Raw genomic sequence first — 57,501 nt, 5'->3', positions numbered from 1 at the left:
GCAGATCGGGGTGCTTAGCGTGTGTCATCGCTCATATCTTGGGTCACTGGGCAAGGCAGACAACAACCGGTCGGGTCGAATTCTGCCCACGCGACAGCCGCAAAGACGATGAGCAAGTGGTACCCATCTCTACGGACCGTAAACCGTGACGGACCCGACACAAGCCGCATGTGGATTCCGTTTTTACATTCCAATAGGCCGGGTATCCGCCCCTCCACTGAGGAGGTTGAAGCCCAATGGTGAGTACAACCGAACCGGCCCGGATATTGCCGAGCGTCGCGATCACGCGGCGCGTTCATCATCGCCACAGCCCGCAGTCTGTTGCGGTAGGGCTTGCCAGCCGCTTGATCGTGAAAAACACCGTCCGCGCGTGGGCCATGACGCCGAACCTGCACTGGCCATTCGAGTATGTCGACGGCGTCGCGGGTTTGGTCCCGCGTTTCGGGTCCGAGGCGAAAATCGAGTCGGTGCGGCTGGATCACTGCGCCGCGGAATGGGTTCGCGCTCCCGGTGTATCGGGGGAGCGGGCGATCCTGTACTTGCACGGCGGCGCATTCCTCACCTGCGGCCTGAACACGCATCGCTCGATGGTGGCTCGGTTGTCGAAGGAGGCCGATGCCGCCGTTCTCACGGTCGCGTACCGGAAGCTGCCCGCACACCAGATCACCGATGCGATCGACGATGGAATCAGCGGCCTGCGGTGGCTGCAGGATCGCGGCTTCGAGGGCGACCAGATCGTCGTGGCCGGCGACTCGGCCGGGGGCTACCTCGCGTTCATGACCACCCTCCTGGCGATCAGTGACGGCATCATGGAACCCGCCGGAGTTGCGACCATCTCACCGTTCACCGACGCGGATCCGGTGCGAAAACTCAAGCACCGCAACGCACGCAAGTGCTCCATGTTCACCCGCCGGGCCTTCTCGATGTTTGCTCGATACCTGAGCAGCGCACAGGTTCTGGAAGGCCGCGGTGATTCCGCTGTCGCCTCGCCGGTGGACGCCGACCTATCCTCGATGCCGCCGGTCACCATTCACGCGAGCTCGGATGAGTTGCTACTCGCCGACGCCGAATTGATGGCAAAACGCCTGGAAGCCAGTGGGATCCACTGCGATCTGCACCTGTGGGACGGACAGATTCACGACTTTCCCTTGGCGGCCGATATCTTGCCCGAGGGCAGGCGGGCCCTGAAGTACCTCGGGAATTTCGTCAAGGACGTCACGGCTGCCCGCAGCAAGATCCCGAGCGTACGGCGCCTGCGTGATGCCGCGGTTGCAGGTTGAAGGCTGCGAAAGTAACTGCATGGCAAGTTGATTCGCCATCCATCTGCTTTCCCCGGTTCGGTGAGCGCGCGTCCTTGCCCGCTGCTCATGCCGGCCGGGACGTCGCCGGAAAACGTTACCCGGCGAAGAGCCGAGCGGATGAGTTGCGCCGCTGGCGTTACAGTTGGTCCTGATGAGCCCACCAGCCCCGCCTGCGCTGACTGTGCGGTACGAGGGAGCCGAGCGCACCTTCGCGGCAGGCAACGATGTAGTGATCGGGCGTGACCTCCGCGCCGACGTGCGAGTTGCCCACCCACTGATCTCCCGCACCCACCTGATCGTGCGATATGACCAGGGCCGATGGATCGCCATCGACAACGGCAGCCTCAACGGCCTTTATGTTCACCACCGCCGCGTCCCGGTCGTCGACATCCAGGACGGCCTGCGGCTCAACGTCGGCAACCCGGACGGCCCGGCGCTGACCTTCGAGGTCGGCCGCCACCAGGGTTCGGCTGGACGGCCCCCTCTGACGACGTCGATACCGATCGTCAGCAACCCCAGCGAACCGCCGGCGCGGGGACCGCAGAGCCAGCCATTCGGCACCCAGGACCCCGACGAGCCCCAGCATCCGGCGTCGGCCTCGTTCCGCCACCCCGTCCATCCGCCCACCGCCGCGCAGCCGAGCCCGCCGGCCGGCGGACCAACGCCGAGCTATCCGTCGGCGCCGCAGCCGCGATACCCGACCAGCGGACTCCCGAGCGCCCCGCCCAGCGGATCCCAGCCCGCGCCGCAGATTTACCGGTCACCGTCGACGCACGCAGCGCCGCCCACCACCGCGGGACCGGCAGCACCCCAGACAGGCCGCATCGGCGGCGACTCGTCGATCCTCGCGACGTCGATGATGAAGATACTGCGGCCGGGCAAGACCGGGCCGGACGTGCCGGGTGCGATCAAGATCGGACGCGCCAACGATAACGACATCGTCATCCCCGAGGTCCTGGCATCGCGCCACCACGCCACCCTGATCCCGACACCCACCGGCACCGAGATCCAGGACAACCGCAGCATCAACGGCACCTTCGTCAACGGCGTCCGGGTCGATTCGGCCCTGCTGCACGACGGCGACGTCGTCACGATCGGCAACATCGACCTCATCTTCCATGGCGGCAACCTGGCCCGTCGCGACCAGACCGCGACCGCCACGCGCAGCGGCGGCCTCGACGTGCGCGGAGTGACCTGGACGATCGAGAACAACAAAACGCTGCTGGACAACATCTCGCTGACCGCCCTTCCCGGCACGCTGACGGCGATCATCGGGCCTTCTGGCGCCGGCAAGTCGACCTTCGCCCGCTTGATCGCCGGGTACACGCACCCGACGACGGGGACCGTGTCATTCGAGGGGCACAACGTTCACGCCGAATACGCCTCGTTGCGCAGCAGGATCGGGATGGTGCCCCAGGACGACGTGGTGCACGGCCAACTGACCGTGCAGCAGGCGTTGATGTATGCCGCCGAACTGCGGCTGCCACCGGACACCACGAAGGACGACCGCGCCCAGGTGGTGGCGCGGGTGCTCGAAGAGCTCGAGATGACCCAACATCTGCACACGCGGGTCGACAAGCTGTCCGGCGGTCAGCGCAAGCGCGCGTCGGTGGCGCTGGAATTGCTCACCGGCCCGTCGCTGCTGATCCTCGACGAGCCGACCTCCGGCCTGGACCCGGCGCTGGACCGGCAGGTGATGACTATGCTGCGACAGCTGGCCGACGCCGGTCGCGTGGTGCTGGTCGTCACCCACTCGCTGACCTACCTGGACGTCTGCGATCAGGTGTTACTGCTCGCCCCCGGCGGCAAGACGGCGTTCTCCGGGCCGCCCAGCCAAATCGGCCCCGCCATGGGCACCACCAACTGGGCCGACATCTTCAGCACCGTCGCCAGCGACCCCGACGGTTCCCGCGCGCGCTACCTGGCCCGGACCGGCCCGCCGCCTGCTCCGCCGCCCGCGGAGAAACCCGCCGAACTGGGCGATCCCTCGCACACCAGCCTGTTGCGGCAGTTCTCCACGATCGCCCGGCGTCAAATGCGGCTGATCATCTCGGACCGCGGCTACTTCGTTTTCCTCGCGCTCCTGCCGTTCATCATGGGGTCGTTGTCGATGTCGGTGCCCGGCGATGTCGGATTCGGGGTCCCGAACCCGATGGGCGCCGCGCCCAATGAGCCCGGGCAGATCCTGGTGCTGCTGAACGTCGGCGCGGTGTTCATGGGCACCGCTTTGACCATCCGCGACCTCATCGGTGAGCGGGCAATCTTCTTGCGCGAACAGGCGGTCGGCCTGTCCACGTCGGCGTATCTGTTGGCCAAGGTCTGCGTGTACACGGTCTTCGCGATCGTCCAATCGGCGATCGTCAGCATCATCGCGGTGGTCGGCAAGGGCGCCCCCACCCAGGGCGCCGTGGCGCTGGGCAAGCCGGGCCTGGAGCTGTTCGCCGACGTCGCGCTGACGTGCGTGGCGTCGGCCATGCTGGGGCTGGCGTTATCGGCCGTCGCCAAGTCCAACGAGCAGATCATGCCGCTGCTGGTGGTGGCGGTCATGTCACAACTGGTGTTTTCCGGCGGGATGATTCCGGTCACCGCGCGCATCGGCCTCGACCAGATGTCGTGGGCCACCCCGGCGCGGTGGGGATTCGCGGCGTCGGCTTCCACCGCCGACCTGACCAAGTTGGTGCCCGGCCCGCTGACTCCGAAGGATTCGCACTGGCAGCACACCCCGGCGACGTGGTGGTTCGACGTCGGCATGCTGTTTGCGATCAGCGCCGTCTACCTGGGCTTCGTGCGCTGGAAGATCCGCCTCAGGGGCGGCTGAGCGCTCGCGCGGCCTCGCTGTCAGGCGCCCTTGCGGACCAGCTGCTCGGCCGCGGCCCGCATGCGGTCCGACAGTTGCAGCAGATCGTGCTCGCGCACGCCCAGCGGCAGCGTGTACGCCAGTTGCCGCAATTCGACGGCGTAGTTGCGCAAATCATCGCGGAGGCGCATCTCAACAGTGGGCATAACTTCTCCCTGGGGCTGGAGGTGGGCAGCGTGCCTGGTCCGCGTCGACCAACCGATCTGTAGATCTTCTCAGCCCGTCGGCGCAACCGCGAGGGCCACGATGCGAATTAACGGGAGTTTGACAGCGCCTTTACAGCGGAGGCCGGTCGACCCTTCGGCGGCCCGCCGGGGCATAACGCTACGGCGAAATCCCGGGCGCAATCTCGTGGTGGCGTTACGCTGGCGCTGCTCGGTGTAAGGCTCGCAGAAAGGCACAGGCGCCGGAATGGATTTCGAACTCGACGCTGGGCAGCGCGCCTGGCTCACAGAGGTTCGTGAATTCCTGCGCGACAACGTCACCCCGGAATTGCGGGCCGAGCTTGCCGCGCATGACCTGGAATTTCCCGACGGCGAAGTGGCCCGGTTTCGCCGCAAGATCGGGGCCAAGGGCTGGTTCGGTCTGAACTGGCCGCGCGAGTACGGCGGCCTTGCCGGTGAAAGGGGCTTCGGCGCCGTTCATCTGCACCTGCTGATGAGCGAATTCGAATATTGGGGCGTGCCCGGTCCCGACCTGACGGTGACGTCGGTGGCGCCGATGATCATGCGGCACGGCACCGAGCGCAACAAGACCGAATGGCTCCCCCTGATCGCCAAAGGCGAAATGATCTGCGCCGTCGGCTATTCCGAGCCCGAGGCGGGAACCGACCTGGCCGGCCTGCGGACCAGCGCCACTCGTGACGGCGAAGAATGGGTGATCAATGGCACCAAGATCTGGAACAGCGGCGCCCAGCGCGCGACGCACGAATGGCTCTGCGTCCGTACCGATCCAAGCGGCGCGCGGCATCGAGGCATCTCGGTCATCATCGTGCCGATCGACAGCCCGGGCGTCGAAATCCGTCCGCTGTACGCCTGGTCGGGCTATCGCACCAACGAGGTGCACTTCCGTGACGTGCGGGTGCCGGTCACCAATCTGGTCGGCGAGGTCAACCGCGGCTGGACCTACATCACCGGTGCGCTCGATCTCGAACGTGGTGCGTTGACCAATGCCGGGGACTTGCGCCGCGCCGTCGAGGAGTTGCAGGAGCTGGCGCGACGGCCGCGGCGCGACGGGACCGTACCTGCCGACGATCAGGCGCTTCGCCGGCGGCTGGTACAGGCCGAGGCCGACGTAGCGGTGGCCATTCTGATGGGCTACGAGGCAGCGTCGATCCTCGACAGCGGCGTCATTCCGACCGTCGAGGTCAGTGTCGAAAAGGTGTTCACCAGCGAGCTGCGCCAGCGCATCGCCGATCTGGCGCTCGATCTGCTCGGCCCGGACGGCCTGTTGGCGCACCGCAGCGAACAGGCCCCGCTGGCCGGCAAATTCGAGCGGCTCTACCGGGCCGCCCCGCTGATGCGCTTCGGCGGGGGCACCAATGAGGTGCTGCGCGACATCATCGCCCAGCGCGGGCACGCAATGCCCTCCTATGGACGCTGACTCCGAGCCTGGCACAGCACCTATGAAGACGATCGCCACCGCCGAACAGCGCGAGTTCGCCTCGGCGCTACGTGCGTTGCTGGCCGCCGAAAACCCGATCGGCCTGGTGCGCGGGCTGAACGAACCCGGCGCGGACCGTAGCACGCCGGCATTGTGGAAGGCGCTGGCCGATGCGGGCGTCTTCGGCCTGGCCATCGACGAGGAATACGGCGGGGCCGGCGGCTCCCTCGAAGACCTGGCCGTCTTCTACACCGAGGCCGGCCGCGCACTGTGCCCGACGACGGTGCACAGCAGTGTCCAGGCCGCGCTGGCCATCGACCAACTCGGCCCCCCGCACATCAAGGCCCGCTGGCTGCCGCCCCTGGCGTCCGGGAGCGTCCGCGCCACGACCGCGCTGTGGAACGCCCGCGACGCCGCCCTCGTCGCCCCGGTGCTGCAGGCCGATCCCGCCCCGGACCAGTGGCGGCTCAACGGAATCGCGGACTACGTCCTCGATGCCGACGTCGCCGATCTCATCGTGGTGTCCGCCGCCGCGGCCGGGCGCACGGTGGTCTTCGTCGTCGACGTTCGTGCCGGCGGTGTCGGCGTGGAACCGCTCGACATGGCCGGCGGGATCCGGGCATTCACCGTGCGTTTCGACAATGTCTGCGTCACCGAGGAGGCGATGCTCGACGGGGTCACCGCACCGGCGCTGCGCCGGGTGGCCAACACCGCGGTGGCGCTGGGATCACTGGACCTGGCGGGTGTCGGCCAGGCCGTATTGGACCGCACCGTCGACTACATCAAACTGCGTCATCAATTCGGCCGGCCCATCGCGTCGTTTCAGGCCGCCCAGCATCTCATCGCCAACATGCACATCGCCGCGGCGGCAGCGCGATTGGCCGCGCAGGCGGCGGTCTTCTGGCTGGGACGAGGCCGCGTCGCGAGCAGGGAGACGGCCATCGCGCGCATGCACGCGGCCACCGCGGCCCGGCTGAGCACGCTGGACGCCCATCAATTGCATGGTGGCATGGGATATGTCACCGAGATCGACCTGCACTTGTGGACCGAGCGGGCACGCTTCGGTTCGACATTCGGCGGCGGAGCCGACGTGGCCGCGGGTTGGCTGGCGCAAACCTTGGAGGAAAACCGTGAGTGAGGACACCCTGATCGATGCGGAATCGGCCTCGCGTGTGGGCACGGTCGCCGCGTCGGCGACCGGTGAGGTGAACCGGCGCGATTGGCAACGGTGGGCGGCGGCGGTCGGTGACCACAACCCGCTGTACTTTGACCCGGATTACGCCAGGGCCAATGGATATCGCGACATCGTCTGCCCCCCGCTGTTTCTGCAATACGCGATCCTCGGCGTATCGCCGCTCGAGTCGCTGCGCCCCGACGGATCGTCCGGCGCGGTCTCCGGCAGCCTGGCGTTCCCCCGCGCCCCCAAGCGGATGGCCGGCGGGGAGAGCTTCACGTTTCATCTGCCGGCCTATCACCGCGACGAGATCGAAATGGTCCGCACCATCGAGTCCATGGCCGAAAAGCAGGGTCGCTCTGGCAGTTTCGTGCTTGTCACCTGGCACACGGTGTACCGCAACCAACACCGCGACCTGCTGGCCGAAGCGTCGACATCCATGATCGCCCGCCCCTAGAAAGGCTCCGTGCGCCATGACCGATCAGCAGGTGTTCTACCAACCATTTTTCGAAGACATCGCCGTGGGCGAGCAGATTCCCACACTGACCGTCACCGTCGATGAGACCCAGATGTTCTTCTTCAGCGCCGCCACCTACAACGGACACCGCATTCACTACGACAAGGAATGGGCTCGAGACACCGAAGGGTACGACAACGTCCTGGTCCATGGCCCGCTGCAGGCGGCGCTTTTGGCCCGCGCCCTCGGCGAGTGGGTCGGCGGGCGCGGGCGACTGGTGTCGTTCTCGGTGCAGAACCGGGCGATCGCCTATCCCGGCGAGCCGCTGAGTTTCGGTGGCGAGGTCACCGGTAAACGCTTGAGCGACACGGGGACCGGGCTGGTTGATCTTGTCATCGCCGGGCGCCGTGACGACACGATCCTGATGCCGGGGCTGGCGACGGTCGAGCTGCCGATGCGGGGAGCCCGGCCGTGACCGGGTTGCGCGGCGAGGCGGCCATTGTCGGTATCGCGGAGTTGCCCGCCGAGCGGCGTCCCACCCGCGCGCCGCTGTTCACCGTCGACCAGTACGCGGTGTTGGCGAAAATGGTGATCGAGGATGCCGGAGTCGATCCCGGCTCTGTCAACGGCCTGCTGACCCACGGCATCGCCGAGTCGGCCATGTTCGCACCGGCCACCCTGTGCGAATACCTGGGTCTGGCACTAGATTTCGGTGAGCGCGTGGATCTCGGCGGGGCCACATCCGCCGGCATGATCTGGCGGGCCGCGGCGGCGGTCGAACTAGGCATCTGCGACGCGGCGCTGGCCGTGGTGCCCGGGTCGGCATCGGTGCCCCAGTCCGAGCGGCGACCCACGCCCGACCCGAATTGGTATGGGGCCTCGTCGAACAACTATGGCTCGCCGCAAGCCGAATTCGAGATTCCCTACGGCAATGTGGGGCAGAACGCGCCCTACGCGCAGATCGCTCAGCGCTACGCGGCCGAATTCGGCTACGATCCGGCGGCTGTCGCCAAGATCGCCGTCGACCAGCGCACCAACGCGTGTGCGCATCCCGGCGCGGTGTTTCACGGCACCCCCATCACGGTGAACGACGTGCTGGACAGTCCGATGATCGCCGACCCGATCCACATGCTGGAAACGGTGATGCGCGTGCACGGGGGAGTGGGCGTGCTGATCGCCAACGCCGACGTCGCCCGCCGTGGCCGCCACCGCCCGGTGTGGATCAAGGGCTTCGGCGAACACATCGCCTTCAAGACCCCGACCTACGCCGACGACCTGCTGTCCACTCCGATCGCGCGCGCCGCCGACCGGGCCTTCGCGATGGCCGGGCTCGACCGGTCCGACGTCGACGTCGCATCCCTCTACGACTGCTACACCATCACGGTGCTGATGACCCTGGAGGACGCCGGATTCTGCGCGAAAGGCAAAGGCATGTCGTGGGTCGGCGAGCACGACCTCACCTACCGTGGCGACTTCCCCGTCAACACCGCCGGTGGCCAACTGTCCTTCGGTCAGGCCGGCATGGCCGGTGGCATGCACCATGTGGTCGACGGTGTACGCCAGATCATGGGCCGGGCCGGCGACGCGCAGGTACCCGACTGCCACACCGCGTTCGTGACCGGCAACGGCGGCATCATGAGCGAACAGGTCGCGCTGCTCATGCGGGGGGACTGACGATGAATCCTGCAGCGGTTCCCATCCCCGAGCCCACGCCCGTCTCGCAGCCTTTCTGGGACGGCCTGGCCCAGCATCGGATCCGGGTGCAGTACTCGCCGTCGTCGCGCCGTTACGTCTTCTATCCGCGCACGCTCGCCCCCGGAACCCTGGCCGACGACCTGGAATGGCGTGAAATCGACGGTGCCGGAACGCTGTACACCTTCACGATCGCCCGCCGGCCCACCGGCCCGCCGTGGGCCGACGCGCTGCCGCAGCTGCTCGCCGTGGTGCAGTGGGATGCCGGGCCGAAATTCAGCACCGAGTTGGTCGACATCGACCCGGACGAGATCCGTATCGGGATGCGGGTGGAGCCGGTGTTCTACGATCTCCCTGGAGAGGCAATCACCCTCCTGAAATATCGGCCCGCATGATCTCAACGGCGAGGTCGGAGGTGCACATGGACGACCCCCTTCATGGCACAGTGCAGGCCATGCTCGACCAGTTGAACGCCGGGTTCCCGCGCGTCGAGAACATGACCGGACCGCAGGCACGTGCCGCGGTGGCCGAACGCCGGATGCCGGTCAACAACCTCGATGATGTCCGCAGCGCCACCGACCGCCTGGTTCCGGGGCCCGACGGCAACATCCCGGTGCGCATCTACCAGCCGCACGGTGTGCCGTCGGGGGACCGCGTCGCGATCGTGTTCTCCCACGGGGGTGGATTCGTCTTCTGCGACATCGAATCTCACGATGGATTCTGCCGGGCTCTGGCCCGGGGCAGTCGAGCCGTCGTGGTCTCGGTCGACTACCGCCTCGCCCCCGAACATCCCGCCCCGGCGGCGGCGCTCGACGCGTTTGCGGTGTTCCTCTGGGCGGTCGAGCACGCCGCCGAGCTGGGCATCGACCCCGCGCGCATCGCGGTTGCCGGCGACAGCGCCGGGGGCAACCTGGCCGCGGTCACCGCCATCCTCTGCCGCGACCGTGGCGTCGCCCGGCCCGCCGCGCAGTTGCTGATGTACCCGGCGATCGATCCGACCTTCGACACCGACAGCTATCACCGTTACAGCACGGGCTACTTCAACACTCGCGCGGCGATGCAGTGGTACTGGCGCCAATATCTGGGCGCGCAAACGGCTTTCGACCCGCCCTATCTGGTGGCCCCGGCCCGCGCGGATTCTCATGCCGGCCTTCCGCCCGCGGTGATCGTGACGGCCGGGCGTGATCCTCTGCACGGCGAGGGATGCGACTACGCAGGCCGGCTACGCAACGCGGGAGTGTCCGTCGTGCACCGGGACTTTCCCGGACTGTTCCACGGGTTCATGACCATCCAATCCTTTCCACCGGCGGCCTCGGCGCAGCATCTGGTCTGCGCCGACCTGCGCCGGCTACTGCATCCGACGTACCGAAGCGCGGTGTCGTGACCGACGTCAGCGACGTCATCGTCATCGGCGCCGGGTTCGCCGGGCTCTATGCCGTGCACCGGGTCGCCTCGTTGGGCCTGTCGGTCACCGCTATCGAGGCAGCGCCCGACGTGGGCGGTACCTGGTACTGGAACGGCTATCCGGGCGCGCGCTGCGACGTCGAAAGTGTGGACTACTCCTACTCATTCGATGAAGAGCTGCAGCGGAGCTGGCAGTGGACCGAACGCTTCGCCGCTCAGCCGGAGATCCTGGCCTACCTGCGCCACGTCGCCGACCGCTTCGATCTGCGCCGCCACTACCGATTCGGCGTCGACGCCATCGGCGCCACCTTCGATCAAGGTCGCTGGCACGTTGACACCGCGACCGGGGACAGGTGTGCCGCACAGTTTCTGTTGTGCGCAACCGGCTGCCTGTCGGCAGTGAATCGGCCCAATATCCCGGGCGCCGACGACTTCTCGGGCGAGGTGTATTTCACGGCGGCGTGGCCGCGCGACGATCCGGACCTGCGCGGCAAGCGGGTTGGCCTGATCGGGACGGGGTCGTCGGGGATCCAGGTGGCGCCGATCATCGCCGCACACGCCGAAAGCCTGGTGGTATTTCAGCGATCCGCGAACTACACCATCCCGATGCCCAACCGGCCGTGGTCGGTTGGGGAACAGCGACAGATCCAGGAGGACTATCCCGAGCGTCGCCGGGTCTCCGCCTACGCGGCGGCGGGTACACCGCACGGCACCTACCACAAGAACGCCGTCGACACCGAACCCAGCGAGCGGTCTGAAGCGCTGTGGAAGCGCTGGCGCGAAGGCGGGGTCCTTTTCGCCAAGACCTTTCCCGACCAGACCAGGGACCCGTCCGCCAATGATGTCGCCAGGACGTTCGCCGAGGAGAGGATCCGCGAGATCGTCACCGATCCCGTCGTCGCAACGGATCTCATCCCGGTCGATCACCCGATCGGAACCAAACGGATCTGTACCGACGACGGCTACTACGCAACCTTCAACCGCGACAACGTTCGGCTGGTGAACCTGCGCCGCGAGCCCATCGAAGCGATCACCGCCGACGGCGTACGAACCGGCGCGACGACATATCCCTGCGATGTGCTGATCTTCGCGACCGGCTTCGACGCCATGACCGGGGCATTGACCCGGATCGACCCGAAAGGCCCAGGGGGACAGCGATTGCGCGACATCTGGGCCGACGGCCCGGTCACGTTCCTCGGCCTGATGGTTCCGGGGCTGCCGAACCTGTTCACCATCAGCGGTCCGGGCAGTCCCTCGGTGCTGGCCAATATGGTCCTGCATGCCGAGGTTCAGGTCGACTGGATCATCGATCTGGTGCGGGCCGCGCGGCGCCTCGGCGTGACCGAGGTCGAGCCACGCCGCGATGCGGCGCTCGCCTGGACCGAGCACGTGGCGCAAGCGGCCGAACGGACGCTGTTCCCCAGGGCGGCATCCTCGTGGTACCTGGGCGCCAATATCGAGGGCAAGAAGCGAGTCTTCATGCCCTACATCGGCGGCTTCGGCACCTACCGGCGGCACTGTGACGAGGTGGCCCACAACGACTACGCGGGACTGGTGTTGACCACCCGATGACGACGTCGACGAGGAAGTGAGCCAGTGCCGGAGACGGTTCAACAGCTATTGCGGCAGCGCCGCCACGACGACACCCCGGCGCTCGCTCACGGGGAGCGGACCTGGACCTGGCGCGAGCACCTGGCCGAAGCCGAGGCGGAGGCCGCGGTCCTCATCGCGCTCGCGGACACCGCACGGCCGTTGCACGTCGGTGCCCTACTCGGTAATTCGCCGGCCATGCTGCGGGCGATGGCCGCCGCAGCGCTGGGCGGCTACGTGCTGTGCGGAATCAACACCACGCGGCGCGGATCGGGATTGCTGGCCGACATCCGACGATCCGACTGCCAGTTGCTGCTCGTCGACCCGGAGCATCGGGAACTAGTGGATGGGTTGGACCTCAACGGTATCCAGCTAATCGATGTGACTCGCGGACGCTACGCCGAGGCCGTGGCCGCCGCGCCACCGCTGGTTCCCCATCGCGAGGTGGCCGCCGCCGACACCCTGATGATGATCTTCACCTCGGGCACCAGCGGTGACCCAAAGGTGGTGCGGTTCGCCCATGGCATGGCGATCATGTGTGGTGCCAGCCTGATCTTTCAGTACGACGTCACCGCCGACGACGTCTGCTACCTGTCGATGCCGCTTTTTCACTCCAACGGTGTCGCCGCCGGGTGGGCGGTCGCCATCGGTAGCGGGGCCACCATGGTGCCGGCGCGCTTTTCGCCGTCGCGCTTCCTCGACGACGTCCGCCGCTACCGGGTGACCTACCTGAATTACGTCGGCAAGCCGCTGGCATTGATCCTGTCCACCCCCGAACGTCCCGACGACGCCGAGAACACCCTGCGGGTGGCGTTCGGCAACGAGGCCACCGATCGCGACATCGCCGAATTCGCAAGGCGTTTCGGATGCCGGGTGGTCGACAGCTTCGGCTCCAGTGAATTCGCGGTGATCGTGGTGCGCGAAGACGGCACCCCACCGGGCTCCATCGGCAAGCCCTACCCGGGGGTGGGCATCTACAACTCGACGACACTGCGGGAATGCGAGGTCGCGAAGTTCGACGCGCACGGGGCGCTGACCAACTTCGATGAGGCCGTGGGGGAACTCGTCAACACCCAGGGGGCCGGGCCCTTCGCCGGCTACTACAACGATCCGGGCGCCACCGCCGAGCGCATGCGGCACGGGATGTACTGGTCGGGCGATCTGGCCTACCGTGATGCCGACGGCTGGATCTACCTTGCCGGCCGAACCGCCGATTGGATGCGGGTGGACGGGGAGAACCTGGCGGCCGGGCCCGTCGAGCGAATTCTGGCGCGGCTGCCCGAAATAAGCCAGGTCGCCGTCTACGCGGTCCCCGACGACCGGGTCGGCGACCAGGTGATGGCCGCCCTGGTACTGCGGCCGAAGGCGCGCCTGGGCCCGGATGATTTCGAGAAATTCCTTGCCGCGCAACCCGATCTGTCCCCTAAGGCGTGGCCGCGCTACGTGCGCATCAACGATCAGCTGCCCGCGACCGCGACCAACAAAATCCTCAAGCGTGCGCTGATCGCCGCGGCCGTCACCGCTCAGGGCGGTCAGTTGTGGGTGCGCCCCGCGCGGGGCACCGGTTATGCGCCGGTGGACGAAATCGCCGATGGCCGTGCGGCGTCGGCCGTCGCGGGGTCATGAACTAAGTCCTGAATCACGCGGCTTCAGCCCGCTTCCTCGGCAACGGGCGCTTCGCCGAACCGCGCCAGCACCAGCGTTGCGCATACGGCGACGGCGAAGCCGACGATCACCAACCACCCGAGTCCGTCGCGCGCGGTGTCACCGAGCCACACCACCCCGACGAACGCCGGTGCCAGGGTTTCACCGACCACCATCCCCGCGACGGCGGTGGTCACCGATCCGCGATGCAACGCGGAGGTGAGCAACAGAAATCCCGCGGCGCCACCCACCGCTGCCGCGTACAGAGCCGGGTTGGTGTAGAAGGAGCGTTTGGTGGGATCGATCGCCTCGATCAAACGAACGCCCACCTCGACAACGCCGAAGCCGCTTCCGGCGCCCAACCCCAGTGCGAGTGCACGCGTGCGGTCGGGTAACCGCCCGGCGGCGGCGCCGCCGATGAAGATCGCGGCCACCACCGCCAGCAGCGCCCAGCCGAGCCCGGCCGGGGCATGCCGAAAGTGTCCCGGCCCGGCGGCCAGGGCGAGGACGACCAGGCTGAGACAGACCACGCCGACGGCTGTCCACTCCGCCGACGACAGCCGCGCCGACAAGACCCACGCGGCCACCACGCCGGTGACCGCGATCGAGGCGGCCAGCGCCGCCGCGACGACATAGATCGGGACCAAGCGCAGCGCGGCCACTTGAAGCGCGAACCCGACGACGTCGAGTCCGACCCCGGCCAGGTAGCGCCACTGCCGAACGGCTCGTAACAGCAGCACGGTGTCGACACCCGAGCCGCTGCCCGCTTCGACGGACCGGGTTCCGGCCGCTTGCAACACCGTCGCCGTCCCGTAACAGAGCGAACAGCCCAGCGCGAGGAGGAAGCCGATCAACACACTCACCGACATTAGGCGTCACAGCGGGCCGGCGCCCTGTCGCGCCGAGCATGGCATCAATGAACAAATGTTTGGCAGGTGCACCCCACGGGCACGTCAGAGTTACGTATCGCAGCAGCCCAAACCCGGTAAACGAGAACCAGTGAACAGCGATGATATTTCTGTGCGCCCATTAGGCATATGTCTAACCCTGCGCTGCAACAGAATTCGGATTGAGGTTTAGCGTCGGTGTACACCTGTGTACTCTGTGCCTATGGCTGAACGTGGTGCCCAGCCCAACGTCCCCCGCGGGCGTCGGTTGTTCTTGCGGGCGGTGCGGCGGCTATTCAGCCCGCTACAGCCCGATGACTATCTGGAAATGATCAACCCGCTGTGGACCACCAGGGAGCTGCGCGGAAAGGTCGAACGAGTCGAGCCGCAGGGCTCGGAAGCGGCGAGCGTGCTGATCCGGCCCGGGTATGAATGGCCGGGCCACAAGCCCGGCCAGTATGTGCGGCTGGGCGTGGTCGTCGACGGCGTCTACCACTGGCGAGCGTATTCGTTGACGTCGGACCCCGCGCCCGAGGACGGGCTGATCAGCGTGACGCCCAAGAGGGTCGACGGCGGCGTGGTGTCGCCATATCTGGTCCAGAAGGTCCAGCCGGGGGACCTTGTGCGGCTTGGTGAGGTGGAAGGCGTATTCACGCTGCCTGAGCCGTTGCCGGCCAAGATGCTGTTCATCAGCGCGGGCAGCGGTATTACGCCGATCATCAGCATGTTGCGCAGCATCGACCACCGCGGTGACTTCGGTGATGTCGTGGTCATTCACTCCGCGCGCACCCGCGAGCAGGTCATGTTTTTGTCGGTCCTCGAAGAGTTCGATCGCCGCCACCCCGGGATGCGGCTGGATTTGCGGCTGACCGGCGAACGCGGCCGGCTGGAGCCAAACGCCCTGGACGAAGCGTGTCCGGACTGGCGCGAACGCGAAGCTTTCTGCTCGGGGCCCGGTGACATGCTCGACGCGCTGATCGAGCATTGGGAAAGCAACGGAGACCGCGACCGTCTGCACTTTGAACGCTTCCAGCCCAAGATCGGCGGCGACGCCAACGCGGGTGAGGGCGGCACGGTGCAGTTCCTCGACAGTGAGAAGGACGTCGAATGTGACGGCGGCACATCGATTTTGGAGGCGGGGGAGAAGGCCGGTCTCAACCTCGCCTACGGCTGTCGAATCGGAATTTGTCATACCTGCGTCGGGACGCTGAAGTCGGGCAAGCTGCGTGACCTGCGCTCAGGTGAAGTAATCGAACCCACCGAACAAGACGTACGGATCTGCATCAACACCGCCGAAGGCGATGTTGAGCTCGAACTGTGATCGAAAGGAGCGGCTCCGTGACAACTGCCGCGAAAACTGCCGCGAAAACCACCGGGGGCGAGTTGCTTGCCCGCCTGGGCGAACAAGAACGTGAGAAACTCGCGAAGGAATTCGACGCGATTCACGACGACGTATTCGCCGATTTGGGCGAACGCGACCGGCACTACATCAAGACGGTCATCTCCGTACAGCGCCAGATTGTCGTGGTTGGCCGGGTGCTGCTGCTCGGGTCGCGCTCGAAAACCGCATGGGTGCTGGGCACGGCCTGTCTAGGAATGGCCAAGATCCTGGAGAACATGGAGATCGGCCACAACGTCATGCATGGGCAATGGGACTGGATGAACGATCCCGATATCCATTCCTCGGTGTGGGACTGGGATACCGCGTCGACCGCCGAAGCCTGGAAGCACTCACACAACTACATCCACCACACCTACACCAACATCTTGGGCAAGGACAAAGACCTCGGCTACGAGCTGCTGCGGATCGACCCGAATCAAAGTTGGCACCCGCGGTATCTCTTCCAGCCGCTGTACAACATCTTGCTCATGCTGCTGTTCGAGTGGGGCGTGGCCATCCATGACATGGACATCGATGCCATCCGCACGCGCCAGAAGCCATGGTCGGAGGTGCGCGAGGATCTCAGAGGTATCGGGGTCAAGGCGCGCGCACAGATTTTCAAGGACTATCTCGGGTGGCCACTGATCAGCGCGGGCGCCTTCGCGCTCGTCCAGTTGGCCGCACGCGGCAGAATCAGCCAGCCGGCGCAGTCGCGCCTCGGCAGGGCGCTTCGTCGGGTGTCGAGCAGGGGACGGCTGGGCGCCACCGCCAACTTCGCCGACAAGGTGTTGCCGGGGGTGGAAAGCACCTACCTGCGCACCCTGGGCGCCGACGCGGTGGCCAACGTCATCCGCAACGTGTGGTCGAACGCGATCATCTTCTGCGGCCATTTCCCCGACCAGACCTACACCTTCAGCCAGGAAGACGTCGAGGACGAAACGCGCGGCGGGTGGTATCTGCGCCAGTTGGTTGGCGCCGCGAACATCGAGGGCAGCCCGCTGTTCCACGTCATCAGCGGCAATCTGGGTTATCAAGTGGAACATCATCTTTATCCGGATATGCCGAGCAGCCGATACTCGGAGATCGCGCCGAAGGTCAAAGACATCTGCGAGCGTTATGAGCTGCCGTACAACTCCGGCCCGTTCTCCAAGCAGTGGCTGATGGTGCAGCGCACCATCCTTCGGCTGGCATTTCCCGGTGGAAAACCCCGGCGCAAGGCAGGGCCATACCGCAGCCAGGGCGGCCAGCCGGCGGCGCAGCGGCCCAGCGAGGGTGCGCGGTTCCGTGACCGTGTCCCGGCCGAACACCCGGCCGCGGGCCCGGAACACGAATCCACCGGTGTCTCGGTGCAGCCGCCGCCGCGGGGCAAAGACTGACGCCGCACCCACTCTGCGCCGAGGGTGGGGCCTAGGGACGCGCCGAACGCGCTTCCCGTAAGTAAGACCCACGTTCGGCGCGCGTCTGTTCGGCCCTGAGTAGCGTTACCCGCAAGGCGATTCGGGCCGACGCAGGGAGCGCAATGACGGGCATCGAAGGACGAGTCGTTGCCGTCACGGGAGCAAGCAGCGGCATCGGTGAAGCGACCGCGCGTCTGCTCGCCGAGCGCGGTGCCCGGGTGGTGCTGGGCGCGCGCCGGATCGAGCGCCTCGATGCCATCGCCCGCGAGATACGTGACAGCGGTGGGAGCGTTGCGAGCCGCGCGACCGACGTCACGCGCGGTGAAGATGTGAAACGGCTCGTCGATGTGGCGACAAACGAGTTCGGTCGCCTCGATGTCCTGGTGAGCAATGCAGGCATCAGCAAGGTTGGGCCGATATCCGATCTCGATGTCGACGGATGGTCGGCGATGATCGACGTCAACCTGCGCGGAGTGCTGCACGGGATTGCCGCGGCCCTGCCGGTGTTTCGAAACCAGGGGAGCGGCCATTTCGTGACGACGGTGTCGACCGCCGGGCTCAAGATCGTCCCCACCATGGCGATGTATGCCGCCACCAAGAACGCCGTTCGCACGTTGATGGAGGGCCTGCGGCAGGAATCGACCGACGGTGTCGTCCGGACCACCTCGATCTCACCGGGATTCGTCAACACCCAACTGGACAGCTCCATCGACGACCTGGCGGTGCGTGCGCAGATCCGGCGCAACATGACCGACTTCGGTCTGCCGCCGGCGGCGGTGGCACGCGCCATCGCTTTCGCCATCGAACAGCCGCCCGACATCGAGATCGGCGACATCACCATTCGTCCCACCGTGCAGGGGTAGGGAGTTTCGATAGCAAGCGCTCGATTTGAACCACGGCCGCCGCTTTGTCGTGAATGATCATTGATGGCACGGCAGACGTGGTCGCTGAGTGCGGGTTAGGGGCGAATGAAGCCAACGCGGACGACCGGCAGACCCGCTTCCGCTGACATCGAAGCGACGACACAGATGCGCGGGCATTTCGCCCGGCTGTGGCGCAGCCCGCTGCGGGGACTATGGCTGACGTCGGTGTTCGGCTCGGTGTTGCTGGTGACGCTGCCGATTGTCATCCTCACCGGCCTGCTGTCCTACATCGCCTACGGGCCGCGGTTCGGCCAAGCCATCCCCGGCGACGTCGGCTGGCTCAAGCTTCCGATTTTCGACTGGCCCACCAATCCGCCGTGGCTGTACCGGCTGACCCAGGGACTTCATGTCGGGCTGGGACTGATCCTGATCCCGGTGGTGCTGGCCAAGCTGTGGTCGGTGATTCCCCGGCTGTTCGCGTGGCCGCCGGTGCGAACGATTGCCCAACTGCTGGAACGGGTTTCGCTGCTCATGCTGGTCGGCGGGATCCTGTTCGAGATCGTGACCGGCGTGCTGAACATCCAGTACGACTACATCTTCGGATTCAGCTTCTACACCGCGCACTATTTCGGTGCGTGGGTGTTCATCACCGGCTTCGTCATGCACGTCGCGATCAAGAGCCCGCGCATGTGGGCCGGCCTGCACAAGCTGTCACTGCGTGATGTGCTGCGCACCGGGCGCGCCGACACCAAAGCCGAGCCGTGGCAGCCCGACGGGCTCGCCGCCGCTCACCCCGGCCCGGCCACGATGAGCCGCCGCGGCGCGCTGACGCTGGTGGGTGGCGGGGCCCTTTTCCTGACTTTCATCACTGCCGGTCAGACGTTGGGGGGTTACACCCGGGCCGCCGCCTTGCTGCTGCCGCGCGGGCGCCGACCCGGAGACGGACCCAACGGCTTCGAGGTCAACCGGACCGCGGCCGCGGCCGGGATCTCCGCGCGGGACACAGCGGGGCGCTGGCGGCTCACCCTGAACGGTGGCCCGCGACCGGTGGCGCTGGACCGTGTGGCCCTGCTGGCCATGCCACAGCACACCGCCGTCCTGCCGATCGCCTGCGTCGAAGGCTGGTCGACCACTCAGATCTGGACCGGCGTGCGCCTGGCCGAACTCGCCCGGCTGGCCGGCGTGCCCGCACCGCAATCAGCGCATGTGTCCTCGCTGGAACGCTCCGGCGCCTTCGCCGGCGCGACGCTGCAGGGAAACCAGGTGCTGCACCCGGACGCGCTGCTGGCGCTGCGCGTGAATGGCGCCGACCTGTCCCCGGACCATGGCTTCCCCGCGCGCATCATCGTGCCCGCGCTACCGGGTGTGCACAACACGAAATGGGTGGCCTCCATAGCCTTTACGGCCGCACATGCGTAGCGCATTCGCACGGATCTACGGATCCCAACCGCTGCATTTGCTGACGATGATCGCCGGCTTCGCACTGCTGGGCTATGTCATCGTCGTCATCGGACCGGACGCGCTGTGGAACCCGCACGTCTGGTGGCAGTCGATCATCGTATGGTTCGCCGCGGCGATCGTCGCCCACGACCTGGTGTTGTTTCCGGTCTACGCCTGCGCCGACCGGCTATTGTCACGCAGCGGCGCCGAGCCGTCCCCGGCGCGCACCGACGCCGGTGTGCCGGTGCTCAATTACCTTCGAGTGCCCGCGCTGGGAGCGGGCCTCACATTGCTGGTGTTCCTTCCCGGCATCGTCAGGCAGGGTGCCGCCACCTACCGGGCCGCTACCGGTCAGACCCAGGACCCGTTTCTCGGTCGGTGGCTGCTGTTGACGGCGGCGTTGTTCGCGGTCAGCGCCGGGATCTACGCCGCCCGCGTGGCCATGGTGCGCCGATCGGCCCGGCCGCGCTGACCTAGCTGCCGGAGATGATGTCCTGACGCCGGGCCCGGTACTCGCTGTCGGAAACGGCGCCTTGCGCATACAAGTTTTCCAGCTGTTGCAGCCGCTCCGACGGTGACGGCGGGTGGACAGAAGAATCCCTGTGCGCCAACGCGTCCGCCCCGGTGCCCCACCCGTCGCCCAGATCCAGGAGCCGCAGCGCGAACAACACGCCGGCACCCGTCACCGGCAGGCCCAGATAGAGCATCCAACCCAGCGGCACGCCTGCCCGGCTCAGCGCGAAATAGCGCGCAACCAGAAATAGAGAGACCACCACGCCGGCTGAGAGCACGATGACCTTGCTTTTCATGTGCGGAAATCCTCCGTGTCTTTCGCTACAGGTACCAAGTTTTTTCGGCGTCCCGAGGCAACTGCAAACCTCCTGCGTCGCTACCGATCCCAAGTTCGTGAGTTCTGGGGCCACGTAACCCTGCGGCGAACGCCTTGCAGAATCCTTGGAGTGTGCTCGTAGTCCGCCGCGCGACCTGCGCATCTACTGACGAGCAACTATTGTTGGGCCGGTGGGGAGCCCAAACGCCAAGACGCGAGCCGCGCTGTGCGGATGCGTGACGGCGATTGTCTTGACGGCTGGTTTCTCTTCCGGCGGTGCACCGGCGACCATTGCCACTTCATCGGTCGTGACACCGGCGCCGCCGGCTCCGGCCGGCGGCGCCGTGCCGGTGCAACCCGTCGGCGGAGGAGGCTGCATCATCGGCCTCAATTGCGGGTGCATTCGCAACGTCACCTGCCCTTCACCGCACCCCCGCCGCCCGAATATCGACAACGGCCAGCATGCGGTCCCCGCCCCGCCGAATCCCTAGCGCCGAAACCACGGACGGCTTTCCTATCATTTGGTGATGAGCACCGGTGGGCTGGAAACCGTGGGCTCGCCGGCATTCACCGACGAGGACTCGTCCCGGTTTCGTGCCGCCGGCTGGTGGAGCGATTCGACGCTGTCGGACGCGGTACGCCGAAACGCCGAACGCACACCGGATCGGCCCGCCTATCTCGACCATGGCGGCGCGTCGTTCAGCTGGCATGAATTCGATTGTGCAGCAACTAATTTGGCTGAGACACTGGCCGGGTTTGGCGTGGCCCGCGGTGATCGGGTGGCGGTATGGCACGGTGACTCCGCCGCCATTCACGTGCTGTTCGTCGGGATCGAACGCTGTGGGGCGGTGGTCATCGGCGTCGGCGCGCGCGCCGGCATCCGCGAGGTGTCGGCCATCCTGCGTAGCTGCCGGCCGAAAATCCTGATCAGCGATCAGGCCCGCAGCGGGGCCGCCGCGGAAGTGGCCAACGAATTGCGGGTGCCTCCGGTGGTGTTGAGCCGCGACGCCGGGGTGCTTCGCCTGGATGTCGACGCCGAGCCCAAGGCGCTGGCGGCCGGCTCCCAACTCGGCCCCGACGACGTCTTCCTGATCAATTCGACGTCGGGGACCACCGGGCTGCCCAAGTGCGTCGTACACACCCAGAACCGTTGGCACTACTTCCACCGGAAGGCCGTCGCCAACGGGCTGCTGACGTCGGACGAGGTGTTCCTGCCGGTCATACCCACCCCGTTCGGGTTCGGGCTGTGGACCAGCCACACCACCCCGATCTACCTCGGTGCCACCGCGGTGATCGTGGAGCGGTTTACCACCAGAGCCACCTGCGAGGCGATAGCTCGGCACCAGGTCACCGTATTGTGTTGCGTCAGCACACAATTGACCATGCTGATGGCGGACTCGGCCAGCCGCGAACACGACCTGAGTTCGCTGCGTGTCGTCTACACCGGCGGGGAAGCACTGCCGTACCGGCCCGCGGCCGAATTCGAGGAACTCACCGGGGCCAAGATACTGCAGTTCTACGGCTCCAACGAGACTGGGATGCTCAGCGCGACCACCGTCGACGATTCGCGCGACCACCGGCTGCGCACCGCCGGTCGCCTCATCCCCGAAATGTCGGTCCGGCTGTTCGACGGCGACCGCGACGTCACCGACACGGGGCGGGGCCAGCCCGCCTGCCGCGGTCCGGCGACCAGCCTCGGCTACCTCGGCGGCACCGACCACGACAAGCTGTTCACCCGCGACGGGTGGATGCGCATGGGCGACATCTGTGAAATCGACGCCGACGGCTACCTCCGGGTCACCGGGCGTACGTCCGATTTCATCGTGCGCGGGGGCAAGAACATCAGCGCAAGCCAGGTCGAAGACGCCGTCATGACCCATCCCGCGATCGCGATCGCGGCGGCGGTCGCCATGCCCGACCCGGTGTTCGGCGAAAAGGTCTGCCTCTACGCCGAACTCACCGACTCCGCCGCCCTCGACCTGCCCGGACTCGTCGAACACCTGCTGGCGCTGGGAGTTTCCAAAGAACTGCTGCCCGAGCGGCTGATCGTACTCGACGAACTGCCCCGGTCATCCGGCGGAAAAATAGCCAAAGGCCGGCTGCGCGAGGATATTGGAGCCAGAATGGAGGCTGGTCATGAACGCTCCTGACGCACGGCGTGGCGGGCTGGAAGTCTGGGCACCGTCGGTGGTGCCGCCCATCGGCGCCGACCTCAGCAACGAGCAGGCGCTGGCCATCGCCTTCCGTCACCTGGCCGGCATCGGGTTCGCCGAGAACATGGCCGGGCACATCACCTGGCAGCTCGACGGACGGACCGACATGTTCGTCAACCCGTGGGGACTGTGGTGGCAGGAGATCACCGCATCCGATATCTGCGTGGTGGACGGCGACGCGCAGGTGGTCAGCGGGCGCTGGGACGTCACTCCGGCCATCCACATCCACACCGAACTGCACCGGGTGCGCGACGACGCCCGAGTGGTGATCCACAACCACCCGTACTACGTCTGCGTGCTCGCCGCATTGGGCAGACTGCCCGAGTTGTTGCACCAGACCGGGTCGCTTTTCCTCGACGACCTGCGCCTGGTGGACGCCTACGACGGCGAAATCGACAGCCCCGATCGTGCCGCGGAACTCGCGGCCCGCATCGGTGGCGCCAACCTGACGATCTTGGCCAATCATGGCGTCATCGCGACCGGCCGCAACCTGCCCGAGGCCGTCTACCGCGCGGCATCGATCGAACGGGTCTGCAAGCTGGCCTACGACGTCATGCTCACCGGCAAGGATCCGGTGGCGATGCAGTGGTCGGACATGGCCGGCATGCAGCGCTCGCTGATCGAACGGGCCGCCGAGGTGTACTGGGCCGGCGCGGCACGCATGACCATCAAGGCCGATCCCGGCGTGCTCACGTGAACCGCATCCTCGAGTGTGCACCCACGGCGGCGACACGCCGACAAACGTCGCCGCCACCGCACACTGAAAGCCGTCGCGTCACACCCAACGACGCCGCTGCGCAAGGAGATTGACGAGTGAAATCGATCGACGAGCTGGCCACCGACCTGAGCTTCACCACGGCGAAGACCGGCACGGAGCGTTCGGTCACCTTTCTGCCGGATCCGCCCCGGGCGCCGCGGCGCTACACGGTGATCTCGGTAGACGATCACATCGTCGAACCCCCGGACACGTTCACCGGCCGTCTGCCCCGCAAGTTCGCCGACCGGGCGCCGAAAGTCGTCGAGACCGACAGCGGGGGACAGACGTGGGTTTATGACGGCAAGGAACTGCCCAACGTGGGTTTCAACGCGGTGGTTGGACGACCGGTGGCGGAGTACGGTTTCGAGCCGGTTCGATTCGACGAAATGCGCAGGGGCGCATGGGATATCCATGCGCGTGTCAAGGACATGGACCTCAACGGCATTTACGCCTCGCTGAACTTTCCGTCGTTTCTGCCGGGCTTCGCCGGGCAACGGCTGCAGCAGGTGACCGGCGACCGCGACCTGGCACTGGCCTCGGTCCGGGCCTGGAATGACTGGCATTTCGAGGTCTGGGCGGGGTCATATCCCGACCGGATCATTCCATGTCAATTGCCGTGGCTGCTCGATCCCGGACTCGGCGCGAAGATGATCCGCGAGAATGCCGAGCGCGGCTTCCACGCCGTGACGTTCAGCGAGAATCCCGCAATGCTGGGGTTGCCCAGCATTCACACCGACCACTGGGATCCGTTGATGGCAGCCTGCGCCGAGACCGGCACAGTGGTGAACCTGCACATCGGATCGTCGGGGTCGTCGCCGTCCACCACCCCCGACGCGCCGCCGGACGTGCAGGGTGTGCTGTTTTTCGCCTACGCCATTTCCGCGGCGGTCGACTGGTTGTACTCCGGACTGCCCAGCCGGTTCCCCGACCTCAAGATCTGCCTGTCCGAGGGCGGAATCGGTTGGGTGGCGGGGCTGCTCGATCGCCTCGACCACATGCTCAGTTATCACGCCATGTACGGCACCTGGCAGGCGCTCGGTGAGCCCCTGACCCCCGCGGAGGTGCTGACCCGCAACTTCTGGTTCTGCGCGGTCGAGGACAAGTCCTCCTTCGTGCAGCGTGACCGGATAGGCGTCGACAACATCATGCTGGAGGCCGACTACCCGCATTGCGACTCGACGTGGCCGCACACCCAACAAACCATCCACGAACAAATCGGTGATCTGCCATCCGACGTCATCCGAAAATTCAGCTGGCAGAACGCCTCTCGGTTGTACCGGCACCCGGTCCCGGCCACGGTGCAGCACGATCCCGACGCGTTCTAACCGTGCCCGCGCACGCCACCCGCCGAAGGCCATGACCGCGATGGACAAAGTCGACTTCAGTTCCGTGCCCTGGGGTTCGGTGGAATGGACGAACCTCGTCACCCTGTACCTGCGTGCCCATGAAAGTCGTTCGGAGCGACCGATTCTGGGGGACAAAGCGGCTGCCGACGCGGTGGACCGCATCGACTATGACTTCCAGAGAATTCACCGGATGTCGCTGCCCGCCTCGAATCAGTACCTGGTTGCGTTGCGGGCCAAACAACTCGATGACTGGTGCGCCGACTTCCTTGCCCGCCATCGGGATGCCATTGTGCTGCATTTGGGTTGCGGCCTCGACGGCCGCGTCTTCCGGCTGGCCGTACCGCCGTCGGTGCTGTGGTTCGACGTCGATCAGCCGAGTGTGATCGGGCTACGCCGCAAGCTCTACGACGACACCGAAACCTACCGGATGATCGGCTCGTCGGTGACCGAACTGCAGTGGCTCGACCGAGTCCCGGCCGGCCGGCCGACGCTGATCGTTGCCGAGGGCCTGCTGATGTACCTGCGCGAGGACGAAGTCCGGCGGTTGCTGCAGAGCCTGATCGACCGATTCGCCGGCGGGGAAATGCATTTCGACACCCTGTCGGCCCTTGCGCCGCTGCTGTCGAAGGTCTTCACCCGAGGCATCATCAAGTGGGGCATCCGGGACGCGCGCGCAATCGCGACCTGGAATTCCCGGCTGCGGTTTCTCGAGCAGACATCCGCGCTGGCCGGCTACCACAAGATCCCATCGCCCGCCGTGCGGTTGATCTACACGTTGATGTGGGTGACGGCCGGCCGCAGCTACGACGTGCTGAACCGGTTCGAATACTGACTACTCGATCACAGGTCGGATGCCAGCCGACGCAGAATGTCGGAAGCGGACTCGGCGGTGGCGTGCCGATAGCCGGTGCCGGCCCATAGGTGAACGTAGTCCGGCTTGCCCGCCGCCGCCGCGGCCTTGCGTAGCGGGCTGGTCAGGTAGTGGATGGCGGGATAACCCGGCGGCGCTTCGGCTTCGTGGGCGTCGATGAACGCGTTGCGCAGGCCGCGGGCCGGGCGGCCGGTGAAGGCCCGGGTCAGCACCGTCTCGGTGTACGCGGGATCGACCAGGGCCGCCCGATGAGTGGCCGAAGCGCCGCTTTCGGTGGCGCGCAACAGCACGGTGCCCACCGCGGCCGCGGTCGCGCCCGCGCGGATCACCTCGGCGACCGCGGCGGCGGTGGCCAGGCCACCGGTAGCCATCACCGGCAGGGGCACCCGCGCCACGACTTGCCGGACGAGGTCGACGATCGGGACGGGCGTCAACGGCCGCTGCGGCGAGAGGGTGCCGGAATGGCCGCCCGCGTCCGCCGCCTGCACGGTGAGCATGTCGACCCCGGCGTCGTGTGCCTGTGCCGCCTCGTCGGCCGTGGTGACCGTCTGAACCACGACGCTATCGGCCCGTTGCAGCGCGGCGATCACATCGCGCGGCGGAATACCGAAAGTGAACGACACCATGGGAACCGGGTCGTCGAGCAACAGCGCGACCTTCTCGTCGAATCTGTCGTTGTCCTCGATGGGCTCCGCTGGCAGCGTCAGCCCGAACTGATCGGCATCGGCCTGGATTATCGCCGCGTAGGCGTGGTAACGCTGCGGATCGACCGGCACCGGATTGGGGGCGAACACGTTGACCCCGAACGGGATTCCCTCCGCGCGAACGGCTTTGATCTCGGCCTCGACGGCCTCGACGGTCTTGTATCCCGCCGCCAGCAAACCCAGCGCGCCCGCGTGGGTCGCGGCCGACACCATGGCCGGGGTGGTCGGGCCGCCCGACATCGGGGCCGCCACCAGAGGAATGGACATCCCAAACTGCGCCAACATCTCCATGCCCTTTCGCCGATCCGCTGCGGTAAACGCTGCCTGCCTCGACATTATCGGCGCCGAGCCGGTGCGGCAGCATTCCGCCGCGGCGACCGGCCTGGCAGGATGCTTGAGCGTGACGCGCCCCAACTTCCTCGTGATCGTGGCAGACGACCTCGGGTTCTCCGACATCGGCGCATTCGGCGGCGAAATCGAGACGCCCAACCTCGATCGGCTGGCCCACGCCGGGATCCGGCTCACCGATTTCCACTCGGCCCCGGCCTGCTCGCCCACCCGGGCGATGCTGTTGACCGGGACCGACCACCACATCGCCGGCATCGGCACCATGCTCGAGGTCGCGTCCCCGGAATTCCGCGGTGCCCCCGGGTACGAGGGCTATCTGAACGACCGGGTCGTCGCGTTGCCCGAACTGTTGCGAGACGCGGGCTATCTGACATTGATGTCGGGCAAATGGCACCTGGGCGCCACCATCGAGACCTCGCCCTGGGCACGCGGGTTCGAGCGATCGTTCGCTCTGCTCCCAGCCGGCGCCAGCCACTACGGCGGCTCGGAGGCCCGGGGATTCTCGCCCGTGCCAACGCTTTACACCGAAGACGACCACTTCGTCACCGTCGGTGACGACTTCTATTCGTCGGACTCCTATACCGACACGTTGTTGCGGTATCTGGACGAGCGCGCCCCCGACGATGACCGGCCCTTCTTCGCCTATCTGCCCTTCCAGGCTCCGCACTGGCCCCTGCAGGCGCCCGACGAATCCGTTGCGAAATATCGCGGCCGCTACGACGCCGGGCCGGACGCGCTGCGCGAGGAGCGCCTGGCCGCGCTCAGGCGGCTCGGTCTGTGTCCGCCCGACGTCGTTGCGCATCCGGTGGTGGCCGACGGTGCGCCGGAGTGGGCCGACATGACCGACGAACAGCGCGCGCTCTCGGCCCGCAGCATGGAGGTCTACGCCGGGATGGTGGACCGGATGGACTACAACGTAGGCCGGGTGATCGATTACCTCTCGGCGAGCGGCGAACTCGACAACACCGTCGTCATCTTCATGTCCGACAACGGCGCCGAGGGCGCGATCGTGGAGGCGATGCCGCTGCGCGGTCCGCAGATCGCCGCGCAGATCGAGAAGCATTGCGACAACAGCCTGGACAACCTCGGCCGGCCCACGTCGTTCATCTGGTATGGCCCCCGCTGGGCGCAAGCGGCCACCGCGCCGTCGCGGTTGCACAAGGCGTTCACCACGCAGGGCGGGATCCGCGTGACCGGCTTCGTCACCTGGGCGGGCTTTGCCCGGCAACAGGAGATCGGCACCGCGTTCAGCACCGTCATGGACATCGCCCCGACCCTGCTCGAGCTGGCAGGGGCCACCCACCCGGGCACGTCCTACCGCCTCCGCGAGGTGGCAGCCATGCGCGGTCGCTCACTCGTGGATTATCTGACGGGCGCCGCGGACACCGTGCACGACGCCGACACCGGAACCGGATGGGAGCTGTTCGGCCGCCGTGCCATCCGCCAGGGCGACTGGAAGGCGCTCTATCTGCCGGCGCCGTACGGTCCGGGCAGCTGGCAGCTCTACGACCTGGCTTCCGACCCCGGCGAGATCGACGACCTGGCCGCCGCGCACCCCGACAAGCTGGCCGAACTGCTGGCGCTGTGGGAACGCTACGTCGAGGAAACGGGCGTGATCCTGGACCCCATCTCCGTGTACGACGTACAACTTTGACGACCCTGCTTATGCTTGGGCGTTGATGGTCGAGACAACGACGTGCGCGGTCGTCGGCGGCGGCCCGGCGGGCATGGTCCTCGGGTTGTTGCTGGCCCGGGCCGGCATCGAGGTCACCCTGCTGGAAAAGCACGGCGACTTCCTGCGTGACTTTCGTGGTGACACCGTGCATCCGACGACGCTGCAGTTGCTCGACGAGCTGGGACTGGGGGAGCGGTTCGCGGAACTGCCGTACAGCAAGCTCCGCAGGGGCACTTGGGAATCCGACGGACACTCGGTGACCTACCTGGACTTCGAGCGGCTCCGACACCCGCACCAATACATCGCCATGGTGCCGCAGTGGGACCTGCTGAACCTGCTCGCCGAGGCGGCCCAAGCCGAACCGAGTTTCACCTTGCGGATGAGCACCGAGGTCACCGGCCTGCTGCGCGACGGCGACCGAGTCACCGGAGTGCGCTACGAAGGGGTCGACGGACCCGGCGAGCTGCGGGCCGAACTAACCGTCGCCTGTGACGGCCGGTGGTCGACCGTGCGCCAGGATGCCGGGCTCAGCGCACACGAATACCCGGTGAACTTCGACGTCTGGTGGTTCAAGCTGCCGCGCCAAGGCAATGCCGACCATTCCTTCCTGCCCCGGATGGGGCCGGGAAAGGCGCTGGCGGTGATCCCGCGCGAGGGCTACAACCAGATCGCCTACTTGGGGCCCAAGGGCACCGACGCCCAGCTGCGCACACACGGTATCGAGGCGTTCCGGCGTGACCTCGGCGCGCTGTTGCCGGATATGCCGGATTCGGTCGCGGCCCTGCAGTCCATGGACGACGTCAAGCACCTCGACGTGCGGGTGAACCGGCTGCGTCGCTGGCACACCGACGGGCTGCTCTGCATCGGCGATGCGGCGCACGCGATGTCCCCACTGGGCGGGGTCGGCATCAATCTGGCCATCCAGGACGCCGTCGCCGCAGCGACCCTGCTAGCCGAACCCTTACGGTGCCATCGCGTCACCGAAAGCGACCTGGCCGCCGTCCGCCGTCGCCGCTTACTTCCCGCCGCGCTGACCCAGACGGCGCAGCGAGTGCTGCAGACCGTACTGCTGCGCCGGGTTTTTGGTGGTGCGGATCCCACGCCGCCCGCGCTGCTCCTCAAGGTGGTGCGACGGCTGCCGTGGCTGTCGGCGATGCCGGCCTACTTCGTCGGTGTCGGGGTCAGGCCCGAACATGCACCGGCATTCGCTCGACGAACACCCAAGGGGCGCAATGGTTAAGCCCGCGGTGCGGATCGGCATCCTGGGGGCGGCCAGCATCGCCCCGATGGCGTTGATCGATCCGGCCAAGGACAACTCCGAGGTCGTCGTCGCCGCGGTGGCGGCCCGGGATGTGGCGCGTGCGCAGGCCTTCGCCGCAAAACACGACATCGCTTGCGCGCACGGCGATTACGGGGCGCTGATCGCCGACCCCGACATCGACGCCATCTACAACCCGCTGCCGAACGGCCTACACGGGCGCTGGACTCGGGCCGCGCTGGCAGCCGGCAAACATGTGCTGTGCGAAAAGCCGTTCGCCGCCAACGCGGCCGAGGCGCGCGAAATCGCCGAATTGGCAGCCGATTCGGATCGGGTGGTGATGGAGGCCTTCCACTATCGCTACCACCCACTGACGCTGCGAGCCGAGGAAATCATTTCCTCGGGTGAGCTGGGCACGCTGCAGCACGTGGAGGCCGCGCTGTGTTTCCCCCTGCCGAAGTTCTCCGACATCCGCTACAACTACGCGCTTGCCGGCGGGGCGACCATGGATGCCGGCTGCTACGCGGTGCACATGGCCCGCACGTTCGGTGGGCAGTCCCCGGAAGTCGTTTCGGCACAAGCCAAACTGCGTGACCCGCAAGTCGACCGGGCCATGACGGCCGACTTGCGGTTCCCGGCGGGCCACACCGGCCGGGTGCGATGCTCGATGTGGTCGCCGCGCCTGCTGCAGATCAGCGCCCGGGTGATGGGGGAACATGGGGAGCTACGCATCTTGAATCCCGTGCTGCCGCAGGCTTTTCATCGGCTCTCGGTGCGGTCGCGTCAGGGCAAACGGGCGGAACGCTTGGGGCGTCGGTCTTCCTACGCCTATCAACTCGACGCGTTCGCCGCGGCGGTGCTGCGCGGCGAGCCGGTCAAGACGACTCCGCACGACGCGCTCGACAACATGACCGTCATCGATGCGATCTATCGCGCCGCGGGCCTCCCGCTGCGCTACCCGGCCTGAACGTCCGACAACAAGCGGCGTGCGGCCTCGACACACGGGCGTAGTCGGTCTATCGGGCTCACCCCGGCCAGCGCCAAGGACCGTCTGGGAACTTCGATTTCAAGCACGGTGTCACCGGGAAGCGCGGAAAGGAGGGCATGCAGGGGGAGCTCGCCTTCACCGGGAACCATGCGCTCGAACATGGCCTCCTCCATGTAGTTGTCCATGCGCGGCCGCAGCGTGGTGTCGTTGAGCTGGGCGTAGCCGATGTGATCGGCATCGATGGCGGCCAACTCTGCGGCGCCGGAACCCGAGCGCACCAGATGCATGGTATCGATCAACAACCGGAACTCGCTTCGTCCCACGTATTGTCTGGCGGCCAGCGCGGCGGTCACGTCGCCGATCGTCAGGCCGGGAACCGGTTCGACGACCGTACCGATATTGCGCTGTGCGGCAAGCTCGGTCAGTGCGGCGAACTGGTCAAGGGTCCGGGGAAGATCGGGGCCACACTGACCACATTGATCCGGGGAACACCGAGGTCGGCCAACGCGTCGAGGTCGCCGCGAAGCGCGCCCACCTCGGCGCCGGGCAGCACCAGGAACCCGTCACCCAGCGAGATGCTCACCCCTCGGTGGCCCATCGCGGCGAGCAGGCCTTTCCGAAGCCCGGCGTCCTCCTTCAAAGAGAAAGGGGGATAGCCCAGCGGCACCAGCGGCATCCCCTGCACGGCGACCGAGATGTGGCGACACCCCAGATCCGCGGCGAGATCCACCAACTCGATTGGGGGCAACCCGAATACGCTGAGCATGCCGATGCCGAGGCGATCCGGACGCCCCGTTGGCGTCATGCGGGGCGGCCCACCAGTTGGGCCAATTGAGCCGCGCCCTGGGCTGTTTGGGTGGTCAGGACGATCCGCCCGGACGTGGCCGGTTGTTCGATGATCGGCGCTTCCAGGACCAGGTTGTCCCGGAGGAAGGCCATGTGGTCTTGCAGGTGCGCGCCCGTGAATTCGGCCCACGCGGCGGCCGACGGCGGATCCAGCACGAGCGTCAGTTCGTAATAGTCCGCGGTCAACGACTTCGGTGGGTCCACGTGGATGAGCCCGAGCTGCATGGTCTCGGGGCCTAACGTATAGACGGTGGTGCGCCCGATGTCACAGGTGGTGAGGACGTCGATCGGCTTCACAGCGTTCGGATCCGTGGCCGGGCACTTTACGGCGGGGGTCGTTGGCTGTGACTTCGTCACCGGCCGAACCGGCAACGGTGCGATCTTCACCACCGGCGGGGGTGGTGGAGGTGGCGGCGCCGTTGTGCTGGGCGGCGGGGTGGTCGACGAGTTGGACGGCGCAGGCTTGTGTGTCTGCTGACAGCCACACATCAGCGCGGCGAGCAGACCGAGGGACCCAAGCCAGGCGGCGACATGACGCGCGCTGAATCGACGGTGAATCATCTCCAATACACTCTACCCGCAGGGTCATTGATTCCACGTCCGACGGGAACTCTTGCACCGCAATTCCTTTGGCGCCCTTTTGCGCGAGCCGTTGAAATCGCACGCCTGGGCTAGGGGCACGGAGCGGGTTGGCCTGCACACATGCGGTGCGCCGAGCGCGCGGCGGCGCACCCCTTTACTGACACTACGAATATAGAGTAGGGTCGCGATCTAAGAAAACATGGATAGACGACGAAAGCCCAATCCCGCCGAGCGCCGCCGCGACCTATGCGATGCGGCGATCCAGTTATTGGCCGATGACGGGGCCAAGGGCTTGAGCCATCTGAAGGTCGACCGCAGGGCCGGTGTGCCGGACGGCACGACGTCGTTCTATTTCCGCACCCGCTCGGCGCTGCTGCGCGCGGTGGCCGAGCGCTCGGCCGAGCTCGACCTCGCCGAGCTGCAGTCGATCGCGGACAGCTCTGATGCCGACGGTGGGGATCACGCACCCTCGCGGTTGTCACAGGTCGTCATCCAAGCCGGCAGCGATCCGCAGTTGTGCCGGACCAGGGCCCGATACGAGCTGACCATGCAGGCCACCCGTGACCCTGCGCTGGCGGCGATTTTGCAGCAGGCCACCGACGAATTCACCAAGCTGCACCGGGAGATCCTGGTGCAACTCATGCCGCACGGCGCGGAGTTGGATCCGGCCGTCGTCGAGGATCTGAGCAACGTCACGCTGACGTTCATCAATGGCCTGCTGCAACGGTTCGCCCATGGTGACCGGATCATCGACAGCGCCGAACAGCTCGACGGAATCCTCTCGGCGATCGCCGCCGGGATATTGAAGAGTTCGCACAAGGGACGGCTCACCCAGGCCGGTGGTCTGCGGGTACTGCGCCGCGGGGCGTCCGGGTCCGGGTGAGGACGCCGGCGGGACACAGCGCACCGGGCTCTGGCCCTTGCCAGGGCATCCGCTGTATGGTTCTCTACGAGAATAGAGTAAGCCCACGTTCATGCGCCGTTTTCAGCGGAGCTTGTGCAGCAGTCAGAGCGACGCAATTAAGCGGAGTGTATAAATCGCGCGGACCGAATCCAGCGCTGCAACGCTGGCAGCGCTAGCCCTGGTGCAGGTGATGCGGGTACCTAAAAGTGCAGCGGTAGGAGGGTTTTCGTGACGGCGAGCACCGACAGCCATGTTCGTTTCGATCCGTACGATGTCGGGCTGATCGCCGACCCGTATCCCATGTTCGCGCGTTTGCGCGAGGAGGCACCGCTTTATTACAACGCCGAATACGACTTTTACGCGGTGAGTCGTTACGCCGATGTCAGCAAGGCGCTCGTCGACCACGAGACATACAGCTCCGCGCGGGGCGCGATCCTCGAGCTGATCAAGGCCAACCTCGAAATCCCGCCGGGCATGTTGATCTTCGAAGACCCGCCGATCCACGACGTGCACCGCAAACTGCTGTCGCGGATGTTCACCCCACGCCGGATTGCCGCGCTCGAGCCGATGATCCGGGACTTCTGCGCTCAACTCCTGGATCCGCTGGTGGGCTCGGGCCACTTCGACTTCGTCACCGATCTGGGCGCGCAGATGCCGATGAAGGTCATCAGCATGTTGCTCGGCATCCCCGAAGACGACCAGGAGTACATCCGCGACCGCGGCAACGCCCAGTTGCGCACCGAGGCCGGCAAGCCCATGGACGCCGCCGAGCACGGCCTGTCCGTGGGTGAGCAGTTCGAGGCCTACATCGACTGGCGCGCCGAGCATCCGTCCGACGACATCATGACCGAGCTCCTCAACGTCGAATTCGTGGACGAGACCGGGACCACCCGGCGGCTGTCTCGCGAAGAAATCCTGGTCTACCTCAACGTGGTCGCCGGGGCCGGTAACGAAACCACAACCCGGCTGATCGGTTGGTCCGGAAAGGTTCTCGCCGAGCACCCCGATCAGCGCCGCGACCTTGTCGCGAACCCCACGCTCGTCCCGCAGGCCATCGAGGAGTTACTGCGGTACGAGCCGCCCGCGCCGCACGTGTCGCGGTATGTGACCCGCGACGTCACCGTGCACGACCAAACGGTTCCCGAAGGCAGCGTGATGATGATGCTCCTCGGATCAGCATGCCGCGACGAGGCCCAGTTTGGTTCCGACGCAAGTGAATTCAATATTCATCGCACGGTCCGCCCGCACCTGACCTTCAGCATGGGCACGCACTTCTGCCTGGGTTCGGCGCTGGCGCGCCTGGAAGGCCGCATCGCTCTGGAGGAGATTCTGAAACGATTCCCCGAGTGGGAAGTCGACCTGACCAGTGCCACCCTTAGTCCGACCTCCACGGTGCGGGGCTGGGAGTGTATGCCGGCGCTGGTGTCACGATGACGGGCCGGGTCGAGGGCAAGGTGGCTTTCGTCAGCGGTGCCGCCCGCGGTCAGGGCCGCAGCCACGCCGTGCGTCTGGCGCAAGAGGGCGCCGACATCATCGCGATCGACGTCTGTGGTCCGATTGAGAACCTGGCCTATCCCCACTCGACACCGGAAGACCTCGCCGAGACCGCGGATTTGGTCAAGAACCTCGACCGGCGCATCGTGACCGCCCAGGTGGACGTCCGCGACTACGACGCCCTGAAGGCGGCGGTGGATAGCGGGGTGGAACAGCTCGGCCGCCTCGACATCATCGTCGCCAACGCCGGCGTGGGCACCGACGGGAGAAAGCTGCACAAAATCCGCGAAAACGTGTGGCAGGACATGATCGACATCAACCTCACCGGTGTGTGGCACACCGTCAAAGCGGGTGTACCGCATGTGCTTTCGGGCGGACGCGGTGGGTCCATCGTGCTCACCAGCTCGGTGGGCGGTCGCAAGGCCTACCCGAACACCGGTCACTACATCGCGGCAAAGCATGGCGTGATCGGTCTGATGCGGGCCTTCGCCGTCGAGCTGGGCCCGCAGATGATTCGGGTCAACGCCGTGCTGCCCACCCAGGTCAGCACCACGATGGTGATGAACGACAACACCTATCGGCTGTTTCGCCCCGATCTGGAAAACCCCGGACCGGACGACTTCGCACCCATCTCGCAGATGATGCACACACTGCCGGTGCCTTGGGTGGACGCCACCGACATCAGCAATGCTGTCCTGTTCCTCGCCTCTGACGAATCTCGTTATGTCACCGGCGTTTCGCTTCCCGTCGACGCGGGCAGCTTGCTCAAATAGGCGCTAACTCCCAGTGAAAGAAGAAGCCCATGCCCGAATACGACTACGAAAAGCTGAAGAAGGAAGCCGAGCAGTACATCAAGTTCGAAAAGGACAAGAAGAACCGGATCGCCTATATCACGTTCAACCGTCCGGAAGAGCTCAATTCGACGACGCTGGGCATGCGGCATAACTACGCGGACCTGATCCACAAGTGCAACGTGGACGACGACGTCAAGGTGGTCGTGATCCGCGGCGAGGGCCAGGATTTCGGCAGTGGCGGCGATCTGCCCGAGCAACGTCCAATGCTGGAGAACCCCGGCTTGCCGCTGCATCACGAGCTGGCGATCAACGACGATGAGGTCAAGTACCCACCGGGTGGCACCTACCGCTACCTGTCCACCGTCACCGACTTCTACGCCAAGGCCCGCGCCGGCAACCGTCCGCTGCAGGAGCTTCGGAAGATCAGCATCATCGAGGCCAAGGGCTACTGCTATGGCTGGCACTTCTATCAGGCCGGCGACGCCGATCTGGTGATTTCCTCCGACGACGCCCTGTTCGGGCACCCGGCTTTCCGGTACGTGGGCTGGGGACCGCGCCTGTGGTGGTGGGCCGAGACGATGGGTCTGCGCAAGTTCTCCGAAATGCTGTTCACCGGAAGGCCTTTCAGCGCAAAGGAGATGTACGACTGCGGCTTCGTCAACAGCGTGGTGCCGCGCGACAAGCTGGAGGCGGAGACCCAGAAGTACGCACTGGCATGCTCGAAGTCGCGCCCGACCGACACGGTAGCGGTGCAGAAGACCTTCCTCGAACTCTACAAGCAGCACAAGGGCGAGTACTTCGGCAGCCTGCTGACCGGCATGGTCGAGGGCATGCTGCCGATGATCAAGAACGATGCGGAAGAGGTCGACCTCACCGGTGGCACCTTCGAGAAGGGCCTCAACAATGTGGTCAAGGACAACGACTTGAACTTCCCGCCGGAGTGGCGCCTGAGCCGCTCGGGTCGCGCGAAGCCCTGACCGTTTTGGCGGGGCGTGCATGTCCGCGCTGACGGGTGTCAGGGTCGTCGAGTTAGCCGAATCCGTGGCGGGGGAGTATTGCGGGAAGCTGCTGGCCGACTTCGGCGCCGAGGTCATCAAGATCGAGGCGCCGAAGTGCGGCAGCGCGACCCGCGCCATGGCGCCCATCCTTGCTGACGGGTGCGAAGGCAGCGCCCTGTACGCCTACCTCAACACCAACAAACGCTCCGTCGTGCTCGATCTCGGCTCGGCGGCCGATGTCGAGCGGCTGCAGCGGCTCATCGGCACCGCCGACGCGGTCATCGAAGGCCGGACCACCGGCTGGTCTGCGCGCCACCCGTCCGTGGTCTTCTGCGCCATCACCCCGTACGGCCGCGGGGTGGCCGCCGAATTCGACAATGCCCGAAGCATCAACGTGTTCCACGCCAGCGGGTGGGGATATCACACGCCGAGCCATCCGGATCCGGGCAAGCCGCCGCTGCAGGGACCCGGCCGCTTTCTGGCCGACTACGAAGCCGGGCTGGAGGCGGCGCTGTGCGTCGCGTCGTCCTTGTTCGGACGTCTGCACACCGGCCAGGGCGAGCTCATCGACATCTCCCAGCAGGCCGTGCTGGCCTCGCGCGCCGATTGCATCCTGGGCCGCCTCGTTACCGGCGAGGTGCCGGCCGACGGCGACCGCGGTGATTACGATCAGGCGGGGCCGGCGTCGTTCTTTGCCTGCGCCGACGGTTTCGTCTACTTGTACATGACCAGCCGGGCCCACTGGGCCGGGGTGAAAACCCTGATGGGACAACCCGAATGGCTTGACGGATTCGAGGACGACTGGCTGGAGTTCTCCGTCACCGCACAGAAGGTCACCGAGTTTCAGCGGGGCTTCGCCGCCTGGGTAGCAGGCCTACCCAAGGAGCAGACCTCGGAAATGGCTCAGCGGCTCGGTGTGCCCCTGGTGCCCGTCAACGGCGCGGCGGACCTGCACCATTCGCCACAGTACCGCCATCGCGGCTTCTTCCAGCGGGTTCGGCATCCGGTGCTGGGCGCTGCGGCGTATCCCACCGTGCCGTATGCGCTCAGCGCGTCGCCCGCCCGAATCACCAGTGCCGCACCGGGTCTCGGTCAGCACACCCGGTCGGTCATGGAAAGCGCCGACACCCCGCGCGTGCGTCCGGCGGTCAAGTCGGCGCAACTCAAGCCACCCAAGAATCCGCGGGGTGGACCGCTGGAAGGCGTGCGCGTCGTCGAGCTCACCAAGGTGTGGGCCGGTCCGTACGCGGGAAAACTGCTGGCCATGCTGGGCGCCGAAGTCATCAAGGTCGAGACGGCCGACAGCCCCGAGGAGATGCGCGCCTACGGCGGCACGAATATCAACCATGCACCCTATTTTTTGAGCATCAACCCCGAGATCCTCAGTGTGGACCTCGATATCAAGTCGGCCGACGGGATGGCGGGGTTGCGCGGGTTGATCGCCCGCAGCGACATCGTCATCAACAATCTGCGCCCGGGCGCGATGGAACGCCAAGGCCTGGGATATCAACAGCTCGCCGAGATCAAACCCGACATCATCTCCGTGTCGATCAAAATGTGGGGCAACGACGGCCCGCTGGGTCACCAAACCGGTTACGCGCCATGCTTTGCCGCACTCGCCGGACCCGCCTCGCTGGTCGGCTATCCCGACGGGCCGCCGCTGGGGACCAGCATGCGCTACGGAGACTCGACGGTCGGCGCGGCCGCCGCGTATGCGGCCGTGGTGGCCTTGCTGCATCGTGAACTCAGGGGCGCAGGGCAATTCGTCGACGTGTCGGCAGTAGAGACCCTGTCCTCGATGATCGGTGACTGCCTGCTGGAACAATCCCTGACCGGCCGACGTCTGGGTCCCAGCGGCAACAACCACCCGGACATGTGCCCACACGGCTGCTACCCGTGCGCCGACGACGCGTGGCTGACACTCGCCGTCGCGACCGACGCCGAATGGCGCCGGTTATGCGAGGCGCTCGGCGCCGCAACACTGGCGGACGAATCCCGTTACGCCACGAGCGACGCACGACACCGGCACGCCGAAGCGCTTGACGCGGACCTCGCCCGGCTTACCCGAGGCCAGGACGCGGAGCGCCTCGCGCAGCGCCTGCGGGCGGCCGGAGTGCCGGCCGCCAAGAGTGCCACCGCGGTGGATGTGATCGGCGATCAACGGCTGTGGGATCGGGAGCTGTACCGCTTCGTCACTGATCACCGCGAAGGCCGGCGACCGGTGCTCGGGCCGTCCTGGCGGATGGCGCGCGCCCCGGCCCGGATCGCGCGCGGCGCACCGGACCTGGGCGAGGACACCGGCTACGTTCTCGACGAGATACTCGGCACGCAACCGATGGGCGGAACATGACGACACTGGCGCGCACAACGGCCCTGGTCACCGGTGCCAGCAGCGGCATCGGCGCGGCGACGGCACAAGCGCTGGCCGCCCAGGGCTCGGCGGTGGCTCTGCTCGCGCGCCGGACCGAGCGGTTGACGGAACTGAAAGCCCAGATCGAATCCACCGGTGGCACAGCGCTGGTCGTGGCCGCCGACGTCACCGATTCCGAGCAGGTGGCGTCCGCCGTGCAGCGCACCGTCGCGGAGTTGGGTCGCCTGGACATCCTGGTGAACAATGCCGGATTGATGCAGTCGGCGCCCGCGACCGAGGCGCCGCTGCGGGACTGGGACCAGATGGTGTCGGTCAACGTGCAGGGGGTGCTCTATGCCACCCGTGCGGCGCTTCCACATCTGATCGAGGCGGCCGCCGACTCGCCGCGCGGCGTAGCCGATCTGGTCACCATCAGTTCCACCGCCGGGTGGGTGGCCCGGCCGAACACCGCCGTGTATTCGCTGACCAAATTCGGCGTGAACGCGTTCAGCGAGGGCCTTCGCCAAGAGGTGCTCGGCAAGCGGGTACGGGTGGGAGTGGTGGGCCCCGGAACCGTCGACACCGAGATCTTCAGTCATCTGACCGAACCGTCACGGGAGGCGTTTGAACGGCAGACGGCCGGGATGGTCATGCTGCGGCCAGAGGACATCGCGGATGCGGTGTTGTTCATGGTGACGCGTGACCGCCGGGTGGCGGTCAATCACATGCTGGTGCGCTCGGCCGAACAGACGTGGTAGCGGCGTGACTTCGGATTGGGTGATCGGTGATCACTACGGATTACCATTCCCGGCCGACCCCGCGTCCTTGCTCAGTGGCGGAGCGTCGTTCCTGACAAGCGCGTTTCGGGCGTCGGGAGTGCTCGGCGAGAACAGCGTCGTTCGGCTCAGCGACTTCCGGGAGATCGGCGGTGGCAGCACGGGACGCAAGGTTGTGCTGTCGGTCGAATACGACCGGCCCGCACCAAATCTGCACACTGAGCTGTTCGTCAAGTTCTCCCGCGATCTGGAGGATCCGGTGCGCGACCGGGGAAAGACGCAGATGGAGTCCGAGGTCCGGTTCGCCTCGTTGGCACGGACGACCGAATTCCCGATAGCGGTGCCCAGTCCGCAGTTCGCCGACTACCACGGTCAAACCGGCACCGGGATGTTGATCACCGAACGAATCCGCTTCGGGGCCAACGGGATCGAACGTCAATACCATAAGTGCCTCGACTACGAGATGCCCGAGCCGCTCGAGCATTACCGTGCGCTGCTGACCGCGCTGGCGCGGCTCGCCGGCACGCACCGGTCCGGTCGACTGCCGGCGACACAGGTCGCGCACTTTCCGCTGGATGTCCGGGCCGCAACGGTGGGAGAGCGGGTACCGCTGTCCGTGGACAGACTGGGACGACGGGTCAACCAGCTGGCCGAATTCATCGAAACGCACCCCGGGCTGGTGCCCGACGGCGTGGGCTCGCCAGAGTTCTTGGCGCGCTTGGCCGACGAGGTGCCCCGACTGGCTCTGTCCGAGAATGCGGTCGCGGACCACCTGGCCACCGATGCCGACTATGTCGCGCTGTGCCACTGGAATGCCAATATCGACAACGCCTGGTTCTGGCGAGATACCCACGGCGTCCTGCGCTGTGGCCTGATGGACTGGGGATGCGTCAGCCAGATGAACCTGGGCATGGCCCTGTGGGGAGCCATGTCCGGCGCCGAAACCGTAATGTGGGATGCCCATCTCGACGACTTGCTGGAACGGTTCGTCGCGGAGTTTCATCGCTATGGTGGTCCGCGCATGGAGCCGGAGAGGCTGCGCCGGCACACCCTGTTGTATGCGGCGGTGATGGGCGTGGCCTGGCTGCTGGACGTACCCGTGTTGATGCGCAAGCGTTTCAGCGTCGCGCCGAGCAGTCGGATGGACCCGCGGATCAGGGACGACGAGGGTGTGCGCGCGCCCCTGCAGATGCTGTCGAACCTGCTGCTGCTGTGGCAGCGCCACCCGCTGGGTGACCTGCTTGACGAGGCGCTTGCCGAGGAAGGGCGTGTCGCCTAGGGCGCGTCGTCGTCTCGGTCTTGGAGCAGCTTTTCGGGATGGTGAAACGTGTTGACGCGTGGTCGGCCACGGTCCAGATGCGGGGGCGGAAGCCACTCGGTGTCACCCCTGGCATTCTTGCGGGTGGTCCAGCCGCCCGGTCGCAGGAGACGGTGCTGGGGTCCGCAGGCGAAGGTGAGGTCGTTGACGTCGGTGGTGTGGCAGGTGGCGTAGTCGGTGACGTGGTGAACTTCGCAGTAGTAGCCGGGCACCGTGCATCCGGGTGCCGAGCAGCCGCGATCCTTGGCGTACAACACGATTCGCTGCCCGGGTGAGGCCAGGCGTTTGGTGTGATACAGCGCCAGCGCCTTGCCCTTGTCGAAGATCGCCAAGTAGTGATGCGCGTGGCGGGCCAGGCGGATCACGTCACTCATCGGCAGCATGGTGCCGCCACCGGTCAATCCGCGTCCGGCGGCGGATTCCAGCTCTTGCAGCGTCGTTGTGACGACGATTGAGGCCGGTAAGCCGTTGTGCTGGCCTAGCTCTCCGGAGGCGAGCAATCCTCTGAGCGCGGCGTTGAGTCCGTCGTGCTGGCGTTGGGCGGCCGATCGCGGGTCGCGCTCGATGGCGTCTTGGGTGGGCGCGCCATCGACGCACGGGGTGTCATCCACGGGATTGCACATGCCCGGTGCGCCAAGTTTCGCCAAGACCGCTTCGAACGTGGCACGCGCCTCAGGTGTCAGCCAGCCGCGCAGCTGCGACATGCCGTCGGCTTGCTGGTTACCCAGCGTCAAGCCGCGCAGCCGGGCCCGGTCCTCGTCGGTGAAGGTGCCGTCGGGGTTAAGGCAATCGGCCAGAATGTCGGCCAACTTGCCAAGTTGCTCGGGCCGATACCGGGTTCCCTCCCTGGCGAGTTTGGCCTCGGCCTGCTCGCGGGTGGCCGCGTCTATCCAGCCGGGCAACTGGTGATAGAACTTTCGGATCACCGCGACCTGGCCGGTGCCGAGCGTGCCGTCCCGTTGCGCGGCCGCGGTCGCGGCCAGCATCGGTGCCAGCGGTTCGCCGCTCAGGCCGTGCCGCGCGCCGAGATCCCGCGCCTCCTTGATGCGCCGGGACGCTTCCGAGCGGCTAATAAGCGTCGTCTCCGCAATCGCATGCGCCAGCGTGCCGCCGAGCTCCTCGGATGAAGCCTGGCGGGCAAGGGAATTGATCAGCGGGTGCTCGATGGCCGGCAACCGGCGGCGCACCTTCTCGCAGCGCTCGAGCATCGCCAACTGCTCGCGGGTGGCCAATGCGGCGCAGTCATACCCGACCAGATCGTCGAAGGCAGCGTCGATGGTCGCAAAAGCCGCCGACAAGGCCTCCCGATCTACACTCACACCCCGAAACTATCGGAGGCCACCGACAAAAAACGCCATCCTGGGGCCACTGAAACCACAGTGGCGCAAGTGATTTCAACCGGTCCACGACGGGCTGGTGGTCAGCACGTCGACACCACCCTCAGTGATATGCACGGTGTCTCGGCGGAACACCGCGCCGATGCCGTTTTGCCACACGTAGCCGGTGATCGCCAACACCATTCCGTCCTCCAGCAGGTCGTGTTCTCCTGCGGCCAAGAGCATTTCGGACACCACGGGCGGATCGAACCCCAGTCCCAGTCCGTGCGCGACCGGCATCGGCGGGATCTGTTCACCCACCGCCTGGTACGCGGCGAGCAGATCGCGGGTGGACGCACCCGGCCGACACGCGGCAAGCATGCTGTCGTACAACGTGTTCGACCTCGCGAACAGCTCGCGGGCCTCGCCGCCGATGGTATCGCCGGCCGGCCAGGTGCGGCCCACCTCGGCGACGTAGCCATTCGCGAGCGCGCCCGCGGCGAACGCGACGAGGTCGCCCGAGCTGACCTCATGCGCAGCGGCGCGACGCCACGGGTGTTCCCGCGACGTCACCCACGCGGCGTCCTGGGTGGCCGGCGTGCTGACCCCACCCGCGGCCATCGCCTCCATCATCACCCCGGCCAGCGTCTGCTCCGACACGCCCGGAGTCAATTCGCTTACGGCGGTGGCGAGTCCGTGTTCGGCGACACGCAACGCTTGGTCCATCGCCGCGATCTCTTCGGGCGTCTTGATGCGCCGCGCCGCACGCATGGCCGGCTCGGCGTCGACGAGCTCGGCATTGTGGAACGCCTCGGGCAGCAACACCGCGAAAGTCGGTGTGATCGCGTCGGTTCCAACCCGACGCGCCGCTTCGGCGCCGTCGACCTTCTTCAGGACGTCGATGAGGGTCATCGGGTTCCACGCCAGCCCGTAGAGGTGATCGTGACCTATCTCCTCCGGGACCCCCTCATCGTCGGTGCTGTTGAGGTAGATGTCGCCGGTGGCGCGCACCAGCACACACATCGGGCCGAACGGCCGGGTGCCGGCTATCCACAGTTGCGGCGCGCCGGTGACGTAACGGATGTTGGCCTGTCGGCCGAGCACCAGGATGTCGAGGCCGTGCTCCTGCATCTGGGCCAGCGCCCGTTCCCTCCGGCCGGACCGCAGCGCGCCCGCATCGGGCAGAACTTCAGTCGCCATAGGGGGTATAGGGGTAGTCGGTAATCGGCGCGTAGCCGTCTTCGGTGATCACCACGATCTCCTCACTGCGATAGCCTCCTGTCCCGTCCTGCCACACCACGGGTTCCAGCACGAGAACCATGCCGGGCGGGAAGACGAAGTTGTCGTCGAACTCCTCGCCGAGATCCGTCCCGATCATCGGGGCTTCGGCGGGGTAGGTGCCGATGCCATGACCCAGGTAGAAATGCGGCAGCCACGGTTTGCGCCCACCGTTGGCCGCGATCGCCGCGCGCGCCAAATCACCCGAGGTCACCCCGGCTTTGGTGACCGCGAGCACGGCGTCCAAAATGGTGCGCCACTGCCGGAATTGATCCTGCTGTCGCGGCGTGGGCGCTTGGCCGACCACCCAGGTGCGGCCGAAGTCGGAGCAGTATCCGTGGTAGGTGATGCTGATATCGGTCCACAGCACATCGCCGGCGGTCAGTTCCCGATCGGTGGGGAGCAGGGGCAGCGCGAGATCCCCGTGCGTGGTCCACACCCCGGCTTCCCGCGAACTCGGCATCACCTGCCAGATGGCCTCCAGCATGTTGGTGGTGGCGCCCAGTTCGAAGGCCCGGCGGACGAACATGGCCGAAAGGTCGATCTGTCGTACACCGGGCTTCAGGGCCTTCTGCACGTCGACGATCGCCTGCTCGGTGATGCGCGCCGCCCTGCGAAGACAGGACAGCTCGTCGCGGGTCTTCACCAGTTGCGCGGCGCCGAGCACGATCGCCGCATCCGTCGGCGGGTCCGCCGGGAACAGCTTGGACGCCGACCGGCGCATGGCACCGGTGAGTTCGTCGACGGCGATGCTGGCCCCCGGCGGAATGAGCCCGGCCAGCTTCCGCGCGAAATCGTCGACGCCGTGGTCGAATTCGAGGTAGGCGGGGCCGTGTAGGTGGTCGTCGGGCACCGGATATTCCGCGGACGCTCCGCTGCGGAACGGCATGAACAGGTGCGGATGCACGTCATCGGCGAGCACCACGGCGACCGGGCGCTCCACGTGTGACAGGCCCGCGTCCAAGAGTGGCCAGCTGGCCCCCGTCGCATATCCGGCGTAGCCGTTCATCAGCAGGATCAGCGCGTCGACGCCATGTTCGGCCATGGCTGACCGCAGCCGCGCTCCGATCTCGGTGCGCATGCGCGCCCAGTCCGGCTCGTCGGGTATGTCGAGCACCGAGGCGCGGGCAGTCACTGAGTTCGTCATGCGGAGATCCCCAGGAATTTCTTGATGTTGCCACCGACAACCCGAACGGCGTCCTGGGCACCGACGGCGTCGACCACCGCGGCAAGTGACCTCTCCGAATAGCCGAAAGTGCTTTCGTTGTGCGGATAATCGGATGACCACATCACCTTGTCGATCCCGATCTCGTCGATCTGCCGCAGACCCAGCGGATCGACCATGAACGAGGCGCACATGTGCCTATCCCAGTAATGACGGACATCATGCTCGGGCTGGTGTGCCAGCATGTGCCGGTAGGAGGCCAGCACGTGCTCGGCGTCCTGCAGGGCCGTTGGTACCCAGGCGATTCCGCCTTCGAACCAGCCGATCCGCAGTCGTGGATGCCGGTCCAGGATGCCGCCGAAGACGTACTTGGAGAACATCTCCCGGAATGAGTCGATGTTGACCATCATGGCCACCGCGACGCTGTTGACTTCGCTGGGAAACTTGGGCTGGCTCTCGCCGATGTGGTGGGTGACGGGCAGCCCCGCCTCTTCGATCTCGTCCCACACCGCACTCATCGCTGCGCTCGAATAGTCGATGGGTTGTCCATCGCCGCCGGCGCCGGGGCTGATTGGCATGAGAAACGTCTTGAGGCCCAATGCCTTCAATTCCGTGAGGGTGCGGCGAGCGCCGCGGGGATCCCACCAGTTGATCAGGCCCACTCCATGGCAACGGCCCCCGGAGCGTTCCTGAACACCGGCGATGTGCTCGTTGTAGACGCGGAAGATCCGCTCGCGAATGTCTTGGTCGGGGTGGTGAAAAAGCGCCAGCACCGCGTTGGGGAAGGCCAGTTCCTTGTCGACACCGTCTTCGGCAAGCTCACGAACTCGGGCTTCGATGTTGTTGGTGGCCGCCCCGGCCAGATCGTCGTATTGCATCAATACCGCGCTGAAATCGCCGACCACCATTGAGTGCCCCGGCGGGCCAAGCAGATACGCGCCGTCCTCATACCAGATCCGGGGAGCCTGATCCTTCAGCTCGTCGGGAAAGCCTTGGTAGAAGATGTCGTCGGCCACCGAGATGTGATTGTCGGCGGAGAACACCTCGGTGCCGGCCGGCAGACCGGTGCTGAACTCGGCCGCGTGACCGCGGCGGTCCTTGGGTGCACCGATCACGCCGTCGGGGTAAAGGATTTGGGCTGGGCTGGACATCATCGTCCCTTCGTGTGGAGATCACCTGCTGATGTCAATCCGGATAGCTGACACCGGTGAGCCGTTCGGAGAGCTGCCACAGCTGTCGCATCTCGGGTTCGCTGCGCGCCAGTCGGGGCACGCCCGCGAAAGTGACTCCGCCCCTGACCGTTTCGTAGAAACCCCGCGGTCCGTAGTATTTGGCGCCTTGCGCGTCCGGTGACACCGCGGCGTAGAGGGCAGGCTTGATGCCTTCGTCGACGTCGAGCCACATGAACGGCAGCACGCGCCAGGTCAGTTGCGTGATTCGGGCCTGCAACGTCGGTTTGGCGCGGCCGTACGATGCGCCACTGAGCAGATTCGTTTTGGTAAGCCCGGGGTGCGCCGCGTTGGACATCAGCCCCCAACGACCCTGGCGGCTGCGCCGATCCAGTTCGATGGCGAACATCAGTTGCGCCAATTTGGCGACCCCGTACGAACGCATGGGTTTGTAGCCGCGTTGTGCGTTGACGTCGCCGAAGTCGAGATTGCCCTGGGTCGCGGCGAGACTGCTCACCGTCACCACCCGCGCGGAATCCGCCGCCCGTAGCAGACCCAGCAGTCGTCCGGTCAACGCGAAATGCCCCAAATGGCTTATTCCGAACTGCAATTCGAATCCATCGTGGGTCTGTTGCCGTTGCGGGGGCGTCATCACGCCGGCGTTGTTGATCAGGATGTCGATCGGGCGCCCTTCTGCCGTCAGTTCCTCGGCCAGCGAGGCCACGCTGGGCAGCGACGACAGGTCGAGTTGCCTGATGGTGAGCTTGGCCTGGGATACCTCTCGGCGGATGTCGGCGACCGCCCGTGCGCCCTTGACCGGGTCGCGGATCGCCATCACGACGTCGGCACCCGCGGCCGCCAGCCGCTTCGCCAAGCCGAAACCCAAACCGCTGTTGGCCCCGGTCACGACGGCGAATCTGCCACGCAGATCGGAAATGTCCAGCGTGAGATCGGGCTTCACCATGTCACGGGCAGCTCGTAGAGGCCGTAGGCCAGGGCGTCGTGTTTGAACGGGAGATCATCCACCGGCACCGCGAGTCGCAGTGTCGGGATGCGGCGCAGCAAGGTGGGCAAGACGATCTGTAATTCCATGCGGGCCAGCTGCTGACCGACGCACTGGTGGCGGCCGTAGCCGAACCCGACGTGCGGCCCGTCTTCACGGCGCAGATCCAGCCGGTCCGGGTTGGGGAATTGGCGCTCGTCCCAGTTCGCGGGGGCGACGTCGAGGATGATGCCGTCGCCGGCACGGATCGTCTCGCCGCCAATCTCGATGTCCTCGACGGCGATTCGGCGCTGGCCCGTCTGGATGATGCTCAGATAGCGCATCAGCTCTTCGACCCCGGTGGCGATGACCTTGAGATCATCGGTGTCGCGCAGCAGCGCGCCTTGATCGGGGTGTTCGAGCAACGCCGCAATGCTCAGGCTGATCATGTTCGCGGTGGTCTCATGGCCCGCGATCAGCACACCGGTGGCCAATTGTGCGGCCTCGCGCACACTGATCTCTTCGGCGTTGACCCGCTCGGCGAGGTCGGACACCAGATCCTCTGAGGGGCTTTGCATTTTCGTCCGAACCAGGTTGGCCAGATACTTCGCCAACGAGGCGGCGCCCTGGGCGGTGTCCTCCTCGGTCGCGTATCGGCCCATGCCCCGTTGGGCTTGTGTCTGGAAGAATTCCGCGTCCTCATAGGGCACGCCGAGCAGTTCGCTGATGACCAGGGACGGGACCGGCAGCGAGAGGGTGCTGACGATATCGCCAGGCTTCGGGCCCGCTAGCAGGGTGTCGATGTGGTCCTCGGTGATCTTCTGAACCGCCGGCCGCAACGCTTCCACTCGCTTGAAGGTGAACGGTTTTGAAAGCATCCGGCGAAACCGGGTGTGTTCTTCGGCATCTGAGGTGAACACGGAACGTGGGCGCCGGTGCACCGTGGCCAGCATCCCTTCGTTCCAATGCGGGTAGCCCGGTAACCGGTCGTCGACGCTGGTGCGGGAATCGGTGAACAGCGCCCGTATCGCGTCGTAGCCGTGGATGAGCCATGGGGTGCTGTCGTCCCAGATCCGGACCCTGCTCAGCTGCTTGTCGGCGTTGAGCTTCAATACCTTCGGAGGCGGGGCGAACGGGCAGCCGAGCGCTCGTGTCATCGGAAACTCCGGGATATCGGTGCCGGTGGGCCCTGCAGTCATCGTGCTCCTCGGTTGTTGGCATGTGCGGTCGTCTGTACTGGTTGGCCACCGGCGACGCCCACATGGACCGGTGCGCGCCACAGGCCGACGATCGCGTCGATCAGCCCCTCGCCGGCCACCGGCCAGGCCGAACGCGATCGCGGGCCGTGTTCGGCCAGTGCACCTTCGTGTTCCGCGCAGGTGTGCATGAGCAGGTTACGCACCATCACCATCCGTTCGGAGCGCACTCGCTTGGGCAGCTCGGGAAGGCAGCGGTTGATGCCGTCGAGTGTCCGCACCAGCAACGGCGACGCCAGTGCGTCTTTGGTGACCACATGGCGGTAGGTGGGATCCGCCATGGCCTGCGCGGCGAATCGGGCATACCAGGTCGGGGCGCCCAGCGCCGACAGATGATCGGTCAACGGACGCACCAACGCGCCGACCCAGTCTCGCAACTCGGTCGAATCGCCGATGGCTCCCAACATCTGGGCTCGCAGCTTCTCGATCGGTTCGCGGTGCTTGCTTTCGATCGCCCGAAGCAGTTCCACCCTGGTGCCGAAGTGGTAGCACGCCGCGGCGTTGTTGCCCTGGCCGGCGGCTTCGCTGATCTGCCGGTTCGACACGGCGTACATCCCGCGTTCGGCGAATAGCACCTCGGCGGCCGACAAGATCGCCTCTCGCGTGCCCGTCGACCTGTCGGAGCGGGCAATCCGCTCGGCAGTCATCGCCTCAGTGAACACCTCGGGCAGTATTAAATCAAGCAGTTTATTTATCCGGACCGGCCGGGATGAGTTGGCCCACCGAAACCCCGGTTCGTCAGCGGCATTTCATCGTCCTGACGCCCCGGTCCGGCGCCCGGCTCGAATACAGTCGTCCCATGAATCCGCTGCAGCGGTTGGCCCGCAACCCGACGGCCTATCGCTTGCTGGTCTTGAACGGTCGCCAGATCGTTGAAGGACTCGAATCCATGCTTCGCTTCCTGACGGGCGGACGGCTTGGTGTTTTGGATCTGGCCGGCCTACCGAACGTGCGGATCACCATCTCGGGCCGCAAGACCGGTCTCGCCCGCAGCGCGACCGTGCAGTACGTCCCGTTTCACGACGGCCTGCTGTTGGTCGGATCGAACTGGGGGCGGGCGCGTCACCCGTCCTGGTCGGCGAATCTCAAAGGTGCGCAACGTGTCACCGTGCGCCGACGTGGCCATCGCTGCATGGCGACGGTGCAGCTGCTGCGCGGCGCGGAGCGCGACGGAGCGTGGGCCACAGCGCTGGCGCATTGGCCGAATTACCGGCTCGCCCAGGATCGCGCCGGCCGGCGGCGTTTTCGGTTGTTTCTGCTGACACCCACCCAGTGATTCGGCGGCGGCCGGCACGTCCGCTGTTAGCCGCCGAGGCCCTTCTTGACTGCGGCATCTTGCTTTTGGCCGACGTCGGTCACGAAGTCCGGCGGCACCAGGGCACTGGGCGGCCCGTCGAACTCCAATTCGACGAAGGCCTTGTTCTCGGTGAACAGCAGCACGGTCACTCCCTTGGCCCCGTCGGGCGACGGGCCCGAGATCGCGGTGCCATTGGCGCCGATCGCGATCGGCTCGGGTACTCCGTGGACGTAACCATCCCGCGTAGCCTTTGCCGATTCCAGCGCACCGAGCGCGGCGGCCGGATCGGGCAGGACCTGGATGCTGTCGGTGATCACATGCGTGCGGTCGTTGTTGCTGAACGTGGTGCTGGCCCCGGGTTGGCCGTTCGGGTTGTTGGTCGGCGGGGTGGCCGTGAAGGCTTCAGGTGCGTTGATATCGCCGGCCGCGATGAGCAACCGGGTGTAGTCGGACGGCTGGGCGGCTGCCGACGTCGACGTCGCGGTGCGGCCGGCCGAACTCGAGGCGCTAGACGGCCTCGTGGGCGGCGATGACTTCGATCCGGTGCTGCAGCCGACCACCGTTGCGCCTGCCAGCGCCATCGTCAGCGGCACCCCGGCGGCAAGCCTGGAAAATTTGCTCATGGACGTTTCCTTCCGCCCCCGGCTTCGACACCGCAAACGGTAACGCAACACAAGCGCCCATGTCGCTGAACGTAGTTACTGCGCGGCAGTTACTCCGGCCTCGACCTCCCGATACGTCTGGCAGGGTTTCCCGTGAGCGGCGTCGTCAGCCCGCGTGGTTCTTCGTCAGGCGCGCGATCTCGGTGCCCCAGACCGATTGAGCACCGGCGTCGCCCACCCGGTAGATCTGGACCATCGACGAGATCCCTACTGCCAGCACGACAATCGCGACGAGTATCCGGGCGGCGGCGCGGCGTTTGTCGGATCGACGTTCGATCACCCGCAAGGCGACGAGTACGACCGCAGCCGCCAGCAGTGCGGCGGAGAAGTAGGTCATCAGGCTGCCCCGCTCGGCGTGTTCGCGCAGGATCGGGCTGGGATTCGTTCGCAGGCCGTAGAGCCATCCACCAGCGTTGATGGTGATGGGCGTCAGCACCATGGTGGCCGCGGCGAGAATCAGCGTGAGCCACATCAGCTGCCCGCGCCGGGCCGCGGGCCAGACCCCGCAAACGATTTCCAGCAAGGCGGTCAGCGGCACGAGCACCAATACGAAGTGCAGCAGCAGGGCGTGAGCCGGCATGCCGTTGATGACGTTCATAGCGTCCCCGGTGGTAGTGCGGCGCCTAGCTGCCGAGCCCCTTCTTGATTGCCGCATCTTGCTTCTGGCCGATGTCGTTGACGAAGTCTGGCGGGGCCAGCGTGTCGGTTGGGCCGTCGAACTCCAGCGTGGCGAGCGCCTTGCCCTCGGTGAAGAGCAGGATCACCACGCCCTTGCTGCGGTCCGGGGTGTTGCCCATCAGCATCGTTCCGCCACTACCGATGTTCGACGGTTGCGTGGTCGGATCCTTGATCGCACCAGCCTGCTGACCCTTCGCGGCGTTCAAGGCGTTCGTGGCGGCGTCGGGATCGTCGTAGACGCCGATGGTCACCTTGATCGCGTGGCTACCGTCGTCGTCTTTGAACGTGGTCGCCACGCCCGGCTGGCCGTTGGGATTGCCGGTCGGGGGCGCGGCGGTGAAGGGGATCGGGGCGTTGATGTCACCGGCCTGGATGAGCAGTTTGGCGTACTCATTGGGTTGCGCCGGCGCCGATGACGCCGGTGCCGGGCCGGGGCTGCTGGTGGCCGAGGTTGCCGAGGTGGCCGATCCCGACTTTGACGGTGACGGCTGCTGCTTAGTGCTGCCGCAGCCGGCTACCGACACCGCCAGTGCCGTCGTCGCTGCGACTCCCGCGATCACAGTTCGTGCCATCCTCATCGTGTCGAGCTCCCTTCCAGGCCTTCCTGGCGACAGAGTCGGGTTGTCTTCGAATCGCACAGTACAGTGCTGCGCGGCATGCCATGCCGCGCAGCGTCCTGGGCCCGTTGGACCGGGCTACTCGAGCTGATCGCGCAGGCAGCTCAGCGTGTTCGCCAAGATGCGCGATACCTGCATCTGCGACACCCCGATCCGCTCCGCGATCTGGCTTTGCGTCATGGATTCAAAGAACCGCATGCGCAGAACGTCGCGTTCCCGCTCGGGCAGGGTGGCAACCAAAACCCGGAGCGCTTCGCGATTGGTGATGTGCTCAATCTGTGGATCGATGTCGCCGACCGAATCGGCCACCGAGCGGGGCGTTCCCGAACCATCGGAGCCGAGCGGCGCATCCAGGGAATCGAGACGATAGGCGTCGCCCGCGACGAGGCATTCGACGATTTCCTCCCGCGGAACCTGGAGCACCTGGGCGAGCTCACCGGCGGTGGGCGCGCGCCCGAGTTGCTGAGCCAGATCCGCGGTGGTTCTGCTGATCTGTACGTGTAGCTCACGCAACCGCCGCGGGACGCGCATGCCCCAGCTGTAGTCACGAAAGTAACGCCGGACCTCGCCCATCATCGTGGGCACCGCAAAACCGATGAAGCTGGGGCCCTTCGCGGGGTCGAATCGGTTGACGGCGTTCATCAAGCCCAGACGCGCCACCTGAATCAGATCGTCGAGACCTTCTCCGCGGCGGGCGAAGTGGCTGGCCACGTGATCGGCGAGCGGGAGGCACCTGGCCACAATGCGTTCGCGCTGACGGACGTACTCGTGAGATTCGACAGGAAGCTCATACAGCGCCAAGAACATCTGGAAGACGTCCTCGTATGAATCGTCGGATTTTTTGGTGGGCCGCGGGGCTGGGGCCGGACGTGTTTCAGAAATTACATTGGTCATCGGCCGGCGCACCTGGTGCTCAGTCGACGAGCCGGGTAAACGTTTGCGCGCGAACAAGTTTGCATGGCTGACTCACTCCTCGAGTCGTCTGCAGTGAGAGATCGCAGTTATGTACACGCCTCTACTGCACCCTGATCCGCAGGACGGCCGATTACCCAACGCACGCAGGAACGGAGAGGTGGCTCGAGGTTCGGTTCGCCGGAGCCATACCAAGCTCAGTAGCCATGCGGCTGACTGGACCGCTTTTAGCTAAACGGCGACGCGTCCATAACGGACTTCATTGCAGACTATACGCCCCATCGCATCATCCGGCGATCGCTCGGGGCGGTGGTTCCAGATGGTTTCTGAACAGTTTCCGCGGTGTACGAGATGGGTGCTGGCAAACCCATGGCACGAAGGTGACGACCTTCCTGCCACAGAAAACAACGCCGCCCAGCTGAGGCGTCGCGGGCCGCGACACCGCCGACGGCGAAGCGGCCCACGCTACTGGCAAACTAATTTCCCCGGTTTGGTGCTGGCTCTCATCGGTAGTGATTTGCTCACCGATGTACCACAGCGGAACCGACGAGGCGGTTGCCACGGGCGAAGCGTCGTTGGCTCCGAAGCCGGATGATCAGGCAGCAGGATGGCAGTGACAACTCCTCTGAACCCCCACTGATGGAGGTTGCTGGGAGCACGCAGCGCGTCGAGGCCCGGAAATGTTTGGCTTCGGTTCTCATTTCTGATTCGGCTGGGTACTGTTCGCCTAATGTTCGTGACCCCCGTCGAGCGCATGGCCTGTTACCGGACGCGAGAGCAATTCGCGCGCAACGCTTTACGTGGTGCGCCGCGTGGCCCGCACGGGGGCCCTCGATGAGCCGGACCGACTCCGCGGGCCCGCTGGCCGGCCGTGGGGTGGTGGTTTCGGGTGGCAGCCGCGGCATCGGACGTGCTGTCGCTGAGCTGCTGGGCAGCCTCGGCGCCGGCGTCGTCGTCAACGGGCGTGACGAACAGGCCGTGCAAGAGACGGTCGGGGCGATCGCGGCGGCCGGCGGCCAGGCGAACGCGGTGGTGGGAGCCGCAGACGAAGAGAACGTCGCCCGTGCACTCGTCGACCAATGCCTGAGCACGTTCGGGCGGTTGGACACCCTGATCAATTGCGCCGGGATCGCCGAACCCCCGGGCTCGTCGATTCTGACGATCACGACGGACGAGTTCGACCGTCTGATCAGCGCCCATCTCGGCACGGCTTTCCACACCTGCCGGGTGGCCGCTCCCGTCCTGGCCGCCCAGGGGCACGGAGCCATCGTCAACACCAGCTCGGTGGCGTTCCTGGGTGACTACGGCGGGACGGGTTATCCGGCGGGGAAGGGGGCCGTCAACGGCCTGACGATGGCCATGGCCGCCGAACTGAGGCCCTATGGCGTGCGGGCCAACGTGGTCTGCCCCGGCGCCAGGACCAGACTGTCCACCGGTGCCGAGTACGAAAAACACATCGAAGACCTGCACCGCCGTGGGCTGCTCGACGAGATGACCATGCGGGCATCACTCGACAGCGCTCCGCCCGAGTTCGTCGCCCCGGTCTACGCGTATCTGGCGAGCGATCTGTCGCGCGAAGTGACAGGTCAAATCCTCGTTGCCGCAGGCGGTTTCGTGGGGAGTTTCGACCGCCAAACGCCGCGGCTGCTGGGCTACCGCGACCACCATCGGGCCGGGCCGTGGTCGCTGCAGGACGTGCACAAGATGGTCGATGGCACGGGCGGCGACGAGCCGGCCGGAAAGCCGGCAAACTGACCGACGGACCGAACCGACAATGCTCGCCGACGTCGAAGCGGCCCTGGACAGCCTAAGAGAGCCGATTGGCGGCGAAATCGGCCGCTTGGTCGACCAATCCGGCCTCGACGTATTGGCGGTGGGCGGCGGGGTTGCCCGCACCGGAACAGATCGGGTCGCCGGGGACACACAACTCGAGGGTTTTCGCCGAGTACAGCGGCCCGATGGTCACCGGTGGCTGGTTGATGATGCTCATGAACTGGCTCGATGGCTTGCCGAACAGCGCCACCGCGGCCACGTGGTTGGCCACGTCGGCCGGCATCGGCTGCAGCGCCTGCACCAGGTGTACGCCATCCGGCACGGCGCTTTCGGTGACGAAGCCCATCACCGCGGCGCCCTGCGAGTAGCCGCCCAGCACCATCTTGGTGCGGGGGCAATTCATCGCCATCTGCTCGACATGGTTGCCGGCGTCGCTGATGCCGTCGGCGGCGGTGGGGAAATCCGTGGTGGCCGGGTAATCGACTGGATATACGCCCACTGACTTACCGCCTACGTGCGAACGCAAGGTGTCAACGAAGTTCTGACCGATGCGGCCGATGCCCGGAGGCTCGGTGGTGCCACGGGCGAACACCACCTCGACGTCGGGGCATGGCTCAGCGGACGCCGACGAGACCGGGCCGATCAGCAGAGCCCAAATCGGCGCCAGCACAGCACAAGTCAACACAGCGAGGGGATGCGCCTTCACATTGCGATCCTGCCACAGGACGGCCGCGGGCGCGCGTTATGCGGGTCGTACGGACCCCCGGTGTGACGAAGACCTCCACCCGGCGTCAATGACACGCGTCGGCGAGGGGCGCATCGCGCACCAGACCTGCCGGACATAGTGACCAATATGTATGGTCATGCGCGCTGAGCCGGCTCGGACAGGTCAGGACGCTTTCGATGAGCGCCGACGTGTTCGCGGCGGTTCCGCCGCGCCGAGTGCATCCATCGCGCGGACCATCTGCGGGTAGGCGATCGCCGGGCCGATCCAGCGAGTGAGGTAGCGCCGGAGATCGGCACCGCTGCGCGGTGGCCGTCCCGGATCGGACAAAAAGGAATGCAGGACCCGCAGTGAGAACTCGTTCAGTTCTTCCAGACCCGCTTCATCGAAACCGTAATGCTCCCAATCGATGTCGTAACGGTGCAGCATCGAACGGCCAAACGTCAAAGCGGTATCGGAGATGATCGAAACCTTCTGGCCACCGCGGTGGCGCTGGCTGAGCACGAATTCGACCTGGTTGTCGGCGGCCAGCTCTTCGACGGCAAACGCCATTCCCTCGGTGATGGCTACCACCGGGTCCGTGACACCTTCGAGATGGGCCGCCATCCGATCGAGGAAGCCGTCGGCCGACCGCATCGCGGTGGCCACCAACAGGGCTTGCGTACCGGGGAAGTATCGATAGACGGTTTGCCGGGTCACGCCCAGTGCGCGCGCCACGTCGGCGATCCGCATCGCCGAGCCACGTTCGTCGATGATCTTGTCGGCGGCGTCGAGAATGCGCTCGATCGCCTCCGCATCGGACGCCGGCGTGTTTCCTGCCCAACCGTGACTGCGCATGATTAACGGACGGCAAACCCGTAACCGGTGAACCCCACAGCTGGATCATAACGTCTGTCGCGACGCCATCGTTGCTGGCTAACCGTCGAGTCGTGCACCGATAACGCGGCGAGACAATATGTACATTATGTATGATCACTGGGGATCTGGCGGCAGGTGACGTGGACGCCCGACCAACACACCGGCAACCGCTCGCAGACCCGTTGGGATCGACAGACCCGACGGTTTCCCCAAGCGTCCGGTGCAACAGAAAGGCCGCCGATGCAGTACGACACCGTGATCACGAACGGGCGCTGGTTCGACGGGACGGGCGGGCCTTCGGCTTACCGGGACATCGGCGTGCGTGACGGGCGCGTGGTCACCATCGCCAAGGGGCCACTCGATACGACCGGCGCCCAGGTCATCGACGCCACGGGTCAATGGGTGATTCCGGGCATCATCGACATCCACACCCACTACGACATCGAAACACTCTGTGAGCCAGCGCTTTCCGAATCATTGCGACACGGCGTGACGACCGTGATGCTGGGCTCCTGCTCGCTGTCCACCGTGTACCTGGACAATGTCGACGCGGGCGACATCTTCGGCCGCGTCGAGGCGATTCCGCGGCGCTATGTCATCGAGCAGCTCAACCAAGCCCGGTCATGGAACAGCCCCAAGGAATATGTGACTGCGCTCGAGCAGCTGAACCTGGGCCCCAACATTGCGGCGTTCATCGGTCACTCCGACATGCGTGCCGCGACGATGGGGCTGGACCGGGCCACCCGCAAGGACACCCGCCCGTCGGCAGCGGAACTCGCGCGGATGGAGTCGATGCTGGAAGAGGCTCTCGACGCAGGCTTCGTCGGGCTGTCCTCGCAGCAACTGCTTTTCGACAAACTCGACGGCGAGATCTGCAGATCGCGCACGCTGCCGTCGACCTACGCCAAGCCTCGTGAACTCCGGCGATTGAACGCCATCCTGCGGCGGCGCAACAAAATCCTGCAGTCGGGGCCCGACATCACGAACCCGTTGTCGATCGTTTCGCAGCTGGCCACCTCGCTCGGGGTGGGCCGCCGTCGATTGAAGACCAGCCTGCTGTCGGCCGCCGACGTCAAATCCTTGCCTCCGGTCATCCATCTGATGGACTGGCTCGCGCGGATGGTGAATGCGCTGGGCGCCGATTTCCGCTGGCAGCATCTGCCGGTGCCGTTCGAGGTCTACGCCGACGGAATCTCGCTGGTGATCTTCGAGGAGTTCGGGTCCGGCGCGGCGGCCCTGCACCTGCAGGACGAGATCGCCCGCAACGAGCTGATGCGCGACGAAGACTACCGGCGGCAGTTCCGCAAGGACTACGACAAGAAATACGGGCCCAGGGTGTGGCACCGCGACTTCTTCGACGCCGACATCGTGGCATGCCCGGACGAGTCGGTCGTCGGCAAGTCCTTCGGGCAGGTAGGCCTGGATCGCGGTGGCCTGCATCCCGTCGACGCGTTCCTCGACCTGGTGCTTGAGCACGGCGAAAAGCTGCGCTGGCGCACCACGATCTCCAACCACCGGCCCGACCTGCTCAAGAAACTGGCGCAAAGCGCAGGCGTCCAGATGGGGTTCTCCGACGCGGGCGCGCACCTGCGCAACATGGCGTTCTACAACTGCGGGCTGCGCCTGCTGCGCCACGTGCGCGACGCCGAGAAGCGGGGCACGCCGTTCATGTCGATGGAGCGTGCCGTGCACCGGCTCACAGGTGAGCTCGGGGCGTGGTACGAGATCGATGCCGGCACGCTGCGTGAAGGCGACCGCGCCGACATCGCCATCATCAATCCCGACAAGCTCGACGAGTCGCTCGACCGCTACGCGGAGCATCCGGTCGAGTCGTACGGCGGGTTGTCGCGGATGGTGAACCGCAACGACGACACGGTCACAGCGGTCCTGGTGTCCGGGAACCTTGCCTTCGGCGCGGGTAAGGCGTCGCCGGAGCTGGGCGAGAAGCGATTCGGTGAATTCCTCCGGGCGGGCAGCTCGGCACGAAAGCCGGCCTACACCGGCTAGCTGTACCGGGCGGGCACGTTAATGACTGTCTGGGCTTGTGCTTGGGAGGACCTCCGGGCTTAGTGGA

General features: G+C 66.2%; 52 protein-coding genes and 1 pseudogene (1 of these 53 only partly in view). 33 read left to right on the top strand and 20 right to left on the bottom strand.

The window, feature by feature from the left end; translation table 11 throughout:
* Positions 1-28: the beginning of an SDR family NAD(P)-dependent oxidoreductase gene (locus tag A5782_RS15780; RefSeq protein ID WP_067101850.1), read on the bottom strand. The gene continues 815 nt to the left of window position 1, outside the view; only the first 28 of its 843 coding nucleotides appear in the window; the start codon lies at positions 26-28; its stop codon lies beyond the left edge, outside the window.
* Between the two features lie 208 nt (positions 29-236).
* On the opposite strand from A5782_RS15780, the gene A5782_RS15775 reads away from it, so the two are divergent.
* On the top strand, positions 237-1,280 hold the full coding sequence (locus A5782_RS15775) for an alpha/beta hydrolase (protein WP_197694244.1): 1,044 nt from the start codon (positions 237-239) through the stop codon (positions 1,278-1,280).
* Between the two features lie 172 nt (positions 1,281-1,452).
* Positions 1,453-4,119 (top strand): ATP-binding cassette domain-containing protein, encoded by a 2,667-nt coding sequence (locus A5782_RS15770; RefSeq protein ID WP_082942953.1) that lies wholly within the window; start codon positions 1,453-1,455, stop codon positions 4,117-4,119.
* A gap of 20 nt (positions 4,120-4,139) precedes the next feature.
* Here A5782_RS15770 and A5782_RS26220 read toward each other — a convergent pair whose 3' ends face one another.
* Positions 4,140-4,304: a hypothetical protein gene (locus A5782_RS26220; RefSeq protein WP_156623970.1), complete on the bottom strand. Its 165-nt coding sequence runs from the start codon at positions 4,302-4,304 to the stop codon at positions 4,140-4,142.
* 265 nt (positions 4,305-4,569) lie between these two features.
* Here A5782_RS26220 and A5782_RS15765 point away from each other — a divergent pair, with 265 nt between their 5' ends.
* The 9 genes from A5782_RS15765 to fadD1 are packed head-to-tail and all read left to right on the top strand — an operon-like array spanning position 4,570 to position 13,703.
* Positions 4,570-5,760: an acyl-CoA dehydrogenase family protein gene (locus A5782_RS15765; RefSeq protein WP_067101844.1), complete on the top strand. Its 1,191-nt coding sequence runs from the start codon at positions 4,570-4,572 to the stop codon at positions 5,758-5,760.
* Between the two features lie 22 nt (positions 5,761-5,782).
* Complete coding sequence (locus A5782_RS15760) at positions 5,783-6,898, top strand: acyl-CoA dehydrogenase family protein (RefSeq protein ID WP_067101839.1); 1,116 nt, start codon at positions 5,783-5,785, stop codon at positions 6,896-6,898.
* Positions 6,891-7,391 carry a MaoC family dehydratase N-terminal domain-containing protein gene (locus A5782_RS15755; RefSeq protein ID WP_067101835.1) on the top strand — a complete coding sequence of 167 codons (501 nt, stop codon included), beginning with the start codon at positions 6,891-6,893 and terminating at the stop codon, positions 7,389-7,391. Before A5782_RS15760 ends, A5782_RS15755 begins: the two co-directional genes overlap by 8 nt.
* A 16-nt stretch (positions 7,392-7,407) precedes the next feature.
* A complete protein-coding gene (locus tag A5782_RS15750) occupies positions 7,408-7,866 on the top strand; it encodes a MaoC/PaaZ C-terminal domain-containing protein (RefSeq protein ID WP_067101830.1) in 459 nt (152 codons plus the stop codon).
* Positions 7,863-9,065 (top strand): thiolase family protein, encoded by a 1,203-nt coding sequence (locus A5782_RS15745; protein WP_067101827.1) that lies wholly within the window; start codon positions 7,863-7,865, stop codon positions 9,063-9,065. The genes A5782_RS15750 and A5782_RS15745 overlap by 4 nt, the downstream gene beginning before the upstream one ends.
* A 2-nt stretch (positions 9,066-9,067) precedes the next feature.
* Entirely contained in the window at positions 9,068-9,478 is a 411-nt protein-coding gene (locus A5782_RS15740) for a Zn-ribbon domain-containing OB-fold protein (RefSeq protein WP_067101824.1), read from the top strand.
* Positions 9,479-9,504: 26 nt separating this feature from the next.
* On the top strand, positions 9,505-10,467 hold the full coding sequence (locus A5782_RS15735) for an alpha/beta hydrolase (RefSeq protein WP_067101819.1): 963 nt from the start codon (positions 9,505-9,507) through the stop codon (positions 10,465-10,467).
* The gene (locus A5782_RS15730) at positions 10,464-12,059 is read left to right on the top strand and encodes an NAD(P)/FAD-dependent oxidoreductase (RefSeq protein WP_067101814.1); all 1,596 of its coding nucleotides are present in this window, start codon (positions 10,464-10,466) and stop codon (positions 12,057-12,059) included. Before A5782_RS15735 ends, A5782_RS15730 begins: the two co-directional genes overlap by 4 nt.
* Positions 12,060-12,083: 24 nt before the next feature.
* The gene (gene fadD1, locus A5782_RS15725; protein ID WP_067101810.1) at positions 12,084-13,703 is read left to right on the top strand and encodes a fatty-acid--CoA ligase FadD1; all 1,620 of its coding nucleotides are present in this window, start codon (positions 12,084-12,086) and stop codon (positions 13,701-13,703) included.
* 23 nt (positions 13,704-13,726) lie between these two features.
* On the opposite strand, the gene A5782_RS15720 is transcribed toward fadD1, so the two are convergent.
* A complete protein-coding gene (locus tag A5782_RS15720; RefSeq protein WP_067101807.1) occupies positions 13,727-14,590 on the bottom strand; it encodes a DMT family transporter in 864 nt (287 codons plus the stop codon).
* 241 nt (positions 14,591-14,831) lie between these two features.
* Between A5782_RS15720 and A5782_RS15715 the strand changes: the two genes are divergently transcribed.
* The 5 genes from A5782_RS15715 (at position 14,832) to A5782_RS15695 (ending at position 20,161) form a co-directional block, all read left to right on the top strand.
* On the top strand, positions 14,832-15,929 hold the full coding sequence (locus A5782_RS15715) for a ferredoxin reductase (protein ID WP_067101805.1): 1,098 nt from the start codon (positions 14,832-14,834) through the stop codon (positions 15,927-15,929).
* Positions 15,930-15,946: 17 nt separating this feature from the next.
* Positions 15,947-17,365, top strand: a complete 1,419-nt coding sequence (locus A5782_RS15710) for an acyl-CoA desaturase (protein WP_067101969.1) — start codon at positions 15,947-15,949, stop codon at positions 17,363-17,365.
* Positions 17,366-17,508: 143 nt separating this feature from the next.
* Positions 17,509-18,249, top strand: coding sequence for an SDR family oxidoreductase (locus A5782_RS15705; RefSeq protein ID WP_067101802.1), 741 nt, complete (start codon positions 17,509-17,511; stop codon positions 18,247-18,249).
* A 165-nt stretch (positions 18,250-18,414) separates the two neighbouring features.
* Complete coding sequence (locus A5782_RS15700) at positions 18,415-19,668, top strand: molybdopterin-dependent oxidoreductase (RefSeq protein WP_067101799.1); 1,254 nt, start codon at positions 18,415-18,417, stop codon at positions 19,666-19,668.
* Positions 19,661-20,161, top strand: coding sequence for a hypothetical protein (locus A5782_RS15695; RefSeq protein ID WP_067101796.1), 501 nt, complete (start codon positions 19,661-19,663; stop codon positions 20,159-20,161). The genes A5782_RS15700 and A5782_RS15695 overlap by 8 nt, the downstream gene beginning before the upstream one ends.
* Position 20,162: 1 nt before the next feature.
* On the opposite strand, the gene A5782_RS15690 is transcribed toward A5782_RS15695, so the two are convergent.
* On the bottom strand, positions 20,163-20,498 hold the full coding sequence (locus A5782_RS15690; protein ID WP_067101793.1) for an SHOCT domain-containing protein: 336 nt from the start codon (positions 20,496-20,498) through the stop codon (positions 20,163-20,165).
* A gap of 547 nt (positions 20,499-21,045) precedes the next feature.
* Between A5782_RS15690 and A5782_RS15685 the strand changes: the two genes are divergently transcribed.
* The 4 genes from A5782_RS15685 (at position 21,046) to A5782_RS15670 (ending at position 25,666) form a co-directional block, all read left to right on the top strand.
* On the top strand, positions 21,046-22,668 hold the full coding sequence (locus A5782_RS15685; protein WP_067101790.1) for a class I adenylate-forming enzyme family protein: 1,623 nt from the start codon (positions 21,046-21,048) through the stop codon (positions 22,666-22,668).
* Positions 22,655-23,428, top strand: coding sequence for a class II aldolase/adducin family protein (locus A5782_RS15680; protein WP_067101787.1), 774 nt, complete (start codon positions 22,655-22,657; stop codon positions 23,426-23,428). Before A5782_RS15685 ends, A5782_RS15680 begins: the two co-directional genes overlap by 14 nt.
* Positions 23,429-23,544: 116 nt before the next feature.
* Complete coding sequence (locus A5782_RS15675) at positions 23,545-24,813, top strand: amidohydrolase family protein (RefSeq protein ID WP_067101784.1); 1,269 nt, start codon at positions 23,545-23,547, stop codon at positions 24,811-24,813.
* A gap of 31 nt (positions 24,814-24,844) precedes the next feature.
* Entirely contained in the window at positions 24,845-25,666 is an 822-nt protein-coding gene (locus A5782_RS15670) for a class I SAM-dependent methyltransferase (RefSeq protein WP_067101781.1), read from the top strand.
* 8 nt (positions 25,667-25,674) lie between these two features.
* Here A5782_RS15670 and A5782_RS15665 read toward each other — a convergent pair whose 3' ends face one another.
* Positions 25,675-26,700, bottom strand: coding sequence for a nitronate monooxygenase (locus A5782_RS15665; RefSeq protein ID WP_067101778.1), 1,026 nt, complete (start codon positions 26,698-26,700; stop codon positions 25,675-25,677).
* Between the two features lie 109 nt (positions 26,701-26,809).
* On the opposite strand from A5782_RS15665, the gene A5782_RS15660 reads away from it, so the two are divergent.
* The 3 genes from A5782_RS15660 to A5782_RS15650 are packed head-to-tail and all read left to right on the top strand — an operon-like array spanning position 26,810 to position 30,657.
* Entirely contained in the window at positions 26,810-28,411 is a 1,602-nt protein-coding gene (locus A5782_RS15660) for an arylsulfatase (RefSeq protein ID WP_067101965.1), read from the top strand.
* Between the two features lie 25 nt (positions 28,412-28,436).
* Positions 28,437-29,672 (top strand): FAD-dependent oxidoreductase, encoded by a 1,236-nt coding sequence (locus A5782_RS15655; RefSeq protein WP_067101775.1) that lies wholly within the window; start codon positions 28,437-28,439, stop codon positions 29,670-29,672.
* Complete coding sequence (locus A5782_RS15650) at positions 29,665-30,657, top strand: Gfo/Idh/MocA family protein (RefSeq protein WP_067101773.1); 993 nt, start codon at positions 29,665-29,667, stop codon at positions 30,655-30,657. Before A5782_RS15655 ends, A5782_RS15650 begins: the two co-directional genes overlap by 8 nt.
* On the opposite strand, the pseudogene A5782_RS15645 reads toward A5782_RS15650, so the two are convergent.
* A pseudogene (locus A5782_RS15645) lies at positions 30,645-31,483 on the bottom strand (sugar phosphate isomerase/epimerase family protein). The gene A5782_RS15650 and the pseudogene A5782_RS15645 overlap by 13 nt on opposite strands.
* Complete coding sequence (locus A5782_RS27300; protein WP_067101770.1) at positions 31,480-32,085, bottom strand: preprotein translocase subunit SecD; 606 nt, start codon at positions 32,083-32,085, stop codon at positions 31,480-31,482. Before A5782_RS27300 ends, A5782_RS15645 begins: the two are co-directional and overlap by 4 nt.
* A gap of 220 nt (positions 32,086-32,305) precedes the next feature.
* Between A5782_RS27300 and A5782_RS15635 the strand changes: the two genes are divergently transcribed.
* The 7 genes from A5782_RS15635 to A5782_RS15605 all read left to right on the top strand — a co-directional run bounded on the left by A5782_RS15635 (position 32,306) and on the right by A5782_RS15605 (position 40,701).
* Positions 32,306-32,989, top strand: coding sequence for a TetR/AcrR family transcriptional regulator (locus A5782_RS15635; protein ID WP_067101767.1), 684 nt, complete (start codon positions 32,306-32,308; stop codon positions 32,987-32,989).
* Positions 32,990-33,238: 249 nt separating this feature from the next.
* Positions 33,239-34,444, top strand: coding sequence for a cytochrome P450 (locus tag A5782_RS15630; RefSeq protein ID WP_067101765.1), 1,206 nt, complete (start codon positions 33,239-33,241; stop codon positions 34,442-34,444).
* Positions 34,441-35,277 (top strand): mycofactocin-coupled SDR family oxidoreductase, encoded by an 837-nt coding sequence (locus A5782_RS15625; protein ID WP_067101962.1) that lies wholly within the window; start codon positions 34,441-34,443, stop codon positions 35,275-35,277. The genes A5782_RS15630 and A5782_RS15625 overlap by 4 nt, the downstream gene beginning before the upstream one ends.
* A gap of 29 nt (positions 35,278-35,306) precedes the next feature.
* The gene (locus A5782_RS15620; RefSeq protein ID WP_067101762.1) at positions 35,307-36,275 is read left to right on the top strand and encodes an enoyl-CoA hydratase/isomerase family protein; all 969 of its coding nucleotides are present in this window, start codon (positions 35,307-35,309) and stop codon (positions 36,273-36,275) included.
* Positions 36,276-36,294: 19 nt separating this feature from the next.
* On the top strand, positions 36,295-38,646 hold the full coding sequence (locus A5782_RS15615; RefSeq protein WP_067101759.1) for a CaiB/BaiF CoA-transferase family protein: 2,352 nt from the start codon (positions 36,295-36,297) through the stop codon (positions 38,644-38,646).
* Positions 38,643-39,404 (top strand): SDR family NAD(P)-dependent oxidoreductase, encoded by a 762-nt coding sequence (locus A5782_RS15610; protein WP_067101756.1) that lies wholly within the window; start codon positions 38,643-38,645, stop codon positions 39,402-39,404. Before A5782_RS15615 ends, A5782_RS15610 begins: the two co-directional genes overlap by 4 nt.
* 19 nt (positions 39,405-39,423) lie before the next feature.
* Positions 39,424-40,701: a hypothetical protein gene (locus tag A5782_RS15605; protein WP_082942955.1), complete on the top strand. Its 1,278-nt coding sequence runs from the start codon at positions 39,424-39,426 to the stop codon at positions 40,699-40,701.
* On the opposite strand, the gene A5782_RS15600 is transcribed toward A5782_RS15605, so the two are convergent.
* From A5782_RS15600 to A5782_RS15570, 7 genes are all read right to left on the bottom strand, one after another.
* Entirely contained in the window at positions 40,698-42,017 is a 1,320-nt protein-coding gene (locus tag A5782_RS15600; RefSeq protein ID WP_067101958.1) for an HNH endonuclease signature motif containing protein, read from the bottom strand. The two genes, A5782_RS15605 and A5782_RS15600, sit on opposite strands and share 4 nt — an antisense overlap.
* Positions 42,018-42,134: 117 nt before the next feature.
* Complete coding sequence (locus A5782_RS15595) at positions 42,135-43,256, bottom strand: Xaa-Pro peptidase family protein (protein ID WP_067101748.1); 1,122 nt, start codon at positions 43,254-43,256, stop codon at positions 42,135-42,137.
* Complete coding sequence (locus A5782_RS15590) at positions 43,246-44,481, bottom strand: Xaa-Pro peptidase family protein (protein ID WP_067101745.1); 1,236 nt, start codon at positions 44,479-44,481, stop codon at positions 43,246-43,248. Before A5782_RS15590 ends, A5782_RS15595 begins: the two co-directional genes overlap by 11 nt.
* A complete protein-coding gene (locus A5782_RS15585; protein WP_067101955.1) occupies positions 44,478-45,650 on the bottom strand; it encodes an amidohydrolase family protein in 1,173 nt (390 codons plus the stop codon). The genes A5782_RS15590 and A5782_RS15585 overlap by 4 nt, the downstream gene beginning before the upstream one ends.
* 34 nt (positions 45,651-45,684) lie before the next feature.
* A complete protein-coding gene (locus A5782_RS15580; protein WP_067101742.1) occupies positions 45,685-46,632 on the bottom strand; it encodes an SDR family oxidoreductase in 948 nt (315 codons plus the stop codon).
* Entirely contained in the window at positions 46,626-47,849 is a 1,224-nt protein-coding gene (locus A5782_RS15575; protein WP_067101740.1) for a cytochrome P450, read from the bottom strand. The genes A5782_RS15580 and A5782_RS15575 overlap by 7 nt, the downstream gene beginning before the upstream one ends.
* Positions 47,846-48,568: a TetR family transcriptional regulator gene (locus A5782_RS15570; RefSeq protein ID WP_067101737.1), complete on the bottom strand. Its 723-nt coding sequence runs from the start codon at positions 48,566-48,568 to the stop codon at positions 47,846-47,848. Before A5782_RS15570 ends, A5782_RS15575 begins: the two co-directional genes overlap by 4 nt.
* Positions 48,569-48,705: 137 nt before the next feature.
* Here A5782_RS15570 and A5782_RS15565 point away from each other — a divergent pair, with 137 nt between their 5' ends.
* Positions 48,706-49,182, top strand: a complete 477-nt coding sequence (locus A5782_RS15565) for a nitroreductase family deazaflavin-dependent oxidoreductase (protein ID WP_067101951.1) — start codon at positions 48,706-48,708, stop codon at positions 49,180-49,182.
* A gap of 26 nt (positions 49,183-49,208) precedes the next feature.
* Here the strand turns inward: A5782_RS15565 and A5782_RS15560 are convergent, their stop codons facing one another.
* The 4 genes from A5782_RS15560 to A5782_RS15545 form a co-directional block, all read right to left on the bottom strand.
* Positions 49,209-49,826 (bottom strand): hypothetical protein, encoded by a 618-nt coding sequence (locus A5782_RS15560; protein ID WP_067101734.1) that lies wholly within the window; start codon positions 49,824-49,826, stop codon positions 49,209-49,211.
* Positions 49,827-49,971: 145 nt separating this feature from the next.
* A complete protein-coding gene (locus A5782_RS15555; RefSeq protein ID WP_067101731.1) occupies positions 49,972-50,463 on the bottom strand; it encodes a DUF2231 domain-containing protein in 492 nt (163 codons plus the stop codon).
* Positions 50,464-50,488: 25 nt separating this feature from the next.
* Positions 50,489-51,121 carry a hypothetical protein gene (locus tag A5782_RS15550; protein WP_067101728.1) on the bottom strand — a complete coding sequence of 211 codons (633 nt, stop codon included), beginning with the start codon at positions 51,119-51,121 and terminating at the stop codon, positions 50,489-50,491.
* A 117-nt stretch (positions 51,122-51,238) separates the two neighbouring features.
* Positions 51,239-52,054, bottom strand: coding sequence for a SigB/SigF/SigG family RNA polymerase sigma factor (locus tag A5782_RS15545; RefSeq protein WP_067101725.1), 816 nt, complete (start codon positions 52,052-52,054; stop codon positions 51,239-51,241).
* 852 nt (positions 52,055-52,906) lie between these two features.
* On the opposite strand from A5782_RS15545, the gene A5782_RS15540 reads away from it, so the two are divergent.
* The gene (locus tag A5782_RS15540; protein ID WP_067101722.1) at positions 52,907-53,827 is read left to right on the top strand and encodes an SDR family NAD(P)-dependent oxidoreductase; all 921 of its coding nucleotides are present in this window, start codon (positions 52,907-52,909) and stop codon (positions 53,825-53,827) included.
* Positions 53,828-53,879: 52 nt separating this feature from the next.
* On the opposite strand, the gene A5782_RS15535 is transcribed toward A5782_RS15540, so the two are convergent.
* Positions 53,880-54,515 carry a cutinase family protein gene (locus A5782_RS15535; RefSeq protein ID WP_067101720.1) on the bottom strand — a complete coding sequence of 212 codons (636 nt, stop codon included), beginning with the start codon at positions 54,513-54,515 and terminating at the stop codon, positions 53,880-53,882.
* 219 nt (positions 54,516-54,734) lie between these two features.
* Positions 54,735-55,406, bottom strand: a complete 672-nt coding sequence (locus A5782_RS15530; RefSeq protein ID WP_067101718.1) for a TetR/AcrR family transcriptional regulator — start codon at positions 55,404-55,406, stop codon at positions 54,735-54,737.
* Between the two features lie 261 nt (positions 55,407-55,667).
* On the opposite strand from A5782_RS15530, the gene A5782_RS15525 reads away from it, so the two are divergent.
* Positions 55,668-57,434 carry an amidohydrolase family protein gene (locus tag A5782_RS15525; protein WP_067101715.1) on the top strand — a complete coding sequence of 589 codons (1,767 nt, stop codon included), beginning with the start codon at positions 55,668-55,670 and terminating at the stop codon, positions 57,432-57,434.
* Positions 57,435-57,501 lie beyond the last annotated feature (67 nt).

Origin of the sequence: Mycobacterium sp. 852002-40037_SCH5390672, from assembly GCF_001665875.1 — a bacterium.
In the GTDB taxonomy this organism is placed as follows: Bacteria; Actinomycetota; Actinomycetes; order Mycobacteriales; family Mycobacteriaceae; genus Mycobacterium.
Note: the sequence above shows the minus strand (reverse complement) of the source record. Positions and strands in the feature narration are given on the sequence as shown.

What these genes read in the sequence shown, in the direction of transcription:
- A5782_RS15700 (WP_067101799.1), top strand. Translation starts at nt 18,415, where the DNA reads ATGCGCGGGCATTTCGCCCGGCTGTGGCGCAGCCCGCTGCGGGGACTA.
- A5782_RS15685 (WP_067101790.1), top strand. Translation starts at nt 21,046, where the DNA reads ATGAGCACCGGTGGGCTGGAAACCGTGGGCTCGCCGGCATTCACCGAC.
- A5782_RS15760 (WP_067101839.1), top strand. Translation starts at nt 5,783, where the DNA reads ATGAAGACGATCGCCACCGCCGAACAGCGCGAGTTCGCCTCGGCGCTA.
- A5782_RS15525 (WP_067101715.1), top strand. Translation starts at nt 55,668, where the DNA reads ATGCAGTACGACACCGTGATCACGAACGGGCGCTGGTTCGACGGGACG.
- A5782_RS15765 (WP_067101844.1), top strand. Translation starts at nt 4,570, where the DNA reads ATGGATTTCGAACTCGACGCTGGGCAGCGCGCCTGGCTCACAGAGGTT.
- A5782_RS15615 (WP_067101759.1), top strand. Translation starts at nt 36,295, where the DNA reads ATGTCCGCGCTGACGGGTGTCAGGGTCGTCGAGTTAGCCGAATCCGTG.
- A5782_RS15690 (WP_067101793.1), bottom strand. Translation starts at nt 20,498, where the DNA reads ATGAAAAGCAAGGTCATCGTGCTCTCAGCCGGCGTGGTGGTCTCTCTA.
- A5782_RS15620 (WP_067101762.1), top strand. Translation starts at nt 35,307, where the DNA reads ATGCCCGAATACGACTACGAAAAGCTGAAGAAGGAAGCCGAGCAGTAC.
- A5782_RS26220 (WP_156623970.1), bottom strand. Translation starts at nt 4,304, where the DNA reads ATGCCCACTGTTGAGATGCGCCTCCGCGATGATTTGCGCAACTACGCC.
- A5782_RS15550 (WP_067101728.1), bottom strand. Translation starts at nt 51,121, where the DNA reads ATGAGGATGGCACGAACTGTGATCGCGGGAGTCGCAGCGACGACGGCA.
- A5782_RS15590 (WP_067101745.1), bottom strand. Translation starts at nt 44,481, where the DNA reads ATGACGAACTCAGTGACTGCCCGCGCCTCGGTGCTCGACATACCCGAC.
- A5782_RS15680 (WP_067101787.1), top strand. Translation starts at nt 22,655, where the DNA reads ATGAACGCTCCTGACGCACGGCGTGGCGGGCTGGAAGTCTGGGCACCG.
- A5782_RS15655 (WP_067101775.1), top strand. Translation starts at nt 28,437, where the DNA reads ATGGTCGAGACAACGACGTGCGCGGTCGTCGGCGGCGGCCCGGCGGGC.
- A5782_RS15555 (WP_067101731.1), bottom strand. Translation starts at nt 50,463, where the DNA reads ATGAACGTCATCAACGGCATGCCGGCTCACGCCCTGCTGCTGCACTTC.
- A5782_RS27300 (WP_067101770.1), bottom strand. Translation starts at nt 32,085, where the DNA reads ATGATTCACCGTCGATTCAGCGCGCGTCATGTCGCCGCCTGGCTTGGG.
- A5782_RS15670 (WP_067101781.1), top strand. Translation starts at nt 24,845, where the DNA reads ATGACCGCGATGGACAAAGTCGACTTCAGTTCCGTGCCCTGGGGTTCG.
- A5782_RS15560 (WP_067101734.1), bottom strand. Translation starts at nt 49,826, where the DNA reads ATGAGCAAATTTTCCAGGCTTGCCGCCGGGGTGCCGCTGACGATGGCG.
- A5782_RS15650 (WP_067101773.1), top strand. Translation starts at nt 29,665, where the DNA reads ATGGTTAAGCCCGCGGTGCGGATCGGCATCCTGGGGGCGGCCAGCATC.
- A5782_RS15740 (WP_067101824.1), top strand. Translation starts at nt 9,068, where the DNA reads ATGAATCCTGCAGCGGTTCCCATCCCCGAGCCCACGCCCGTCTCGCAG.
- A5782_RS15545 (WP_067101725.1), bottom strand. Translation starts at nt 52,054, where the DNA reads ATGACCAATGTAATTTCTGAAACACGTCCGGCCCCAGCCCCGCGGCCC.
- A5782_RS15635 (WP_067101767.1), top strand. Translation starts at nt 32,306, where the DNA reads ATGGATAGACGACGAAAGCCCAATCCCGCCGAGCGCCGCCGCGACCTA.
- A5782_RS15530 (WP_067101718.1), bottom strand. Translation starts at nt 55,406, where the DNA reads ATGCGCAGTCACGGTTGGGCAGGAAACACGCCGGCGTCCGATGCGGAG.
- A5782_RS15610 (WP_067101756.1), top strand. Translation starts at nt 38,643, where the DNA reads ATGACGACACTGGCGCGCACAACGGCCCTGGTCACCGGTGCCAGCAGC.
- A5782_RS15770 (WP_082942953.1), top strand. Translation starts at nt 1,453, where the DNA reads ATGAGCCCACCAGCCCCGCCTGCGCTGACTGTGCGGTACGAGGGAGCC.
- A5782_RS15705 (WP_067101802.1), top strand. Translation starts at nt 17,509, where the DNA reads ATGACGGGCATCGAAGGACGAGTCGTTGCCGTCACGGGAGCAAGCAGC.
- A5782_RS15585 (WP_067101955.1), bottom strand. Translation starts at nt 45,650, where the DNA reads ATGTCCAGCCCAGCCCAAATCCTTTACCCCGACGGCGTGATCGGTGCA.
- A5782_RS15580 (WP_067101742.1), bottom strand. Translation starts at nt 46,632, where the DNA reads ATGGTGAAGCCCGATCTCACGCTGGACATTTCCGATCTGCGTGGCAGA.
- A5782_RS15565 (WP_067101951.1), top strand. Translation starts at nt 48,706, where the DNA reads ATGAATCCGCTGCAGCGGTTGGCCCGCAACCCGACGGCCTATCGCTTG.
- A5782_RS15625 (WP_067101962.1), top strand. Translation starts at nt 34,441, where the DNA reads ATGACGGGCCGGGTCGAGGGCAAGGTGGCTTTCGTCAGCGGTGCCGCC.
- A5782_RS15735 (WP_067101819.1), top strand. Translation starts at nt 9,505, where the DNA reads ATGGACGACCCCCTTCATGGCACAGTGCAGGCCATGCTCGACCAGTTG.
- A5782_RS15695 (WP_067101796.1), top strand. Translation starts at nt 19,661, where the DNA reads ATGCGTAGCGCATTCGCACGGATCTACGGATCCCAACCGCTGCATTTG.
- A5782_RS15775 (WP_197694244.1), top strand. Translation starts at nt 237, where the DNA reads ATGGTGAGTACAACCGAACCGGCCCGGATATTGCCGAGCGTCGCGATC.
- A5782_RS15720 (WP_067101807.1), bottom strand. Translation starts at nt 14,590, where the DNA reads ATGTCGGTGAGTGTGTTGATCGGCTTCCTCCTCGCGCTGGGCTGTTCG.
- A5782_RS15575 (WP_067101740.1), bottom strand. Translation starts at nt 47,849, where the DNA reads ATGACTGCAGGGCCCACCGGCACCGATATCCCGGAGTTTCCGATGACA.
- A5782_RS15750 (WP_067101830.1), top strand. Translation starts at nt 7,408, where the DNA reads ATGACCGATCAGCAGGTGTTCTACCAACCATTTTTCGAAGACATCGCC.
- A5782_RS15665 (WP_067101778.1), bottom strand. Translation starts at nt 26,700, where the DNA reads ATGGAGATGTTGGCGCAGTTTGGGATGTCCATTCCTCTGGTGGCGGCC.
- A5782_RS15540 (WP_067101722.1), top strand. Translation starts at nt 52,907, where the DNA reads ATGAGCCGGACCGACTCCGCGGGCCCGCTGGCCGGCCGTGGGGTGGTG.
- A5782_RS15715 (WP_067101805.1), top strand. Translation starts at nt 14,832, where the DNA reads ATGGCTGAACGTGGTGCCCAGCCCAACGTCCCCCGCGGGCGTCGGTTG.
- A5782_RS15595 (WP_067101748.1), bottom strand. Translation starts at nt 43,256, where the DNA reads ATGGCGACTGAAGTTCTGCCCGATGCGGGCGCGCTGCGGTCCGGCCGG.